We start from the raw sequence: 56,193 nt of genomic DNA on the forward strand, positions 1-56,193 counted from the left end.
CAGTCAGGTCGAATAGGTAGCCGGCTTCATTCCAGGTGCCGGACAGATTGCGCTTCAGCCACATCAGCTTCGGCGTCGCCATCTCGGGCGACATGACGCCGCCGATATAATTCAGCACCTCGTGGCCGCTCGCGGTGCATTCGTCGGCCTCGGCGATGGCGCGATGGTCGAGCCAGACAATGGTGTCCCAGCGCTTGTCACCGGTGGTCGAAACACTGAGCTGGCCGCCTTGCCTGTCACGCACGACCAGCGAACAGGTGGCATCGAAGGAGATGCCGGCGATATGCTCGGCGGCGACGCCTGCCTTTTCCCGCGCGGCACGCACGGCGGTGCAGACGGCGGACCAGATATCGCGTGAATCATGCTCGGCATGATCGGGCTTCGGCTGATTCATGGCGATCGGCCGCTCGGCACGGCCGAGCAAGGCGCCACTGGCGTCGAGAATGCCCGCGCGAGCGCTCCCGGTGCCGACATCGACCGCGCAGACAAACTGTTTCGTCAAGATGCTCTAACTCTCGCTCCCAGGCCTGCAATCAGATCGGGCAATTGCAGCATGTCAGCGAATATAAAGTCCGGTTCGGTCGACGCAAGCCGCGCTTTCAATCCCGGATTGCCGGCGTGCCCGCCGCCGGTGAAGGCGAGGACGCGCATGCCGGCCGCGCGCGCGGCCGCGACGCCGGCCGGACTGTCCTCAATGACCAGGCAGTTGCGCGGATGCGCCCGCATGCTGGCGGCGGCGTGGAGAAAAAGGTCCGGTGCCGGCTTGCCCCTGGCAACCATGGCGGCGCTGAACAGATGCGGCTCCATCAGCGTGAGCAGACCGGTGACGTCGAGCGCGTAGCGAATCCGTTCCAGCGTACCGGAAGAGGCAACGCAATACGGCAGGCCGAGCTTCGGCAACATCTCCCTGACGCCGGCGATCGGCTTCAGCTCCTCGCGGAACTTTCGCATGAGGTCGACGCGCATGGCGGTGAGATGCCGATCGGTGATCTCCAGGCCGAAGTCGCGGCCGAGGATCTCGCGCACGCTCTTCATGCTCTTGCCGAGGAAATGTTCGTAGGCGGCGTCTTCGCCGATGCTGCCGCCGGCAAGTTCGATCATGCCGAGCAGCGCCGAGACGGAGAGCGCCTCGCTGTCGACCAGCACGCCGTCGCAGTCGAAGATGACCAGTTCAGGCGTCATGGTGCCGGCTGGCTCTCAGAGCTTGCCGGCGAGGTAGCGCGTCAGCGTGGCGCGCGTGCCATTGGCCCAGAGCACGTTGAGTGCGTGGGCGAAGGCTTCGACGAAGGCAGTGGCGCGGCCGACATCGCCATAGATGTCGTCCATCGCAAGCCAGGCGGCGGGCGCGTCCTTTGCCGCCTTTGCCGTTGCCTGCATCCGATCCCAGCTCGGGTCGTTGGGTTCAATGACGGCGCCGCTGTCCGTCGTGCCGAAGCAGTAGCGGCACCACAGCGCCGATTCCAGCGCCAGACCGGCAACGCCTTTGCCCGCTTTCAGCCGGTCGGCGATGGTCGGAATGATGAATTTCGGCTGGCGGTTGGAGCCGTCGAGGCAGAGCCGGCGTACCGTGTCGCCGATCTTGGGATTGGAGAAGCGCTTCTCGATGAGCTGGTAATAGTCCTCCAGCACGGTGTCCGGCACCGGCGGCACGGTCGGGATGATCTCGTCATGCTCGAGCTTGTCGAGGAAGCCGCGCACCAGCGGCTCCTGCATCGCCTCGTGGACGAAGTGGATGTCCATCAGCCCGGCCGGATAGGCAATGGTGGCGTGGCCGCCATTGAGGATGCGGATCTTCATCAGCTCGTAAGGGGCGACGTCTTTGACGAACTGCACGCCGACCTTTTCCAGCGGCGGGCGGCCATCGGTGAAATGATCTTCCAGCACCCATTGCCGGAACGGCTCGCAGAACACCGGCCAGTTGTCTTCGAGGCCGAAATCGTCGGCGAGGATCTTGCGCTCGCGGTCGCTGGTTGCCGGCGTGATGCGGTCGACCATGGCGTTCGGGAAGGCGACGTGATCGCTGACCCAACTCGCCAGGTCCTCGTCGATCAGGCGGGCAAGGCCGATCACACCATCCGACGTGACATGGCCGTTATGGGGAATGTTATCGCAGGACATGACGGTGAACGGCACGATGCCGTCCAGACGGCGGCGTATGAGGCCAGCCAGGATGATACCGAACACAGTCCTTGGTGTGGCGCCCGGCTGCGCGTCGGCGACGATATCAGGATGGGTCGGATTGAAGACGCCGGAGGCCGGATCGATGAAATAGCCGCCTTCGGTGATGGTCAGCGATACGATCCTGATCGCCGGATCGGCCAGCCGCTCGATGGTGGCGGCGGCATCGCCCGGCATCAGGAAATCGATCATCGCTCCGGTGACGCGGGCGCTCATGTGGCCTTCGTCCTGCTCGACCACGGTGGTCAGCCAGTCCTGCTCTTCGAGCTTGCCGCGGCCGATCTTCTCGCCGTCGAACACGCCGGCGCCGACCAGCGCCCAATCATGGCCGATGCCCTGACCGAACAGGTCGTCGAGATAGACGGCCTGATGCGAGCGGTGGAAATTGCCGACACCGAAATGCACGATGCCGGCTTTCAGCGCCGACCGGTCATAGTTCGGACCTGCGACCTTGGACGGAAGCGTGGCGAGGCTCGAGGAAGAGAGTTTCACGGTCATCTGCTTTACCCTTTGGCCGATTTGCAGCCCGACTGTTTCGCCTCCTTCGGGAGGGCGAGGATGAGGGGCCGCACCTGATGTTCCAGGATGCTGCCCCTCACCCGCCCCCTTGGCACTTCTCCGGAGGAAATGAGAGAAGCGCCTTCCCCCTCAACTCATCCTTTTCAACTCATCCATTGGCCGCCATCGACATTGTAGGTCTGGGCAACGATGTATTCGGCCTCGTCGCTGGCGAAGAACACCGCCATGCCGGCCAGGTCTTCCGGCTTGCCCATGCGGCCGTACGGTACGCCCTCGCCGACCAGCCGTTTCTTTTCGCCTTTCGGCCGGTTCTCGTATTTGGCGAACAAGGCATCGACCTCGTCCCACATGTCGCTGTCGACGACGCCGGGCGCGATGCCGTTGACATTGATGCGGTGTTTGATCAGGTCGAGCCCGGCTGACTGCGTCAGCGAAATGACCGCGGCCTTGGTGGCGCAATAGACCGCGACCAGCGGTTCGCCGCGACGCCCGGCCTGACTCGCCATGTTGATGATCCTGCCGCCCTTGCCCCGCGCGATCATCGACCGGGCGGCTGCCTGCAGCATGAACAGCGTGCCGGCGACATTGACGGAAAATAGCTTTTCGTAGCTCGCCCTCGAGATCTCCACGATCGGCGCCAGGTCGAACAGAGCGGCGTTGTTGATTAGGATATCGAGGCCGCCGGTCCTGCTCTCCACGGCCTTGACCGCGGCATCGATGGATGCCTGGTCGGTGACGTCAAGCTTTAGCGCATAGGCGTGGTCACCGATTTCAGCAGCGGTCTTGCGTGCTGCGTCGAGGTTGATGTCGGCAATCGCCACGGTGGCGCCTTCGCGCACATAGGCTTCGGCGAAGGCTCTGCCGATGCCGCGCGCCGACCCGGTGATCAGCGCCGATTTGCCTTTCAGCCTCACCGCTCCATCCTCACTGGGCCATCGCCTTGCCGTCGGGGCCGAAGCGGTGCAGCTTGGCTTGGTCGGGCGTGAGATAGATGGTGTCGCCATGGCGAACCGCCAGTTCGCCGTCGGCGCGCACCGTCAGTGGCCCGACGCCGTCAGCCTGGACGTGCAGGAACGTGTCGGAGCCCAGATGCTCGGCCACGCCGACGGTGGCCTTCCAGTCGCCCGCCGTGGTCGAGATCTGCATATGTTCAGGCCGGATGCCGATCGTCTTGGCGGCATATTTGGAAGCCGGCGCGCCCTCGATCAGGTTCATCTTCGGCGAACCGATGAAGCCGGCGACGAACAGGTTGCGCGGCGTCTTGTAGAGTTCCATCGGCGAGCCGACCTGCTCGATGTTGCCGGCGTTGAGCACGACGATCTTGTCGGCCATGGTCATCGCCTCGACCTGGTCGTGGGTGACGTAGATCATCGTGGTCTTGAGCTGATGGTGCAGCTCGCTGATTTCGAGCCGCATGGTGCCGCGCAGTGCCGCGTCGAGGTTGGACAAGGGCTCGTCGAACAGGAAGGCCGAGGGCTGGCGCACGATGGCGCGGCCGATGGCGACGCGCTGGCGCTGGCCGCCCGAAAGTTGGCCTGGCCGCCGTTCGAGATAGTTGGTGAGGTTCAAGACGCGCGCCGCGTCCTTCACCTTCCTGTCGATGGTCGCCTGATCCTCGCCCGCCATCTTCAATGGGAAGGCGATGTTCTTGGCAACCGTCATATGCGGGTAGAGCGCATAGGATTGGAACACCATGGCGAGCTTGCGCTTGGCCGGCGCCTCGCCGGTGACGTCACGGCCATCGATGTTGATGGTCCCGCCGCTGGTGTCTTCCAGCCCGGCGATCAGCCTTAGCAATGTCGACTTGCCGCAACCGGACGGACCGACGAAGACGACGAACTCGCCATTCTCGATCACCAGGTCGAGGCCGGGGATGATGGACGTCGATCCAAAGGATTTAGAGACGTTCTTGAGCGTGATGTTTCCCATGGTTTCCTCCCCGAGAGCTATTTTTCGCCGATTGCTTCAGGCAATTTCCGTTACTTCACCGCACCAAAGGTCAGGCCGCGCACCAGCTGCTTCTGGCTGAACCAGCCCATGATCAGGATCGGTGCGATGGCCAGCGTCGAGGCCGCCGAAAGCTTGGCCCAGAACAGGCCTTGCGGGCTGGAGAAGGAGCTGATGAAGGCGGTAAGCGGCGCTGCTTCCGTGGTCGTCAGCCGGATCGTCCAGAACGCCTCGTTCCAGGCCAGGATGATGTTCAAGAGCATGGTCGAGGCGATGCCCGGCACCGCCATCGGCGTCAGCACGTAGATGATCTCGTTCCACAGCGACGCGCCGTCCATGCGGGCCGCTTCCAGGATCTCGCCGGGGATCTCGCGGAAGTAGGTGTAGAGCATCCAGATCACGATCGGCAGGTTGATCAGCATCAGCATGACCATGAGGCCGATGCGGCTGTCGAGCAGGCCGGTGTCGCGGAAGATCAAGTAGATCGGAAACAGAACCGCGACCGCGGGCATCATCTTGGTGGACAGCATCCACATCAGGATGTCCTTGGTCCGCTTGGTCGGAGAGAAGGCCATCGACCATGCCGCCGGGATGGCGACGAGCAGGGCCAGGATGGTCGAGCCGACCGAGAGCAGCACCGAGTTGAAGAAGAACTTGAAATAGCCGCTCTGCGCCTGGACCTCGGAATAGCTTTCGAAGGTTCCCGACGGGATCAGGTTGAAGCCCTGGATCGCCTCCTGTTCCGACTTGAACGAGGTGATGATCGTGTAGAGGATCGGAAAGAAGATCAGCAAGGCGACGATCCAGGCGGCTGCCGTCGCGATGGTCTTGTGCTGGGTGGTGACTGCGCGTGCCATCTTGTCCTCCCTTACTTGTCCAGGTTCTTGCCGACGGCGCGCATGGCGAAGAAGGCGACGATGTTGGCGAGAATGACGGCGATCACACCGCCCGCGGATGCCTGGCCGATTTTGAACTCCAGCAGCGCCTTCTGGTAGACGAGGAAGGGCAGGTTGGTGGAGGCATAGCCGGGGCCGCCATTGGTGGTGACCAGGATCTCGGCATAGACGGAGAGCAGGAAGATCGTCTGGATCAGGATGACCACGGTGATGGCGCGCGACATGTGCGGCAGCGTCAGATAGATGAAGCGGCTGATGAAGCCGGCGCCGTCCATCTCGGCGGCTTCCTTCTGCTCGCCGTCGAGCGATTGCAGTGCGGTCAGGAGGATCAATGTCGCGAAAGGCAGCCATTGCCAGGCGACGATGATGATGATCGCCGTCATCGGATGCTGCCCGAACCAGTCGATCGGCTGCGCCCCGAAGAAGCGCGCTATGTCGGCGAAGACGCCATATTGCGGGTGCATGATCATGTTCTTCCACACCAGAGCGGCGACCGGCGGCATGACGAAGAACGGCGAGATGACGAGGATGCGCACGATCCCTTGGCCCCACATCGGCTGATCGATGAGCAGCGCCAGCAGGATGCCGCCGATCACCGTGATCAGCAGCACGCTGACCACCAGGACCAGCGTGTTGAGGATCGACTGCAGGAAAGCCGGGTTGGAATAGAACAGCGCGTAGTTCGAGAGGCCGACGAAGCCATCGCGAACCGGATTGAGCGGGTTGTACTGCTGGAAGGAGAACCACAGCGTGAGAGCGAGCGGAACAACCATCCAGACCAGCAGCAGCACCACGGATGGCGCCATCATGAATCGGGCAAGCGAACGGGTCTGCTGAGTAGCCATGACGGTCACCCTTCAAGGATCAGACTGAATTTTCACAGGCGTTGGAAAGATGGCCGCCCGAACTGGGTTTCGGGCGGCCGTTGCCGGTCGAGGAGGTGACCGGCATTCGGCACCGGGAGGAGCCTTACTTGATATAACCGCCCTCGGTCATCGCCGCGGTCGCGGCGTCCTGGGCCTGCTTCAGCGCATCGTCGACGCTCGACTGACCGGCAAGTGCCGCCGAGAAGAGCTGGCCGACGGTGGTGCCAAGGCCCTGGAATTCAGGGATGGCGACGAACTGAACGCCGACATAGGGCACCGGCTTGACGGTCGGATGCGTCGGGTCGGCGGCGTTGATGGAGTCCAGCGTCATCTTGGCGAACGGAGCCGCCTTCTGGTACTCGGCGTTTGCATAAAGCGAGGAGCGCGTGCCCGGAGGTACGTTGGCCCAGCCTTCCTTCGACGCGACGAGCTCCGCATAGTGCTTGCTGGTCGCCCAGGAGACGAACTTCTCGGCGGCGTCGGCCTTCTGCGTGCCGGCAGGGATCGCCAGCGACCACGCCCACAGCCAGTTGCCGCGCTTGCCAAGGCCGTTGTCAGGCGCCAGGGCGTAACCGACCTTGTCGGCGACGGTAGAGTTCTTCGGGTCGGAGACGAAGGACGCCGCGACGGTGGCGTCGATCCACATGCCGCACTTGCCTTGCTGGAAGAGCGCCAGGTTTTCGTTGAAGCCGTTGGAGGAAGCGCCTTCGGGGCCATCGGCCTTCATCAGGTCGACATAGAACTGCAGCGTCTTCTTCCACTCGGGCTGGTCGAACTGCGGCTTCCAGTTCTCGTCGAACCAGCGGGCGCCGAACGAGTTCGACATGGCGGTCAGGAAGGCCATGTTCTCGCCCCAGCCGGCCTTGCCGCGCAGGCAGACGCCGTTCACGCCATTGGCGCGGTCGGTCATCTTGTCGGCGGCCTGTTTGATGAAGTCCCAGGTCGGCGCGTCGGGCATCTTCAGCCCAGCCTTCTCCATCAGGTCCTTGCGGTACATGACGAAGGAGCTTTCGCCGTAGAACGGAGCGGCATAGAGCTTGCCGTCGACCGAGAGGCCGCCGGCAATGGCGGGGATGATGTCCTTGGCGTCGTAGTCGTCGCCGAGCTTGTCGAGCGGCAGGAGCCAGCTCTGTTTGGCCCAGATCGGAACCTCGTAGGTGCCGATGGTCATCACATCATACTGGCCGCCCTTGGTGGCGATGTCGGTGGTGACACGCTCGCGCAGCACGTTCTCTTCGAGCGTTACCCAGTTGAGCTGGATGTCGGGGTTGGCCTTGGTGAAGTCGTCGGTCAGCTTCTGCATGCGGACCATATCGCCATTGTTGACGGTGGCGATGGTGATGGATTCGGCATGTGCGGCGAAAGCCAGCGCGCTGGCCGAGCACAAGCCCAGGATGAGCGTACGAAGTTTCATCAAATTCCTCCCATGAACCAAGATGAGCATTTGCCTTGGCTGTGAGCAATTACTCACTAAGTATGAATTATGTCAAGCCGGATTCGATGCTGCAGCGCAGCACCGGGCTTGCCGATGGACCGCCGACGGATGGAAGTTGGAGACGACGAGCCGCGCGCGTGCCGGATATCAGGCAACGCGACAGGAAGGGGTCCAGGATCGAAGCGGGCGCGAAGGACCGGTCAGCAGGCGATCTCGGCCAGCAGCCAATCGCGGAAGGCGCGGATCTTGGGCACGTTGCGGCGGGCTTCCGGATAAACCAGCCAGTAGGCGTGGCCGTCGTCGCCGACCAGGTCGAACGGCTGGATCAGACGGCCGTCGGCGAGTTCGGCCTTGAACAGGGCCCGGGTCAGGATCGCCACGCCATGGCCCGATATGGCCGCGTTGGCTTCATAGGCTTGCGCGCCCATGCTGCTGCCGGGCCGCCTGGCAAGGTCATGGCTGTGCACGCCGGCGGCCTCGAACCATTGCGTCCACCAGACATCGCTGGGATCGAGGATCGGCAGCTTGAGCAGATCGGCCGGTTCGTTGATGCCGCCGATGCTCGCCGCGAGCTTCGGGCTCAGCATCGGCGTGAAATCGGCATCGAGCAGCTTGTGGGCCTCCAGCCCGGGCCATTTGCCGCCGCCAGAACGGATGGCGAGATCGACATCCTCGCGGGCGAAATCCGTCGGCCGGCTCGACGTCTCGAGCCGCACGGCAAGCGACGGGTGCGCGATCTGGAACGCGCCCAGATGATGCGCCAGCCAATTCGAGGCGAAGGTCAGCACAGTGGTGACACATAGCAGCCCGTCCGCGCCGCCGCGCGCGGCGGCATAGGCCTGGCTGAGGATAGCAAAGGCCTCGCTGACAGCCGGCGCAAGGCGCTGGCCCGCTTCGGTCAGTTCAATCTGTCGCGGCCGGCGCAGGAACAGCGGCGCGCCGACGCGCTCCTCCAGCACCTTGATCTGGTAGCTGACCGCCGCTTGCGTCATGGCGAGTTCCCCGGCGGCCTTGGTGAAAGAAAGATGCCGCGCCACCGCCTCGAACACCCGGATCGCCTGCAATGGCGGCAGTTGCGAAAGCTGCGGCGCGCTGAGGTCAGGCATAAAGCCTCCTTATGGGTCGTTATCGACGTTCGATTGGCAAAGGTAGCCGGCAAGGCCGACATTCATCCTCAACCCGTCATTCGGGTTCAGGATAACGAAGGTTGACGATCATGACCATGGCGCAGCAAAAATGCACCCCCGCTCCCGATCATCGCTGGATTTCATGGCTTGCGGATGGATTCGGCTGGCTTGCGACCAGAAAAAAGGCGCATCTCGACATCAGGGACCTGTCGCCCCATCTGCAGCGCGACCTCGGTTTTCTGGACGGCAACGACCCGTTCGGCCGGCACAAATAGCCTTGCTGGCTTTATGTGGAAGCCGTCAAATACCGGCCAGCAGGGCGGTAGCCGTCCGCTCGTCGGTGATGAGCCCGTTGACCAGCCGCCGGTTCACGGCCGCCAGGATCCCCGGCAGCTTGCGTTCGCCCATGGCGAGCGCGATGACCAGCGACTTTTCGCGAGACGGCAGCGCCGCCGACGACACGCGGTCATTGGTGATGCCTTCGATCATGCGGCCCTCCCGATCGAACACCCAGCCGACGATTTCGGCAACGCCGCCCGCCTTCTGCAAGGCTTTCAGCTCGCTTTCGGAAATGAAGCCGTCCTCGTAGAGCGGCGCCTTCGGGCCGAGGTCGCCAATGCCAATGAAGGTGACATCGGCCTCGGCGGCAAGCGCCAGCGTCGGCTGGATCATCGGCTGGTTGAGCAGCATTTCGCGCTCCTGCGGTGAGGAGGCGATGACCGGCAGCGGCATCGGGAAGGACCGCGCCTTGACCCTGTCGGCCATGGTGAAGATGACGTTGTAGAAGGCGGCCGAACCGTCCGGCGAGATGTTGCCGGTCAAGGACACCACCTTATGCTGCGGGCATTCCATCGGCGGCAATTGCTCGATCGCCGCCTTCAACGTGCGTCCGGTGCCGATGCCCATGACGATCGGTGTCGGCGACCGCAGCCGCCGTTCGATCTCGGCGGCGGCGGCTTCGGCGATGCCGATGGTGGTGGAGGATGAGTTGGGATCGCTCGGCACCACCTCGACAAGGTCGAGCGCGAAGCGTGATTTCAGCCGCGCGGCAAGATCCAGGCAGTTGGCGATCGGGTGATCGACGCGAACCTTGATCAAGCCTTCCGACACCGCCAGCGACACCAGCCTCTGCGCCGTCTGCCTCGATATGCCGAGCGTGGCGGCGATCTGGTCCTGTGTGTTGCCGGCAACATAATAGAGCCAGCCGGCGCGCGCCGCGTCGTCCAGCCTGTTGCCGCCGCCATCCTGCCGGGTATTCACGTCCTGCCTCCCGAAACCCGCCGATCATCAGGCGATCCGTATCAGTTTCGCAGGGAATGGCCGCCTGCGCAATTGTCAATCTCAAGAGCAAATGCTTACGTCGATGCGGCGGAGGTTTCTCCGCGAATACACGGTCGGAGAAAAGGCGGCGGGTTCCGTTTCGCTTTGAAGGCATGTTGTATGGCCGCCAAAGGTTTATCTCCCGCCGCAAACCCTTTAAGGGATCGCAAAAAGGAGCGCTGCATGACATCGAAGGCGGTTTTCTGGGACATGGACGGCACGTTGGTCGACAGCGAACCGCTGCACGAGGCAGCCCTCATTGCAGCGATGCGCAATGCCGGCCTGACGCCGCCTGTCGATCTGCATGAGCGCGTGCTGGGCGTCGCCGCCTGGCCGGTCTACGAAATGATGCGCGACGAATTCGGGCTGCAACTGCCCTTCGACGAGTGGATCGTTCACAAATATGAGCATTACCTGCCGCTGGTCGAAGGGCTCAAGCCGCGCCCAGGCGCTATCGAGGTCTTCAACGAACTGCGCGCGCGCGGCGTGCAGCAGGCGGTGGTTTCCAATTCGGACCGGATGATCGTCGACGCCAATCTGCGCATGGTCGGCCTCACCTATCCCGGCATGAAGACGATCAGCCGCAACGACGTGCGCGACGGCAAGCCGCACGCCGAGCCTTTCCTGCGCGCTGCCTATCTGGCCGACGTCGATCCCGCGCACGCCGTCGCGGTGGACGACAGCTGGCCGGGCGCCATGGCGGGGCTGGCGGCGGGGATGAAGACCATCTTCTGGCCTGAAAAGCCGATGGAAGGACCACCCGGCGCCGTCGTCATCAACAGTGCCGAGGAATTGCGGGCTCAGCTCGGACTGTAGGGCTCAGTTCCGGTACACCGGCTCCTGCTCGTCGAGGATCGCCTTCAACTCGGCGAGGTGACGCTCGGCTTGGCCGGGATAGTCGTCCATCTCGCTCGCCGCCTTCTCGGCGATCGCGTCGGAGAGCGTGCGCAGCGGCCGACCGGTCCACAGCGCCTTGATGTAGGTCTCGGCGGCGCGCTCGAAATAGAACATGCGGTTGAAGGCGTCGGCGACGGTGTCGCCGATGATCAGCACGCCATGGTTGCCCATCACCATCACCTTGACCTTGGGGTCGGCGAGAAGCTGCGAGCAGCGCTCGCCCTCTTCCTCGAAGGCCAGTCCGCCATAATGCGCGTCGACGACATGGCGGTTGAAGAACATTGCCGAATTCTGGTCAATCGGCGGCAGCGTCGAGTCGGCCAGCGAGGCCAGCACGGTGGCGTGGATCGAATGGACATGCATGACGCAGCGCGCATGCGGCACATTGCGATGGACGGCGCCGTGCAGGCCCCATGCCGTCGGGTCGGGTGCATCAGGCCCTGAAAGCGTGTCGGGGTCGTTGGCGTCGATTTCGATCAAGTCGCTCGCCTTGATGCGCGAGAAATGCACCTGGTTCGGGTTCATCAGGAACCTGGTGCCGTCGTCGTTGATGGCCAGCGAGAAATGGTTGGCCACCGCTTCGTGCATGTTGAGTCGCGCCGTCCAGCGGAAGGCGCAGGCGAGATCGACGCGCTCTTCGTAGAAGGGCAGGTTGGTCAGCGTTTCCTTCTGCAGGCGGGCAATGCTCATGCTAAAAATCCTCCGGTTTCGGCGAGAATGGCGCGCTCCGCTGGTGCCCGCAACCGCTTTCGCTTGGTGCAGACGGCCAGCTATGCCGCGGTGCTTGCGGCGCCAATGGTCCGCAGTCCGCCGTGCTCGACGATAAAATCGATCACCTCCCGCAGACCCTTGCCGCGCGAAAGATCGGTGAAGCCGAACGGCCGCTTGCCGCGCATGCGGCCGGCGTCGCTCTCCATGACATCGAGATTGACGTTCACATAGGGCGCCAGGTCGCTCTTGTTGATGATGAGGAAATCGGAACGGGTGATCGCCGGACCGCCCTTTCTCGGAATCTCTTCGCCCTGGCAGACCGAGATTACATAGAGCGTCAGGTCGGCAAGGTCCGGCGAGAAGGTGGCGGCAAGGTTGTCACCGCCGGATTCGATGAAGATGATGTCGAGATCGGGGAATTTGCGGTTCAGCTCGGCGATAGCCTGCAAATTGATCGAGGCGTCCTCGCGGATGGCGGTGTGCGGGCAGCCGCCGGTTTCGACGCCGACGATGCGGTCCTCCGGCAGCGCCTGCAATCGGACCAGCATCATGGCGTCTTCCCTGGTGTAGATGTCGTTGGTGACGACGGCGATGGAAAACTCGTCGCGCAGCGCCTTGCAGAGTTTTTCGGTGAGCGTCGTCTTGCCGGAACCGACGGGGCCGCCAATGCCGATGCGAAGAGGACCGTTAGCTTGTGTCATGCCGGAAACTCCATAATGGCAAGAGCCGCGAAGCCGAGCCCGATCAGCAGGCACAGCGGCGAATAGAGACAGGTATCGAGCCGCGCGAAAGGCTGTTGCGGCGCCAGCCGGCGCCACCAGGGCGTGAAACCGGCAATGCCGCGTCCCAGGAACACCAGACCGATCAGCATCGACGTGGCGGCAAGGCCCTCCTTCGGAAAGGGCGAGGCGAAGAACCCGATGAGCGCCAGCGGCCACAGCGTTGCCAAGCCAAGGCAGGCGGCAACGGCAAAACTGGCGAATGGCGTCGGCATTTCGTCGACGCCGCGAAAACCGACGACGGCATGGGCGCAGGACGCGGCATCCCTGCCCGGCCAGATGCCGCCGATACCCCAATAGGCATGCAGTGCCGTGATCAGCAGCAGCACGAATGAGAGGACAAAGGCGAGGAGGATCATGAGCGGAACAATCGCGAGTACTGAGTTTCGTGTTTCATCGCCATGACGTCGGAGACGAACGCGCAGCCGCCGAGATCGTCCGATGTCGAGCGGGACGCTCGGGCGGCGGTCGAGAGCGCCAGCGGCTCGAAGCCGGCTAGCAGCGTGGTAGCCTCGTTCTGGCCGATGACGCCGAGCCGGATCGCGGCCTGGACGAGGATGGAAAAGAAGGCTTGCAGGAAGGCGGACAGCGCGTCCTGCAGCGCAATGCCATTGCCGCCGGCGACAGCGCCGACAGCGACGCAATAGGCGCATTCGGCCGGCAACCGCTCCAGCACGGGATTGGGCCAGGCGCCGGCCGCTTTAAGGAAGGCCGCACCTTGCAGCATGGCCTCGGCGTGCCGTTCGCGCGAGCCGGCCAGTGCCTCGGCCAGCGCGGCGACCTCAGCCAGATCACCGCCTTCGCGGGCGCGGCGCCAGCTCTCGGCGAACAGCACGGCATCGTTCCAGCCGGAGCCCATTTCGACCAGCGTCTCCAGCCAGCTGGCAAGGCCGGCGGCATCGGCCACCAACCCGTCATGCACCGCGCGCTCCAGACCATGGCTGTAGGCAAAGCCGCCGACCGGAAAGGCCGGCGACAGCCATGCCATCAGCCGCAGCAGGGCGATGCTGGAGGGCTGGTCAGTCATGGTGATGATCGTGATGCGAATGCGCGTGGCTGTGCGAATGGGATTCGCCGTGGCCATGGCTGTGCGCCTCGGCGTGGGCATGGCCATGCCCGCCAGAATAGGCGCCGCGCACCGGCTTGAACGGCTCCGAGACGTCGCGCACCGTGGCGCCGAGCCCTTCCAGCATCGCCTTGATGACGTGGTCACGCAGGATGAGGATGCGGTGCGCCTCGATGCCGGCGGCGAGATGGCGGTTGCCGATATGCCAGGCGAGTTCGGTCAGATGCACGGCGTCGCGGGCGCGGATGTCATAGACCTCTTCGGGCGCAGCGATAATCTCGATGTGGCGGCCATCCTCCAGCACCAGCCGGTCGCCGTCGTTCAGGGCGACAGGCTCGGGCAGGTCGACCAGCACCTTGCCCCCGTCGGCAAGTTCGATGGCGCGGCGGCGCAGATGCCGCTCGTCATGGGCAAGGATCGCTCGGCCGAATGGCGCCGCGGTCCCCGCCTCGCCGGCGGGCAGCACCGAGACGGCGCGCGGGAATTTGGTGAAGTCGGTGTTGAGGTTCAGCTTCATTTCAGAGAGCCTCCGTTGGCTTGGGCCCGCGCACGGGCAGGCCGCGCCAGCACCCGGTCTAAGTAGGCGTTGACGCGCTCGGACTCGATCGGGAATTTTCCGGCGCGGGCCCAGCCGCCCATGTCGCCGAGCAGCACGTCGACGGCGGAAAACCGGTCGCCGAGCGCGAACGGCTTGTCGCCAAGCCGGCGGTCCAGCGCCTTGGCCTCCGAGGCGAAATCGTAGGCGGCGGCCGGGCCGACATCGACACGCACCTCCTTCGGCAGCAGGAAGCGGTGGCGCAGTTTGTTCCACAGCGGCGCCTCGAACTCGCTCTGGGCAAAATGCATCCAGGAATCCATCTCGGCACGGCCCGCAAGGCCCGGATTGGCTCCCAGACCTTTATCGGCGTGCTTGTCGGCGAGATAGACGCAGATCGCCGCCGAATCCGTCACGATCAGCTCACCGTCGATGAGGATCGGCACCTTGCCCGACGGATTGAGCGCATAGGCTTCCGGCGAGCGGAGCTTGACCTCGACGAATTCATAGGGCTGCCCGAGTTCCTCGAGCATCCAGAGGACGCGGCTGACCCGGGACCCACGCGATCCAATGGCCTTGTACATCGCTGAACCTGCCTTTCCTCGAAACTCTAGATCATCGGCTGGCGTCATACGATCGTGTCGAAGAGCCGCAGGATGAACGATATCTGGTAGATCAGCGCCGCCGTGACGAAGGCGATGTGGAAGCGGCGGTCGCGCACCAGGATCGCGGCGATGCAGAGTGCGACGAAGACCGGCGTTCGGAACAGATATTCGTTGCCGAAGCGGGCGAAATGCTCCGGCCCTTTCAGCAGGGTGTCGATCACATCGAGCAGATAAGTCGCCGCCAGCAGGCCGAAGAACCAGGCGCGTCGCGAATAGAAGAAATCCTCGTAACTGGTGTAGTCCAGCATCGAATCCGGAAACAGCAGCGCGCAGAGCAGGAACAGCGTGATGGCGTAGAAAATGATGAAAAGGTATTTGCCGAAGGTCCAGGTTTCGATGGTGTACAGGCCGAACTCCCACCACCAGAAATGCACCAGCATGAGCAGCACCGAGGCGACCCAGGCCAAATGCACGGGATAGAGCCGGTATTGGCCGGGATGCTGGACGATGCGCGCTACTCCCGACAGCAGGCGGGCGACGCCAAGCCCAATCACCATGCCCATGACGATGCGGATATGTGGGAAAATGTCGTGGGCGGAGGCTATTTCGCTGGCCATGCCTGATCACAATACGGCTCTTCGAGGCCGCATATTGCGGTGTGGAATCCTCTCCTGCAATGGATTTTGAACCACTTGAGGCAGTCGCCGATTTCGCGTCAGAACAGAAAATACCGCTGTGCCATCGGCAGCACGGTCGCCGGCTCGCAAGTCAGCAGTTCGCCATCGGCGCGCACCTCGTAGGTTTCGGGATCAACCTCGACATGCGGCGTGGCATCGTTGAGCACCATCGAGTGCTTGCCGATGCCGCCGCGCGTATTTTCGACGGCGACGAACTGCTTGTCGACGCCGAGCCTGCCATGCAGGCCTGACTCGAGCGCTGCTTTCGAAACGAAGGTCACGGACGAATTGGTCCGGGCTTTGCCATAGGCGCCGAACATCGGCCGGTAGTGCATCGGCTGCGGCGTCGGGATCGAGGCGTTTGGGTCGCCCATCGGGGCGGCGGCGATCATGCCGCCGATCAGCACCATGTCCGGCTTGACGCCGAAGAAGGCCGGGTTCCACAGCACCAGGTCGGCGCGTTTGCCGACCGCGATCGAGCCGATGTCCTTCGACAGGCCATGCGCGATGGCAGGATTGATGGTGTATTTGGCGATGTAACGGCGGACGCGGAAATTGTCGTTGTCGCCGGTCTCCTGCGGCAATGACCCGCGCTGGCGCTTCATCTTGTCGGCGGTCTGCCAGGTCCGGATCGCCACCTCGCCGACGCGGCCCATGGCCTGGCTGTCGGACGAGATGATCGAGAAGGCGCCGATGTCGTGCAGTATGTCCTCGGCCGCGATGGTCTCCTTGCGGATGCGGCTCTCGGCGAAGGCGATGTCCTCGGGAATCGATGGCGACAGGTGATGGCAGACCATCAGCATGTCGAGATGCTCGGCCAGCGTGTTGACCGTGTAGGGCCGCGTCGGATTGGTCGAGGACGGGATGACGTTGGGCAGGCCGCAGACCTTGATGATGTCGGGCGCGTGGCCGCCGCCGGCGCCCTCGGTGTGGAAGGCATGGATGGTGCGGCCCTTGATCGCCGCCACCGTGTTTTCGACAAAGCCGGATTCGTTGAGCGTATCGGTGTGGATCATCACCTGCACGTCGTAGTCGTCGGCGACCGACAGGCAGCAATCGATCGCCGCTGGCGTCGTGCCCCAGTCCTCATGCAGCTTGAGCGAGCAGGCGCCGCCCAGCACCATCTCCTCGAGTGCTGCCGGCAGAGAGGCGTTGCCCTTGCCCGACAGGCCGATATTCATTGGGAAGGCGTCGAAGGATTGGATCATGCGCGCCATGTGCCATGGCCCCGGCGTGCAGGTGGTCGCCAGCGTGCCATGCGCCGGGCCGGTGCCGCCGCCGAGCATGGTGGTGATGCCCGACATCAGTGCTTCCTCGATCTGCTGCGGGCAGATGAAGTGGATATGCGCGTCGAAGCCGCCGGCGGTGAGGATCTTGCCCTCGCCGGCGATGATTTCGGTGCCGGGCCCGATGATGATGGTGACGCCGCCTTGAGTATCGGGATTGCCGGCCTTGCCTATTGCGGCGATGCGGCCGTCCCTGAGGCCGATATCGGCCTTGAAGATGCCGGCGCTGGCATCGATCACCAGCGCGTTTGTGACGACGGTGTCGACCGCTCCTTGGGCACGGGAAACCTGGCTCTGGCCCATGCCGTCGCGAATGACCTTGCCGCCACCGAATTTCACCTCTTCGCCATGGATGGTGAAATCCTTCTCGACCTCGATGATCAGCTCGGTGTCGGCAAGCCGCACTTTGTCGCCGACCGTTGGGCCGTACATCTGGGCGTAGGCGGCACGGCTTAGTCTGGCCATCAGCGATTGCTCCCGAAATGCGGTATGGTCGAAACCCGGCTGCACATTGCCGCCACCCAATGGTCACGCAATGACCCGCTGGGCGACACCTTCTGATCCCATTTGGCGGTTGAGGTTGGCAGGCCACCCCAAAACGACCGTTTGCCAAACCGATGGAAGGAAAATCCATGCGCAAAACGATAGTTCTTGCAACCGCCGCCAGCCTGATGCTGGCGGGCGCCGCCAGTGCCCAGCAGCAGCCTGCCCAACAGCCCGCTCCGACCACGCCGGCCCCAGCCGCCCCCGGCGGTCAGCAAGCCGCGCCGGCAATCCAGAGTGTCAACATCGTCGACATCAGCGAGTTGCCGAAGGACACCCAGACGCAGGTCAACCAGGTGATCACCCAGCGTGGCGATGCCGGCCTGCAGAAGCTGCGCAGCTCGATCGATGCCACGCCCAAGGTGAAGTCCGCCCTCGAGGCCAAGGGCATGACCTCGGCTCAGGTGGTCGCGGCCAGCATGGAGCCAAACGGCGCCCTGACCCTGATCACCAAAAAGCGAGTTAAAGACCCGGCGCGGCGGGCCGGTATCCGGTCCGCCCACCGAATCGGGGAGGGAACCGTGGCAGGGCTGGCGTCGTTTTGTTTCCTGAGCGTTGGAACAAACCGCGGAAGTGAACGATGACCGATACCACCTTGCCCGATATCCGTTGGCTGCATGCCGTCGCAGCGGCTGCGTTTCTGGCAGTGGGCCTTCCCCAGGCCGCGCTGAACGCGCAGGGCCTTCAGAGCCCGGAAACCGTCGACCGTATCGTCGGCTCGCAAGTCAACCAGGAAGAAGCCAAGACGACCGCTGAGATTGGAAAGGTCAATTCGGCGATCGACCGCACGCGGGAAAACATCAGTACGGTGCGCAAGACGTCCAAGCTCGACAAGGTCGATATCGTGTTCCTGACCGACGCTGCGCGCAGCGAAGGCGGCCCGCCGCCGGTCATCGAGAACAAGGTCCGGCAGCATCAGGACGATGTTACCGAGCTGCGCAAGGAGATCGAGGCCAACGCCCTGCTCTTCAACGCCATCGAGTCGCGGCGCGTGCTGGCACAAGACGTTCTCGCCGTGGAATTCGACGATCCCGGAAAGATCGTCATTTATGCGGCCGCCAAGCCATCGGACTGAGCGACGCGCAGCGCTTGCGTTCATGCCTGTCCTGAAGCCGCTCGCCGGCCTTGCGCGCCACGCACGAGACGCCCTCACAGCTTGCCCATTACCTTCTGCTGGAATCCATAGACCTCACGCTTGCCACCAAGCGGCACCAGCGTGACGTCGCGTTCCTGCCCCGGTTCGAAGCGCGTGGCGGTGCCGGCGGCGATGTCGAGGCGCATGCCGCGCGCGCTCTCGCGGTCGAATGTCAGCGCCTCATTGGTTTCGAAGAAATGGTAATGGCTGCCGACCTGGACCGGCCGATCGCCACTGTTGGCCACTTTCAGGATGACGGTCGGCAGACCCTTGTTGAGTTCGATGTCGCCTTGGGCGGGGAAGACTTCGCCGGGGATCATGGGGCCTCACACGACGCCGAAGGCGAGGCCGATGCCGATCGCCGCGCAGGCTGCACCCGCGATGCGGGCCACACCACGAAATCTCATGCCGAGGCCGAGCCCGGCGGCGATGCCGATGGCATGGAGCAGCACGGTGGCGGTGGCAAAGCCGGCCATATATTCGAGCCCGCCGGCATTTTCCGGCACTTCCATGCCATGGGCGTGGCCGTGAAACAGCGCGAACAGGCCGATGATCGCGACACCGGCCGGAACTGGGAGATCGACCGCCAGTGCGACCAGCAGCCCGAGCGCCACGACCGAAGCCATTATGCCCGGCTCAACGAACGGCAACGGCACATGGGCCATACCAAGGGCCGCGCCGGCCAGCATGACGGCGACGAACGCCGCCGGCCAGGCCCAGATCGCCTTGCCGCCCTTGAGGGCCGCCCACAGGCCGACAGCGAGCATCACCGTCAAGTGATCGAGGCCCGACAACGGATGCGTGAAGCCGGCCATGAGGGAGGATGTCGTGCCGATGCCGACATGGGCGTAGGCAGGCATGGCCGCCGCCACGAGCAGGATCGCCGAGAGGCACAGGCGTTTGACAGGGATCATTTACTTGCCTTTCGTTTGCGGTGTCAGGCGGCCTTGCGGGGACCGCAGCCCTCGGCCTTGAGCACGCGTTTGGTCGAAGCCGGATATTTCTTCAGCATCGCGGCGGGACGAATCGGCCGGGCTGTAAAATTGCCGCCGCAGTTCGGGCAGACGCCGCCAAGCACGTTTTCGACACAGCCGGCGCAGAAGGTGCACTCGAAGGTGCAGATCCGCGCATCCTTCGCTTCCGGTGGCAGGTCCTTGTCACAGCATTCGCAGTTCGGGCGCAGTTCAAGCATGTCGGTCTCCTCACCTGATCGGTTCGTGCACGGTCACCAGCTTGGTGCCATCGGGAAAGGTCGCTTCCACCTGCACGTCATGGATCATCTCGGCGATGCCTTGCATCACCTGCGCGCGGCTGACGACATGGGCGCCGGCCTCCATCAATTCGGCCACCGGGCGGCCATCGCGGGCGCCCTCGACGACGAAATCGGTGATCAGCGCGATGGCTTCCGGATGGTTGAGCTTGACGCCGCGCTCCAGTCGCTTGCGCGCCACGATCGCCGCCATGGCGATCAGCAGCTTGTCCTTTTCCCTTGGCGTCAGGTTCATGCGTCTTCCTGAAATGATGCGGACACAGTCACAGTGACCATAATTTGGGCAACCCCGCCCTTCCGTTGAGCAATTCGACGAGCGGGACCAGCCGTTGGCGCAGCTGGTAGCCGTCCTCGGCGTAGAGCCTCGCAAGAAGCTTGCCAGATGTCTTCACGGCCCAGACGCTGGCGCCACCTCGGTCGCCAATGATCTCCCGGACCGGATCAAGCAAAGCCTCGGCTCGCGGCGACACCAGCAGCAGCGTTGCCACGGCGATTGCGCCACCTGATATCGCCGTACGGGCCAAGGTGTCGGCGATGGCAGGTCCGATGCGGAAATCCTCGGCATGAATGAGGGATCCTTCCCTGCGGATACGCCAGCGGTCGTGAAAAATGCCCTGAGCGGCACGTTCGCCCATGGCCAGGCGGCCGAAGACGGCCGCTTCCAGCACCAGCGCCTCGGCTCCGGCCGCAAGCTCGACATCGAGCGTGCGGGCAAAGGCGGCGCGGTCGAAGACGATGGTTTCCTGCGGCAGCCAGGCGATGCTGCCGTTCTCGCCGACGGTCAGCTTGACCCGTACTTCGGCATGGTCCGATGCGGCGCGATAGACTTTTTCGCAGGCCTGAGTTGTAATCGCGGCGCTGGCATCCGCGCCGACATCCACCTCCCAGCCGAGGCGATCGCCGCCGGTCAGCCCGCCGGCGGTGTTGATCAGGACGGCCTCCAGCGGACCGGCCGAAACGGCCGGCAGCCTTATCTTGGCTGAGCCGTCCTGATAGAGGCGGCGCAGCCGCGTGCGGCCGTCGACGCTGGCGCAACCAAGCGCCGCCTTGCCCGCCGCGCGCTGGGCCAGTTGACCTGAAAACTTCGTATTTTCGATCGTATCCACGCCGTCAGGTTAAGCACTGTGGCGGTTTTGTCGACATATAGCTTGTTGCTTGATGGCGTTTCCGTTTCTATAGAGGGAACCACCTTGGTACGGTCAGGCGACGCTTGGCGGGGTATAAGGCGAAGATCGCGGCCTGATATCGAGGATAAGAAGGCGCTGTTCAGTTGGCGCCGGGAAACGACAAGTGGGGAAGAAACCGAATGGCTGATCAGCTGGCAACGGACATCATCGAGAAGATCAAGGCCCATGCCGAGCCGGGCGGCGAGGAAATCACCACCACCACCGAATTGACGGCGCTCGGCATCCATTCGCTGGAGCTGACCGAGATCATCTTCGACCTCGAGGAGCAATATGGCATCGAGATCGAGATGAACACGGTCGATGCCTGGAGCAATCTCAAGAATGTCGGCGACATGGTCGAGGCCGTTCGCGCGCTGATCGCGAAAAAAGCCTGACCGAATGCTGAAGCGTGTCGTCATTACCGGCATCGGCGGGCTGTGCGGATTGGGCACCGACGCGCAGGCAATCTGGGCCGAGATGCGGGCCGGCCGGTCGGCGATCGGCCCGATTGACAATCCCTTCCTGCACGACCTGAAGGTCAAGACCGGCTGCGAGATCAAAGCGCTGCCGGATCACGGCATCGAGCGCAGGCAGCTGGTGTCGATGGACCGCTTCAGCCTGCTGGCGGTGATCGCGGCGAAAGAAGCCATGCGGCAGTCCGGATTGGCCCCGCATGCGGACAATACCTATCGGATGGGAACCATTGTCGGTGTTGGCGTCTGCGGGTTCGAGACGGTCGAGGAGAACTATCGCGCCATCCTGATCGAGGGCAAGAATCGCGCCGGCATCTTCACCGTCCCCAGGGTCATGCCGGGCGCCGCCGCCGGCCAGGTCAGCATGCATCTGGGTTTGCGCGGACCGGTGTTCGGTGTCACTTCGGCCTGTTCGTCAGCCAATCATGCCATCGCCTCGGCGGTCGACCAGATCAGGCTCGGCCGCGCCGACGTCATGGTGGCCGGTGGCACCGATGCGCCGCTGGTGTGGGGCGTGCTGAAGGGCTGGGAAGCGCTGCGTGTGCTGTCGCCCGACACGTGCAGGCCGTTCTCGGCCGACCGCCAGGGGCTGGTGCTGGGCGAAGGCGCGGGCATGGCGGTTCTGGAAAGCTACGACCACGCGATGGCGCGCGGGGCCACCATTCTGGCCGAGATAGCCGGCGCGGGCCTTTCGGCCGACGCCTCCGACATCGTCGCGCCGACCGTCGAGGGTCCGGAAGCCGCTATGCGCTTCTGCTTGGCCGATGCCGGGCTCAATCCCGAGGATGTCGACTACCTCAACGCGCATGGCACCGGCACCAAGGCCAACGACCAGATCGAAACCCTCGCGATCAAGCGCGTCTTCGGCGACCATGCCCGCGCGCTCTCCGTCTCCTCGACCAAGTCGATGCACGCGCATTGCCTCGGCGCCTCGGGCGGGCTGGAGATGATCGCCTGCGTCATGGCGATCCAAGAAGGCGTCGTGCCGCCAACGGCGAATTACCGCGAGGCCGATCCAGACTGCGATCTCGACGTTACGCCGAATGTCGCGCGCGAGCGCAAGGTGCGCGCCGCCATCAGCAATGGCTTTGCCTTCGGCGGCACCAATGCGGTGCTGGCCTTCAAAGCCATCTGATCCCCGGGCGGTCACCACCTGCCCGGGCGGTTGCTACCCAGCCAGGCGGTCACCACCGCCAAGGCGGTGGATTGATTGACTATCCGTGCACGGTGAAAGCGCCGCCGCCATATTGATCCGGCCCGACCGCAGCCCTAACTCTTGGCCGACCCGCCAACACTGCGCCGCTTGGTGCGAATCCCCCGCTCAGGAGTTCTCGATGGCCGACCTGTCCGCCTTTCCGATCGCAACCCGTTGGCCTGCCAGGCATCCCGACCAGATCCAGCTCTATTCGGCAACGACGCCGAACGGAGTGAAGATATCGATCGCGCTGGAGGAACTCGGCCTGCCCTATGAGCCGCATCTGATCAACATCGGCAAGAACGAGAGCTGGACGCCGGAATTCCTGTCGCTCAACCCCAATGGCAAGATCCCGGCGATCATCGATCCCGACGGCCCGGACGGCGCGCCGATCGGCCTTTTCGAATCGGGCGCCATCCTGCTCTATCTGGCGGAAAAGACCGGCCTGCTCATCCCTGCGGACGCAGCGCGGCGTTACGAGACGATCCAGTGGGTCTTCTTCCAGATGGCGGCGGTCGGGCCGATGTTCGGCCAGGTCGGTTTCTTCCACAAATTCGCCGGCCGCGAGATCGCCGGCAAGCGGCCGCTGGAGCGTTACCGCGACGAATCGCGCCGCCTGCTTGGCGTTCTCGACGTCAGGCTGAAGGGCCGCAAGTGGATCATCGACAATGACTACACCATCGCCGACATCTCGCTGCTCGGCTGGGTGCGCAACCTGATCGGCTTCTACGAGGCGCGCGACCTGGTCGGCTTCGATGATTTCGCCAATCTGGCGGCGTGGCTGGAGCGCGGCCTGGCGCGGCCGGCGGTACAGAAGGGCCTGACCATCCCGGCGCGGAGCTGAATCTGCCCCGCCGGGAAGCGCGGCTCTACTTTGCTTTCGCCTTGGGCCCACCCTTGCCGACCACTGAGGCGGCGAGGGACGCGACACTCCGCGCCGTGGCCACCACCGCTCCGGCGGCAATGTTGGCTGCCGTGCGAACCTTCGAGCCGCCGGCCGGCGCCGGCTTCCTCGCCTGGGCGGTCTTCGCTGCCGCTTTCGGCGCGGTCACCTTCGCCGCGCTGCCTGGCACGACTTTCTTGGGCGGCGCCTTGCCGAAGGCGGGCTTGGCATCCCTTGAACGCTGGGCGACCGCCGGGCCGGCCCCGGCCTTCGATTGCGTCGCTTTCGGTTGTGCTGACTTGCCCCTGGCGGGCTTTTTTGCCTTGGTTGCCATCGGACGGAATCCCTCTTCTGGCATGATTGCCTGATCGGGATAACGCCTTGTAAGTCTTAAGGTTCCCGTCGAAAAATACTGAAAATTAAGCGGGTTAATCCAGATTAACCCGGGTTAGCCAATGACCAGGTCGGCCGCCCGGCGCCGTGCCAGCACGCGTTCGATGTTGGGCATGTCGTTGGAAGCTATCCAGGCGCGCGCGTCGGCTTCGGAACGGCCATGCTCGTGCCAGCGTTCCATCAGGCGGCGTTCGAGCTCGTTGCGCGGTACGTCGACGAAGATCGAGAAATCGAACAGCGGCGCAAGGCGCGACCACGGCTCCTCGTCGAGCAGCAGGTAATTGCCTTCGACCAGGATGAATTTGGTCTCGGCATCGACGACCGCCGCGGCGGCGCGCGACAATTCCATGCCGCGGTCGAAGACCGGAATGGCAATGTCGGGCTCGCCGGCGCGGATGCGTTTCAGAAGCGTCTCGAAGCCGCCGAAGTCGAACGTGTCGGGCGCACCCTTTCGTGCGCGCAGGCCGCGCCGCTCGAGCACGACGTCGTCATAGTGGAATCCGTCCATGGGCACGACTTCCACCATGCCTTCCGGCAAAAGGTCGTGCAGGCCCGCCGATAGCGTCGACTTGCCGGCGCCCGGCGGCCCGGCAATGGCGACGATAAAGCGCTTGGCCTTGCCGGCGCGCTTGAAGATGGTGGCGGCGAGGTGGGCGATTTCAGACATTTTGGCTCCTTCCGCACGATTCAGGCGCATCTTGTCGGCAGTCGGCGGAAATTTCAAACCCTGCCGTTGGCTGGTTTGCACTATGCCGCCGCTGGCTGGCCGATGCGCAGGAAATCACTGTCGAACGGGACCTCCGGCTCCGCGGAGCCGGCCAACCGAAGGCGGCCATCCACCGTGGTGATCTCTCGTGGAGGTTCGCCACCCGACACCGGCAACGCACCGATGACATGGCGGAACGAGACGCCGTGGCCCTCGCCGAGCGCGAATGCCGTCGCCACGCCTTCGCGCTTCAGCCAGTTGTCGCCGAGCGAGGCGGCGTGGCCAATCGCCGTGCGCCCATCCTCGATGCCGAGCACGCCGACATGGCGGCCGCTCCACGGCGCATAGTCGCGCCCGCCATTGCTGAACCACAGCATGGTGACCGGCAGTTCGGCCGGGTTTTTCAGCACCAGCACCAGATCCTCCTCGGCCTGGCGCGCAAGCGCGGTCCAGCCAGGCCCGTCATGATCGGCCTCGACCAAGGTGAGGAAATCCTCGCGCCGATCCTCCATGCGATAGTCCGTGAGATCCAGCGTGCCGCCGCCGGCAGCGGGGAAATGCGCGAGGTCGGACGACCGACGGGGATAGGCCAGCATGAAGCGGCCACGTGCAGGATCCGGCTCCAGTGGATCGGCCGGCGTAGCGGCAAACCGCTTGGGCGAAAAAGTCAGCCTGCCGCCGCCTTTCATCGCCGTCATCGGGTGATGGGCGACCGGGATCGCGCCGGACCCGCCGGAAAATACGTGTTCCTGATAGAGGAAGGGATGGTCGTCGCGCAACGTGAAAATCTTGTCGACGCTGGCGCCCATCACCTTGTGGCGCAGCCGGAAGACGGCGCGCCATCCGCCCTCGGTGGCGCCGCTCTCGACCACATCCCAGGCGCTGTTGGCCGGCCAGCCATGCAGCGGCGCCTCCTCGACATCGCTGCGCGAAAACGGTGCGCAGAGAAAGTCGCCGGAGAGCCGGACGGTGCCCCGCGGCAGGTCTGGAGGCAGCGTCTCGCTTGTGTCGACCCAGGGCGCGCGGTGCAGCGGCCGCAATTGGCGCCCGCCGCTCTCGATGCTCATGTCGGCGATGTGGCCGACCGTGAGGTCGAGCGAAACCGAAATGCCCTTGGCGTTGATTGTGATGGTGTCCATGGCGCTCTCACCCGAATCTGACGGGTGCCAAGAAGAGCCCGTTCCGCGCACCGCGCAAGCGCGCGGGTGCGCATTTTGCGTCAGATAGGTGCATGACAGCTTGTCGCACGCATGTCTTATGCCGCGCAGGTCTACCCCCACTCCGTCGAGCTACGCTCGACACCTCTCCCGGGTAGAGGAAAGGCGCCAGGCTTTTTGTCGTCAACGCTCGTCCAGCTACGCTCCCTTCCTTTCCCTCCGGAGGGGGAAAGGTGGCTCGGCGAAGCTGAGACGGATTGGGGAGACCACATGGCAATCCAGTCTTCGACCGATCAGTCGCGCCAGTCACAGAAGATGTGTGCATAACGCAGACCATAACGTAGGGTGAAAAGGCTACTGCCGCTTGTATTCCCTCACCGGCGATTTTGTCCCGTCGGTATAGGTCACCTGCACCGACATCGATTTCACGCTGTCGGCAACCTTGAAATACGGCTGGAAATCATCGGGGATGGCGTAGGGGTCCTTGGCATTGCAGGGCGGCATGGCAAGCGCCTTGTCGAGCACGGCGCCATTCAGGCTGTAATGCACCTCCTTGATGGCGCAGCGGTAGGACAGCATCTGCGTGAAATAGACCAGCCCATGATTGCCGCTGGCGTCGAAGGCGATCCATGACGTCCAGAACTGGTCGAGGATCTGTTTGTTGCCTTGCTGCAGGGCGGCATCCGGATCGAAGCGGATGTCGAACGGGCCGGTCTCGCGCCCCCTGATGTCGAGATATTTGATCGCGATGGTGGTCGTCGCCGTGCTGTCGGGCAATTCAAAGCTCGGATTGGGCATCGGCTTGCCGGTGCGCTGGTCGTTGAGCGCCAGCGGGCCAGTGTCGGTGAAGGGGCCGGTGTCGCCAAGACGCCAGGATATCGCGGTTGCCGGCTCGGGCAGCGAAATGGTCATCGACCAGCCCTGGTTGGAGCGCATCGGCGTCAGCGAAGGCACGAAGCGGGCGGGGTCGAGGACGTCGCCAAGGGCCGCCAGCCGGCTGCGGCTGCGGTCCAGCCAGTCGGCAAGCTGGGTCTGGTCGACGAAATATTTGAGCAGCCCGCCATCTTTTTCGTAGGAAACGAATTTGGTCAGCGCCTGGGCTTCGCTGCGCTTGTCGGCCAGCGTCTGGCTGCCGAGGCGATCTTCCGAAAATTCCTGCGCCTCGAGGTAATAGGCCGGCGCGAAATCCGGATTGGCCGAGATAAAGGCGCTGAGCTTGTCGAGCCGCTGCGCATCGTCGAACTGCATGATATGCACCAGCTTGATCGACAGCGCCTTGCCCTTGTCGGCCAGTGCTCCGAAAACTTCGCGGGCGCCGGCCTTGCCGTCCTGGACCCGCAGCAGCGTGGCAAAGCGCGTATAGGGGTCGATGGCGTCGACATCGAAACCGGCAAAGGCGAGGTAGGAGCGCCGCGCGTTGAGCATGTCGCCCGACAGCTCGTAGACGCGGGCATTGTGGTAGAACTCGTCCGGTCGCTTCGGCTCGGCGATGGCGCCGCCTTGCGCGGCCAAGGTGGCAAACCCCTTGGCGATTGTGTCGATCGAGGCGGCGATCTGTTCGGTCGTCGCCTGCAGCTTTTCGGCCTGGGCCACTTGCTGCTGCTGGCCTGCGGCGAGCGTCTCGGTCGTCTGCTTGACCGCTTCGACTGTCTTTTGCGTCTCGGCCCCTTGCGCCGTCTGCCGCTGCTGGACGGAGACGATCTGATCGGTTTTTTGCGCAACCGTGTCGGTCGATTTCTTGACCTCTTCGACGGTTTTCTGCGTTTGCGTGACGGTCTGCTCGATCCTGGCCACCTTTTCGGAGACGATGCCCATCGACTGCTGCAGTTGCGCGATCGCCGGCACCAGGCCGGCGATGATGCCGTTCTGCGAACTGGTCTCCTTCTGCACGGCGTAGACGCCGCCGGCAACCGCCGCCGCACTGGTGGCGAACACCAGTGCCGGCAGTGCCTTGGCCGCCAGCACGAGCCTGAGCACGATGGCAATGGCGATGATGACGGCCGCGATCGAGGCAACCAGCGCGATATAGGCGGCGAACGGCGCCAGCGGGTTGAGGATGTCGGAAACGGCGCCGCCGATGAAGGCGATGCTCCCGGCCCATTTGCCGGTGCGGCTGAGCGATGCCCTGATAAGCGACGGCGCGGCGCCAGCCCCGATGTCAGTCATTTTGCAAGCCCCCAAGCCGCCGGATGCCACGCTCCTTCCCACGGGAAACGCGGCTCTGGCAAGAAGAGACAGGAGAAGCAGGCGTTTTCGGGGCGAATAAAGAACGCGAGTTCCTCGCCCCCACAGGGTGGGGGAGAGGTGGCTCGGCGAAAGCCGAGACGGAGAGGGGATGCGCCGACCTCAAGGAGACGGATTTCTTTTCGAGGCTAGCGCCTTACGAAGGCCCCTCTCCGGCCGCTACGCGGCCACCTCTCCCCGCCTTCGGCAGGGGCGAGGAAACAGGTCGCGCTGGCACTCGACATTCCCAGGGCTAACCGGCATTAACCAAATGGACGCATCCGCCGCGTTACGTTAGCTTCGCCTTATCTCAGCAACAGCATCGCCAGAACAGTCCAGCCCTTGTCCTTTCCGCGTCTCTTTCCGCTCTTCCAGAAAATCCTGGCTGTCCTGGCCCTGGCGGCCATGGTTGCCGGCTGCTCGACCACAGCCCCGCCCGACTCGGTGCTGGCCGTGCCGGCGCCGCCGCAGAAATACGCCGCCATCGTCGTCGATGGAAAGAGCGGCAAGCAGCTGTTCGAGGTCAATTCGACGGCGCAACGCTATCCGGCGTCGCTGACCAAGATGATGACGCTCTATTTGCTGTTCGAGGCGATGGAGACCGGCCGCGTCACCAAGGAGACGCAGATCCCGGTTTCCGATCACGCCGCCTCGCAGCCGCCGACCAAGATGCGCTTCCGGCGCGGGGAAACGATTGATGTCGATTCCGCCATCCGCGCCATCGTCGTCAAATCGGCCAACGATGTGGCGGTGGCGGTGGGCGAATATCTCGGCGGTTCGGAAGACCAGTTCGCCGCCATGATGACATCCAAGGCGCGCCAGCTCGGCATGAGCAGCACCACCTTCCGCAACGCATCCGGCCTGCCCGACGACGGCCAGATGACGACCGCGCACGACATGGCGGTGCTCGGCATGTCGTTGCAGCGGCGCTTCCCGCAGCACTTCCACTATTTCTCCGAAAGCGACTTCATGTTCCGCGGCCGGCTGGTGCGCGGCCACAACGACATGCTCGGCCGCGTGCGCGGCGTCAACGGCATCAAGACCGGCTACATCAGGGCTTCCGGCTTCAACATCGTCACCTCCTACGACGCCGACGGCCGCCAGCTGATCGTGGTGGTAATGGGCGCCGACAGCGCCCGCCAGCGCAACGACCATGTCGAAGCACTGATCCAGCGCAGCCTGTCGCCCACCATGGCCGACACCAAGACCAGGCTGATGTTCGCCGAACAGCAGTAGGTGAGGAGTGGTCCGCGCAGCGGACGACAAGCCAATTGCTTGGCTTTTCGAATGACGAACGCCCTGAGCCTGCGAAGGGCCGTCCGGGCCCCCCGACTTCGTCATCCACGGGCGGAGCAAGGAGCGTAGCGACGCGGCGCAGACCCGAGGATCCATGCCGGGACTCTGAAGCTGTCGCCACGGTCCAGAATTCTGCACCGTTGCACCCTCCGACAAAGGTCGCGGCATGCATCCTCGAGTCTCCGCGACGCCGCTGCGCGGCTGCTCCGCCCGCGGATGACGAAGCGCCTGCGGGGGCCGTCGCCGCCAAGAAGCTAACAAAAACCCTGCAGCCGGCTATTGTTTCACGACTGTCACGCAATCGTGCGGAAGGCATGCCATACGCTGCGAAAACCCATGGTGGCACTGCCCCGTCGCCATGGCGTATCCTAACTTACAGCACGACAGCAGGAGCCCCATTATGAGCACCGTTCCCAAGGCATCCGAGCAGACGTCGGCCGACAACGAGAACGACAGCGGCGGCGAGTATTTCGAAGCGTCGACCACGCAAGCGGATTTGCACGAGGTTTCCGACGAGCATTTCGACATGCCCGAAGTGCCGGATTCCGAACCCGCCGGCCCCGGTGGGTCGCGGCTGAAGCCGAAGAAAAAGCCGTCGGCGATCTCGGGCCGCAAATTCCGCAAGCGCGACCTGGTGCGCATCGACACGCTGCGCCCGAGCCTTGCCGACCGTATCCGCTCCGACCATCCCGACCTGCCCAAGGGCGCGCGCGTCAGCCGCGAGGAGCTCGGCCGCTACCGCATGCGCTACATGGAGGAGCTCCTGCAGCAGGAGCACGGCGAGTTCTCCGAGCTCGACCGCCAGGTGGTGGAGTCGATCGCCAAGCAGGACACGATCTCGGAAAACTCGGAAGAAGAATTCGAGGAGCACCGGACCTTTCCCGACCGCGTCTCCGACAACATGGCCGCCTTCGGCGGCAGCTGGTGGTTCCTGATCTCGTTCGCCACCGTGCTTTTGGTCTGGATCGGCATCAACCTGTTCGAAGGCTTGAACGGCGCCTTCGACCCCTACCCCTTCATCCTGCTCAACCTTTTACTCTCCTGCATCGCCGCCATCCAGGCGCCCGTGATCATGATGAGCCAGAAGCGCCAGGAGGTGAAAGACCGCCTGCGCTCCTTCAACGAATACCGCGTCAACCTCAAGGCCGAGCTCGAAGTGCGGCATCTGCACGAAAAGCTCGACTACCTGATCTCGCGCCAATGGACGCGGCTGGCCGAGATGCAGCAGATGCAGCTGGATGCGATGAACGAGCTGGCCGGCGCCAAGAAGGCAAAGCGCGCGGTGCGCAGGCGGCGGACGGCGAAAAGCCCGGTTGGGCCGCAGTGAGGCTCAATTTCCTCTCCCTCCGGATGGGGGAGAGGTGGATCGGCGAAGCCGAGACGGAGTGGGGAAACCCCCTATCCGACCACACCGCCTACGAAGCGGGCCTCTGCATCCTGCACATCATCAATTGCCCGTTGAAGCCCGCGTCGGCTTCCGCTAAGAAGCGGTGACTTGCCGGTTCACCGGCTGGTTCGTTTTCCGGGCTCTTCGTCCTGAAAGCACCCGTAGCTCAGCTGGATAGAGCGCTGCCCTCCGAAGGCAGAGGTCACAGGTTCGAATCCTGTCGGGTGCGCCAATTCAAACCCTTATACAGCAAGGGTTTCGAGCGACTGCTTCATTCCTTGAAATGCTCCTCAAAGCAACCAGTCACAATCTGGTCACAAGGAGCAGCGCCGATGGCGTCTCTACGCAAGCGAAACGACAAGTGGCAGGCACAGGTCCGCCGCACTGGACATACCCCGATAAGCAAAACCTTCATCAACCGTGCCGACGCGCTGAGATGGATACGACAGACCGAACAGGAGCTAGACCGCTCAGCGCTAGCTTACGATCCGTCCACCTTGCAACGTACTACGGTTGCAGACCTACTACGACGCTACGTGCGTGATGTAACACCCGGCAAGCGAGGCCATGCTTCTGAAGCAAAACGCATAGAGGTCTTTCTACGGTACGACTGGGCCAACCTCACGCTAGCTCGGGTCACGCCGCAGGCATTCACCCGGCATCGAGACAAGAGGCTAAAAGAGGTAGAGGCCGGGACGGTAATAAGGGAACTGGGCCTGTTGCGCAGCGTGTTTGAGGTCGCTCGGCGTGAATGGGACGTACCCCTACATGCAAATCCAGTTGCCAACGTGCGCAAGCCCAAAGCGGCTAGCGGACGCACCAGAAGGCTCCATGCAGATGAGTTTGCGGCGCTATTAGCTGCTTGTGCAGATGGCCGAACGGATTGGTTGGAGCCCGGTATCAGACTGGCAATCGAAACCGGAATGCGGCGTGGCGAGCTTCTAAACATACGACGGTCAAACCTTGACCTCGCTAATGCCCTGCTGTCGATACCGGAAACAAAAACCGACATCCCACGAACCATCCCCTTGTCAGAGAACGCGGTGCTCATACTGCGCAGCCTACGGGATGCGGCAGTTGATGATCGGCTGTTTCCGGTCTCAGCAAATGCGTTTCGCCTTGCATGGGAAAGATGCAAACGCAGAGCAGCAAAGCTTAAGCCGGGCATCGCTGATTTCAGGTTCCACGACCTCAGGCATGAGGCAGTAAGCCGGTTTTTCGAACTTGGCTTGAACGTACCTGAGGTAGCAGCCATAAGCGGACACAAAGACCCAAGAATGCTTTTCCGATACACCCATCTCAAGCCGCAAGACATCGTTGCGAAACTCAGGAAACCCAGCCAGCAGGTGGCACTATGACGAACGACGCACTTATCATGCCGGGCTACGTTGCCGAGTTGGTAAAGCTATGTCTGGCAAAGCTTGGTTTGATCCCGTCAGACGGCCACAAGGACATTATAACGGCATCGCTTCTTTATGAAGACGGAACAGAGCTTTCGATCATCGTCATGTGTCGGGCTCAGAGAAGCTGGTTTCGTGAAAAGCCAATTTTGGCTGTTTCGATAGCGAAATTGGATACCAGTATGAGAGCTACCGACATCTATTTCAGAGATGTGATGCCGGTTCCCCACAGTCCAAGTGACTTACAGTTTCTGTTGGCGTTCAGCGCCAATGTCCGTGCTATGGCCTGGACTGTTTCAGCGACTAACGGAATGGGAGAATGCATTAGCCTGCCGGGTCGCCCGCTCACACCCGGCTGACCTACAAACCCCAATTTACTTCCTATATGGAATAGAGATTTTTGGGGTCAGGCACATGAATGAAATTGTTTCATTCTCCAAAATTCTCGAATACCAAATTCGACCTTCCGGTCTAGCCGCATCGTAATCCGTAAACTCCCTCACTTGTCCCTAAATTATCTTAAGAGCTAACTGCGGGACTTTCAGATTTGGGCCTGCCGGCTTGCGAGCCGGTGGGCCTTTTTGTTGTCTCAAGAGAAAGGAACAAATGCTCACATCTTTTACCAAGCAAATGAACAGCCACTGGAAACAATCCCTTGAACAAACCAGCTCGAATGCCTTGACAGAGGGCTGGCAACAGCTCGCACAGGCCATTTGCAGTCGCAACACTGACCAAGTGCGCTGGCAGGTTGTCCAGTTGCCTACCGGATCAGGGAAGACTGAGGCCCTGAAAGTTCTGTGCTCGATGCAGGACCTTATACAGCACCCAGGAGCGCTCATTGTCACAAAGTTCCGAGAGGAAGCGAACAAACTAGCGGAGGGTATCAACAACCTTGCTGGTTGGCCGATGGCTAGAGCGGTACACCAAAACGCTCCTGCCACTAACGATCAGCTTGCATTCGCTCCAGTGGTTATCACCACACATGCCGCGTACAGGCTGGCGCTATTGGAGATTGCAGATACTGGCTTGACCGACAAGTCAAACAGGTTGTTGGGTTACTACGGAGCTAAGCGCAATTGGATAGTTATCGATGAAGCTTTCGACTGGGCCGATGCCTACAGCTTAAGCGCGAGCAATCTACGATCAATGTCGGGCGATCTTGCGAGGGCCATGCATGGCGAACTGCGAACTGCCTCCGAGCAACTATTCGCTTTCTCGATCCGACTCACGGACACAGACCTTGGCCGATCTGATCGAGGGCTCGATGCTGAGTGCTTCGACATCTTGGCACGCATTGATCTGAGCGGATTAAGGGCAGGCATCGCTGGCACATCGGACGATGCATTTGCCAAATTGATCGAGCACAGACCGGCTACGAAAACCGAACTGGGTTCGCGCATCGAGAGATCGTCCAAGCCTCAATATCTTGAGCAAATAGACCAGTTACAAGCGATAACCCGCATCGGCCACGGATGGACAAGCAGACGCGGTGGACGGATCCAGTTGCACAGTTCTAGGTCGCTCATGGGTATCGATGGAGCGCACGGCGTCATCCTAGATGCGACTGCCGGCGTAGACCCCGTTTATTCGATCATGAGTCGGCAGGTTGATGTTCTGCCGCGTCCACCCGGAATACGTAGCTATCGCAATGTCACCCTGCACGTTTCCTACGGACACAAGGTTGGCAAGGAACATCTCGCGCAGCATGCAGCGAAGGAGTGGCCTGTGGTCTGGGGCGACTTGTCAAAGCAGCTAGCTGGAAAGCAAGTCCTCGTATGTGCACACAAGAGCGCCCTACCCTCCATCGAGCCTTACCGGCCTAGGGATGGGAGCGTAGTTTTCGACAATTGGGGCAACCTTGATGGCAAGAATGATTGGAACAGGTGCGAAGCTGCGATTTTATTCGGCCTCCCTTATCTGGATGACATAGAACCCGCTCAGAGGTTCATTGCGCATCAAGGACGACAGTCGGACGAGTGGTTCTCCGGAAATCGTAAGTACGAAGAGCACACTGACATACGGGCTGCACTCGGCGATGGCTTCATAGCCAGGAGCGTAGTCCAGGCCATAAATCGTATCCAATGCCGAAACGCCACCGATGCCGATGGAAATTGCAAGCCAACGGAAATCTACATGCTCTTGCCGAGCGGGAACGCCGGACAAGCCGTTGTACGAGCAATCCAACATCAGATGCCCGGTATACGGCTAGCGAACTGGCTGTCAGGTGCCACCAAGCGAAAGGCACGCAAAGTCCCGACTGAGGTCAAACTGACGGACTATTTCGAGACCGCGGACCCAGGTCCTTACACCAAATCTGAAATCGCAAAGGCCTTAGGGATCAATCCGTCCAGCTTGGAACGGATGATCGCCAAGCTGCGCCAGCAGTCGTCTGCGTTGGCCAGAAAATTGGAAGCGTACAGGGTCAGTTACCACTCACAAACTGGACGCGGAAAGGAGGCGTATTTCACCAAACAATAGGAGTCGTGAATGTCACTACACAGTGTCGGCACACCAATCGTGCTGGGTAGAAAAGAGGCCGCCGCGAGCGGCCTTTCTCGTTTTTATACGGGGCAGACCTGCAAAGAAGGTCACCGCGCGGAACGCTTCGTGGGCAACCGGCAATGCGTCGCTTGCAATGCCAAACAGGCGCGGCAACGCGAGCTGCTGCGAGGGATTAGAGAACCCTCATTCAGAATGTACAGGAATGCTCTCCGCCGAACCGGAATGGCTCTCAGCGGTCGCGCTAGCCCCTCCTATGCGCTCGGCTGCAATCACTCAAAGCTCCGGGACCATATCGCGGCACAGTTTCGCATAGGCATGTCATGGGACAGCTATCGGCAGTGGGAGGTTGACCACATAGAGCCGCTGGCAAGCGCCAGGGACTTAGACCACCTCATCCAGCTTTGTTACTACACGAACCTACAGCCGCTCTGGCGGCGAGAGAACCGAATGAAGGGCGGGGCCTAGTGCCCCGTCCACGTTCGCGCATCTGTATCTATCTATTCACAAAGCAAATTCGCAACCAAGCCCAATTTTTCCGGTCCCCAAAATGCCAAGTGTTAGTCCGCGTTGCCAGTTGCTGTCCTAACGACATCGGGTATATGGAGGCTCTGTGGGTTCTCAGGGGACTTGGACATGGCAGATGTGAAACTAGGCGAGCCCTTCGGTATGGAGAGTGCGGCATTCGCTAAAATGAATCTCGACCTGTCGATTAAGCGTATTTTGAATGACGTGAAATCAGACTTCATATACGCTCCGCATCTTAGCCTGATCTATGCACGGGCTGGCGATGCTCTCAAGGAAGCTGTATCGGCGGATATAAAGGCCGGCCAATTCACACCGGGTATCCCTATATCTATGGAAGTTCCCAAATCATTCCGGATACCTGTAGAGTCCACAAAGCGCTTAGGCCCGGCATATTCGCGGTCTGGTAGCATATTGCTTCCGAAAGACCGCCTGCTTTACCAGGCACTAGCGGACAGATCGACAGCCGTTATCGGAAAGTCTCTAGATAATGCCCGGTCGTTCAGCCACCAACTGGCGGACGAGGATAGTCCCGCAATGTTTCTATCGACGAGAAAGTGCTGGAACGACCTTCAATCCTCGCTTTCTGAGAGCGCCAAGGACAAGAACGTGCAGTACGTTCTTAAACTTGATATTGCCAACTACTTTAGTTCGATTAATCTCCACACATTAATCAACGTCCTAAATGACTCCGGGTTCGAGAAATCATATTCGTCCCGATTAGAGGCCATGCTTACAAGCTTCACTGGAGAGCGGAGTTCAAGAGGAATACTGCAAGGAATATTCCCGTCAGACCTTCTTGGCAATTTCTACATGGCTCCGATAGATCGAATCCTTAAGGACATGAAATTGCATTCGGCAAGATATGTTGATGATCTGTATATTTTCGTCGACTCTGTCGAGCACGCGGATCGCATTCTGCGGGACTTGATTCCGGCGTTGAGAAGCTATGACCTCTCGCTAAATGAAAGTAAGTGCAAGATTATACCAAAGACTTTGCTTCACACCATGGAACCCGATTTGGAGTCATTGTTTCAGGCGGCGGTAGATGAGATCGCGGACCAAATCGATGACGAAGACTTTGATGCAGACTATGGGTTCCAGTCAGAATGGGAGTCAGAGGACGAGGAAGATGCAGGAGAAGATGAACAGGAAGAAGTCGAGGAAACACCGATCGAGCTAGCGGCAACGATGTCTCTGTTTGACTCAATGGACGAGTACCCTGGACAGGAAGAGAACGTTGAGAGGTTCTGCCTACCGCTCTTTGCAAAGGCCGGATCGGATCATGCGGTGGAGCACGTTAAAGACGCATTCAAGCGGCGACCGTCGATGGCGCAAATTTATTCGTCATATCTAGCGAAGTTCCTTGAGAATAAGGACCTCAGATCGTTTGTTGTTGGATTGGCAGCCGATGAGGCCCTTGCCGACTGGCAACGCATGTGGCTCATCGCTGCCATGATGCAAGCTTCTGAGCCTACTGATGACGAAGTTAAGATTGCATTAGACATTGCTAAGGACGGAAACCGGCATGACGCGTTGCGTGCTGTAGCTGCATATTATGTGGGCAGGTTTGGCGACCACGCTCGGAGGACCAGTCTTCGGACCCTCTATGCGCAAGTTTCAAACTACGTTCAGGCTGCGATCTATGCATCATCCCGTTTTTGGCCAGGAGTGGAGCGTTTGAATGCAAAGGCAACATGGGCAGGCCACGGGCAACTTCATTCACTGCTGACTATCGCAATGAAGAAGTGACTGACCGGACGCTGGCCGGGGCTTGCACCAGTGGCCCGGTAAGCTGTCCTCAGATTCAAGCAGCCTTATCTTGGTAGCGCCTTTCATCATCGACTGCGCCCGTCCGTGCGATTAGGCGTGGCCTCCGAAGTCACCAGAACCTGCCCCACTCGGTCTTTTCGCCTTGCGGTGCTCCTTGCATCGAACATGCTAGCGGCGCTGGGGGAGCGTTGGCGGGGGACAGTGCCCCGTCTTCGTCCGCGCGTCTGTCTTTCAAAAGTTTGCCTTTCATCCTGTAGGCCGCCATGCCTGGTGCATCACCTACCTGAACAACCCCGCGAAGGCTTGCTGACCTTGAGAAGAAGTTGGGCGAACGAGTTGGCCATCTGCTCGGCTCCTAGCCCTTGCACACTGTACATGAAGGGTCGGTGCATCAGTTGTCGTCATCTAGCATCTGACGTTGCCGCGCGACCTCTGCGACGGGGTCCTTTAGATAGCTGACGAGATCATGAAGTATGACCGCCTCAAAGGCATGAACGCCAGAGACTGAATGCGCAAACGAATGTGTAGTGCCATGGATTTGTCTGTGATGTGCGTTGTCATCGTCTAGGAGGCTGGTGACGTCAAACATCTCTCTCCACTTGGTGCCCATCGACCAGGCGACAGCTAAACCAATATCATTGGTATCCTTAACACCAGACTGAAGCTCTTCAATCAGTCCATCCAGGTTGTATTTGTACTCCAGGACCTTGACCACCGTCTGGTACGTCTCATCCTTTGTAAACATTTCTGCATCAATACCAAGTGGGTTGCTGATGCTCTTTACGTATTTATCAAATGGTGGGTCCATCTTTACCCGGTAAAGACCGTCGTACTGATTGTATTGGCTACTGGCTATCAGCTGCACACCTCTCACCAGACCAGATGAAAGCATCTGATTGAAGACGGCCACCACATCTTGCTCTACGAGCGGTTCTGATCTTATAGGAAGTTCTTCCGTTGGCATGAACAGGCCAGCGCCTTTGATGATAAGGGCGTGCTCGGTCTCGTGCTGAACTTGCTGCTTAATCCATTGATCTACCTTCAACTCATCACTGAAAATCTTAGCGACACCTGGCTTTCGGAGTAGGTGATAGCGGCGACGAAATGCCGTTACCGCAGATACCGCGATCTTCTCGGCAAGCGCTACATACTCTGGTTGGAAGCCCTTACGGCCAAGGTCAGGTTCAGCATTGTCGAAATGGATGATGATATGCGCCAGATTTTGGAAACCTATGTTATTCGTCATCGGTATCGTCAGGGTACCACCCTGCGGCATACCTCTGGTCGCAAGCTGCAGGCCGCCGTGAAGTACTCGTGCACCCTTCCTCAGTTTTAATATTGAATCGTTTGCCGTGTCCCACAACTCTGTAGAAAATGCGAGGTATACGTATGCAGAAATGCCTGCATCGTTAGCTAGCGCCCGTTCTGCCGGATCAAGGCGCATCTGAATGGGGCTTGTTTTGCCATTTTGACGAAGTAATTCGTCTGTTCCCCACTGCCCCCACAACCCATTTAATTTTAGGAACTTTGGGGGTATTTTCGTCGCGTCAGCTCCGCTTACGAGCTTTTTCTCGACATACGCGTTGTACTCTCGTATGTCACCGCTGCGCGCTATCAGGTTATGAGGATATAGGTATTGTGGCGTGGTCGGCTCGGCAGTTGTCGTCACTCCCTGCGCGTCGGTCACCCTAACTTCGACCTGTGTTGTTGGTGGTTCGGACCCGTTGAGGTAGATACCTCCTACTGGGGTCAAAATGCGTAGCAAAGCTAACCATTGCTCAGCGGTCGTGGCTTGATACCAAGCAAGATTCGACGGCCGTATCTTCTCGCCTACCAACCTCACGCAGATGGAGGTACCGTCTTGTGTTAGCTGAAATGGTCCATCTGGCTCAGGGTGAGCTACAATCTTTGGTCTGCTGACGGTGCCCGTGCTGTCGTCAACCCAGTGTCGGCCATTTTCGATGATGCCGGAGTAGGACTGGCCGGACTGTTTGGAACTCACGTGCAGCGAGTTAAATCCGTATCCCAGATATGTAGCGCCGACACCCTTGCTTCCGCGTGTGGCCGGTCCCGCCTTGAATGAGAAGTTGGGCCGGAGAAATTGACGCATCTGATCGATGCTCATTCCAATGCCGTTGTCGGTGACACGTACGGTATGCTGTTTAAGGTCAATCTCAAGCCAAACTTTACCTTGGAAGTCTGTACTTGTGTTGCTTGCCTTCCGCTCTACCGCATCAAGGGCGTTTTGCAACAGCTCGGAAAAGAGGTCGTAGTAGCCAGTATAGCTCCTAAGGATGTTCGCAATCTCGCGTTTCTGAGCACTTATTAAGATGCCGGGGTCTGCTCCAGCATCGGCATCAAGCGGGTCCCATGCCTCGAATGTAGACGCAGTCATAAGCCTTCCCCTCCAGTCGAAACGGCGACGTTGCAAGGAGTTGTGTGTAGGGCAATCCGATATGCTTAGCAAAGCCCTATGCGGGCTTCTGAAAACCATAAGAGTCTTTCACGCTGGTATCATGATCTGCCTCTGCCTGGGCCGCACCAATCGTGGCCTGTAGACGCACTCATCGGCTTGGCGCATCTCATTGCAACAAACCATCGGAGGCAATTCGACCGCACAAACATCGGGGGCGCTCATTCAGTTTGTGCACCTAGACGCTCAATGCCCGGGCTTTACTTCGCCTCTGTGTCGGTCAAATGTGACAGTGGACTCTCTGGAATGGGTACGGGTGGCTGACTAAGATGAGTGCAATTCTAGGCTTCTTCAACCAAGGCTGGGTCGGGGTTCTGGTGGGCACTCTCGGCATTGCGGTTGCGATCTACACCATCTTCCGACGCACGAAGGGACGTCTTCTATATCAGCAAACCAGCATACGATTGCTCGACGCTGGTCGAAGCTCTCTGCTGAACAATGTATCTTTGTTGTACGGGGACAAGAAAGTCCCTCGCGTTTCACTGACGCACGTTGCGATCTGGAACAGCGGTAGGTCCGCAGTTCGCTCAACGGATATATCCCAACATGGGCCAATCAAGATCGAATTGAATGGCGATGGAGAGATATTGGAAGCGACTGTAGCTGCATCAAGCATGCCAGACAACGACCCAACTCTAATTATCAGTGATGATGGTCGGTCGTTTCTATTAAATTTCTCATTTCTAAATCCTGGTCAAGGCGTTATCACACGCGCCATACATACTGCGGCCAAGGAAAATGCCTTGATCAGTGGCACTCTAATTGACTTACCTAGGATCGAAAATGCAGGACCATTGGGTATGGGTTCACTCAGTATCTCAGGTGCTAATGAGACTATACTAATTACCAAAGGCAGTACCATCGTTGGCGTCTACCTACTGTTTAGTGGGATAATATTCATTGTACTGTCGACCTTCTTCAAGGAAGATATGGCAGCAGTGGACCAAAAGATGTCTGCTCTCTCGCAATCCTACGGTTGGCTGGTGGGTATCGCCTTGGGCATACCCATGATTCTGGGTTCGCTCCTGCTACTTATTTCTCGACGTGCGCCTCCCAATGCGCTTATCGCCAAGTTGTCGAGTTCTGCGGAAGCTACTGGAAGCAAAACGACATAGGGAACTGTAAGCCTCAAAATCCTATCGCTTCAGCCTTTGCCTGTGAGTGCGCCGGTCCAAACCAATCTGGACGCGGACCTGGGAAACGACGAATTTTTTCGTGCGGGTATCAATAAATGACCAAGTCAGTTGCCCCCCCGTGCCCTCATTCTCGGCAGTCGGTCGGTCACAACGTGGTCACAGCTGTCACAGATTTGGGACGGGACGTGCTTGACGAGGTATAGGGGATGGGGTTACGTCTTGTCCGTCAACCGGTTGTAGCGAAAGAGTTATTTCCCGGATGCAAGCAGCTCTTTACTGAGACGCAACCGCTGCCTAGCTGCCCTCCGAAGGCAGAGGCCACAGGTTCGAATCCTGTCGGGTGCGCCAAGTTCCATAGGGTCCGTTCCGGACACATAGGTTACGGTTTGTACCGGGTAACACTTTTGGCCCGAACGGGTTTTGGAGCCTGACTTGGCCGCAACCACCCCCAAAACCAGGCGTGTCCTGATTACCGGCGCCGGCGCTGTCGACGGCATCGGCTTTGCCATTGCCCGCCAGTTTGGCCAGGCCGGGCATGCGGTTTTCCTGACCGGCGCCAGCGCACGGGTGCTGGAGCGCGCCGGCGAGCTTCGCGACGAGGGAATCGATGCCATGGCCGCGGTCGCCGATCTCACCATTGCCGCGGAGGTGGAGCGGCTGCGGGAGGAGGTCGGCGCTGTCGATATCCTGGTCAACAATGCCGGCATGGGATCGCTGGCCTCGCCCTCCGTCGACAAGACGTTCCTGACGATGAGCGAAGCCGAGTGGGACCACGGCATAGAGACCAGCCTGAAGACCGCATTTCTCGTCACCAGGGCGTTTCTGCCGGCGATGGTCGAAGCGGGGTATGGGCGCATCGTCAATGTCGCATCGGTGACCGGGCCGCTGGTTTCCTACCAGGGCACCGCCGCCTATTCCGCGGCGAAGGCCGGGATGGTCGGCCTGACCCGGACATTGGCGCTGGAAGTGGCGCGGCACGGCGTCACCGCCAATGCCGTGGCGCCTGGCTGGATCGAGACAGGCGCGTCGAGCGAGCCGGAGCGGATAGCGGCTCGGCATGCGCCGCCGGGCCGTGCCGGCAGGCCGGATGAGGTCGCGGCGGCAGTCGTGTTCCTGGCCTCCGAGAGCGCCAGCTATATCAACGGCGCCTTGCTCGTCGTCGACGGCGGCAACAGCCTTGAAGAACGCAAGGGATAACCGCGCGGCCGGCCTTGTGCCCGAGCAGATTTCGACCTGCGGACGTAATTCCCTCCCTCCAAATGAATGTGATCTCTCTTTCGAGAGAAATTTCCGCGTTGCCAAACAGGTCCTGCCTAGGTGCGCCCCGCTTGACTCAACCATTAGTCTGCACTAATCATAAGTCATGACTGTTGATGGCGTACAGCTCGCCGCCCTGGGCGATCCGACCCGAAGGCAGATTTTCGAGCTGATCGCGGAACGGCCGCGTTCGGTGGCGGAAGTCACGCGGCAGGTCAGCGTGTCGCAGTCCGCGGTGTCGCAGCATCTGAAGGTGCTCAGGGATTCGCGGCTGGTGCGCGCGGAGCCGAAGGGCGCCAGCAACGTCTACCACATCGATCCGCACGGGCTTGGCCAGATGCGCGCCTGGCTCGACCGGTTCTGGAGCAAGACGCTCGCGGCCTACAAGCTGGCCGTCGAGACCCTACCAGAGGAGTGACCATGAACACCCAAGTCCCCATCGCCTCCGTGAAACAGTCCGTCGTGGTCGAGGCGCCGATCGAGCGCGCCTTCAAGGTTTTCACCGAGGATTTCGGCAGTTTCAAACCGCCAGAGCACAATCTGCTTACAGCCGAGGTCGCCGAGACAGTGTTCGAGCCCCGGGTCGGCGGCCATGTCTATGACCGCGGTGTCGACGGCAGCGAGTGCCGCTGGGCGCGCGTGCTGGCCTATGAGCCGCCCAACCGCGTGCTCCTGAGCTGGGACATCAGCCCGCAATGGCGCATCGAGACCGACCCGGCCAAAACCAGCGAGTGGGAGGTGCGGTTCACCGCCGAAACGGCTGGGCGGACCCGCGTCGAGATCGAGCATCGCAACCTGGAGCGCCATGGCCAGGGTTGGGAAGGCGTCCGCGATGCCGTCGCCAGCGATGAGGGCTGGCCGCTCTATCTGCGGCGCTATGTCGACCTTGTTGCACGGCAGGCCTGACCGCAGTTTCGATGGCGCTTCGCCTATGTGGTCAGGGCACCACGCCCCTGCACGCCCAGGCCACATTGGCGAACGACCTTGGCCCGTCCGGTCGTCCGGCCTGATAGGCATCGCGGACGGCGGCCTCGGCGCGCTCTCGCTCGGCTGCCTCCAGCGTGCTCATGTAGTTGCCGAGTGGGCCCTCGCCGGCTGATATCGGCGCCCAATAATCGGCGAAGTCCTGGTAATCCATGCGGATCATCAGCTCGGTTTCGGTCACGTCGGCCAGCCCCTGTTCCACGAAAGTCCGCTTCATTTCGCCGGGCTGCATCATCGGCTGGAAGCAATAGCGGCTGCGCAGCTGGCGCCCGCCTTCGCTGAGCGCCGCCACCGTGTCGATCATCATGCGCATGCCCGCCATGCCGCCGAGATGGTCCCACACCACGGCCGCAACCACGCCGCCCGGCCGCGTCACACGGCGCATTTCGGCAACCGCCTTGCCCGCTTCCGGCACGAAGTGGAGCACCAGCAGGGCCAGCGCCCGGTCGAACGCATTGTCCGCGAAGGGCAAGGCGGTGGCGTCCGCCTGCTGGATTGCGATGCGCGGATCGGCGTTGCGCCGCTTTGCCGCCTCGACGAAAACAGGCGAAAAGTCGATTGCCTCGATCGCCGCGAGTTCGGCGGATTTCGCCAGCTCGAACGTCAGGCTGCCGGTGCCGCAGCCGACGTCGAGTATCTTTTCGCCCGGGGCAAGTCCGGCGAAGCCGATGAACTTGGGCGCGAGCTTTCGGCTCCATCGGCCCATGAGTTGCTCATAGCCGGACGCGTCATGAACGGTGAAACTCGATGTCATATGCCCCTCCCCAGGCTGCAGGCGCAGGCTAGACCTCTATCGGGATGAAGCCAAGACGCGGGAGCAAGGTGAATGCCTGCATCCGGGCGAGACAAGAGGGCCGGCGGTTTATGCGAGGCCCTTGAACGTCGCTACGCTCTCCCGCTCCACCAGCGGACACTCCAGCTTGGTGATGGGATAGCGCCCCCGTCCCTCCGGCGCTTCCAGCTGCTCGATCGCCCATTGGCCCATGGCCATATGCGGCAGGATCGAGGTGGTCAGCGGCGGAAACAAATGGCGGGCGATTTCCTCGTCGTCGTAGCCGACGACGGAAATATCTTGCGGGATGTGCAGGCCGGCTTCCTTGAGCGCTTCGTAGCAGCCGATCGCGGTGCGGTCGTTCTGGCAGAAGATGGCGGTCGGGCGGTCCTTCAGGGCCAGCAGCTTCACAGTCGCAGCGTAGCCGGCGCTGGCCGACCAGTCGCCCTCCACCACCAGTTCGGGGTCGAACGGGATGTCGGCGGTGGCGAGCGCGCGGCGGTAACCTTTCAGCCGATCCTGGGCGGCCTGCATCCAGGGCTCGCCCGTGATGGTGGCGATGCGGCGGTGGCCGTGACTGATCAGATGGCGGGTCGAGCTCTGGCCGCCGGCGATCTCGGAAGGCACCACGGCGGGGAAGGCATAATCCGACGTGTAGCAGTTGAGCAGGATGACCGGGATGTCGAGGCCATAGAGGAAGTCGGGCGCCGTTATTTCGCGGGTGAAGATGGTCATGTAGATCAGCGCCGAGATGCCCCGCCTGGTCAGCGCTGAAATGGCGCGCGGCTCCATCACGGCGTCGCCCATGGTCTGCGCCACCAAAAGCACGTTGCCGGCATTCCACGAGGCCTGGCGCGCGCCCTCGATGGCGACCACGGCCTCCGGGCTGGTGGCGAGCTGGTCGACAGCGAAGCCGATCACGCCGTCGAGTCCATCAAAGGCGGCGCCCTCGAAAGCCGCAACCGGCTGCTTCAGCGCCGAGAAGGCAGGGGCGCTGTAGCCGAGTGCCCGCGCCGCCTCGATCACCCGCTCGCGGGTCTGCTGCGACAGGCGAATGCCGGGCGAATTGTTGAGCACGAAGGAAACCGTGGCCTGCGAGCAACCGGCGGCGCGCGCAATGTCGGTCATGGTGACGCGGCCCTTGGGCTTTGCCGGCGCCTTGCGGCGCTTCGCGATCGCGATGTCCGGATCCGTCGTCTCGCTCATGCCGTAGATGTCTCCCAATGCCCAGCCTGTCTAACGGCGGCCTGCCGGGCCGACAAGATGGCGTGACGCTGCCAGTTCGTGGGTGCGTCGGATAAACTAATAGCTATTAGCATCCTTGCAACCCATTCGTCATGCAAGCCCACGCCTCGCAAAAATACCACATTTGCAAGGCTCCGGCTCGGCGTGGTCAAGCATCGCAGCGTCACCGAATCGGCTCACCTATGACACCCGAGCGCCACCAGATCGGCCCTTTGCTAATAGTATTTACTAATACAAAGATGCGCTGTACCGTCAATCCATCGCATCCGGCCCGATCGGTCCGGCTGCGATGGAAGTGCCTGTGGAGGTCCGATGGCGAGCGGATATTGGTTCCGCAAACCATGTCTCAGATATGTGATATGTCAGACAAATCGGACTATTTACGAATGAAGAATGGTTGTCTAAAGTCCGTGGCGTGGCTGGGAACGACGCCATTCTTTTCAGTGCCGGGAACCCCTTGAGGAGGAGGGCGTCCACGCTGCAGACGGCAATTCAGGTGAGCAATTCTAGTGAGCAAGTCCGGTCAGTCCTACGATTGACCAAAACGGGAGGTTGAACATGAAATCCTTGATACGCAATGCATCCATGGCCGCCGCGGCCCTGGCTGTCGGCCTGACGGCGACGGCCATCGCGCGCGCCGACGACAAGCCGACGCTGGCCTTCGTCGTGAACGGCGCTTCCGACTTCTGGAAAGCGGCCGAAGCCGGCGTCAAGAAGGCGCAGGGCGAACTGCCCGACTACACGCTCGAACTCAAATATCCCGAACAATCCTCGGTCGCCATCCAGCAGCGGCTGATGGACGATCTGGTGACCGCCGGCGTCAAGGGCATCATGGTCTCGGCCGTCGATCCCAAGACCTCGACCGATGGCTTGAACAAGATCGCCTCGCAAACGGCGCTGTTCACCACGGACTCGGATGCTCCGCAGACCAAGCGTGTCGCCTATATCGGCTCGTCCAATGTCGACGCCGGCAAGCAGGCGGCCGAAATCGCCAAGAAGGCGATGCCGAACGGCGGCAAGTGCCTCGGCTTCGTCGGCCTGCTCGGCGCCGACAATGCCAAGGAGCGCATCCAGGGCATGAAGGACGGTCTCGCCGGCACCAAGATCGAGCTCGTCGACGTGCGCGGCGACGACATCGACCAGGCGCGTGCCAAGAAGAATGTCGAGGACGCGCTGGTCGCCAGCCCCGACGTCACCTGCATGGTCGGCTTCTACTCCTACAACACGCCGCGCATCTATGAAGCGCTGCGCGACGCAGGCAAGCTCGGCTCGATCACCGTCGTCGGCTTCGATGACGATCCGATCACGCTGGGCGGCGTCAAGGAAGGTACAGTTGCCGCCACCGTCGTGCAGCAGCCCTTCGAATGGGCCTATCAGGGCATGAAGCTGATGGCTGCCTATCTCAAGGGCGACAAGTCCGGCATTCCGGCCAACGGGCTCATCATCATCCCGACCAAGATCATCGGCAAGGATGACGTCGACGCCTATGCCGCCAATCTCAAGGCGATGGCAGGAAACTAAGACCACAGGCAGTTCAGCCGGCTCAAGTCACTTGAGCCGGCTGTTCGCATTGACGAACCCTGCCGGGGTCGTCAGTCTGCAGAACGAGCCGTTTTGGCTCACCGGCTGCTGTCAGGCATGATGAATTATTCCGACACATCCATCACGGCGACCACCCCGTTCCTCAGCCTCGAGAACGTGCGCAAGACCTATCCGGGCGTCGTGGCGCTCGACGGGTTTTCGATGGAGGTCAGGCCGGGCGAGGTCATCGGCCTGGTCGGCGAGAACGGCGCGGGCAAATCCACGCTGATGAAAATCCTCGGCGGCGTCACCACGCCGGATACCGGCACCATCACGGTCGACGGCACCGCCCATAACGGCCTGAGCGTGGAGGGCAGCCTGGGTTCGGGCATCGCCTTCGTTCACCAGGAACTCAATCTGTTCGAGAATCTCGATGTCGCCGCCAACATCTTCTTCGGCCGCGAGCCGCTGCGCGCCGGGCCGCTGAGGCTGGTCGACCGCGCGAAACTGCGCGAAATGGTGGCGCCGCTGCTGAAGCGCGTCGGCGCCAATTTTTCCGCCGACACACAGGTCGCCGATCTCTCGCTGGCGCAACAGCAGATGGTCGAGATCGCCAAGGCGCTGTCGATCAAGGCAAGGCTGGTCATCCTCGACGAGCCGACATCGAGCCTGCCGCTCGCCGAGACCGACAAGCTGCTCGACGTCATCAAGGCGCTGAAGGCCGACGGCATCTCGGTCATCTTCATCTCGCACCGCCTGCACGAGATCGAGCGCGTCGCCGACCGCGTCGTCGTGCTGCGCGACGGCATGCTGGCCGGAACATTGGGCAAGCGCGACATCAACCACGACCAGATGGTCAAGCTGATGATCGGCCGCATGCTGAAGGAACGCGAAAAGGCCTCGGAGGCCGCGCGTGCCCCGGGTGCCGTGGCGCTCTCGGCAAAGGCGGTCCGTACCCCCACCTATCCCAGCCGGCCGGTCGATCTCGACGTCAGGCGCGGCGAAATCCTCGGCCTTGCCGGCCTCGTCGGCTCGGGCCGCACCGAACTGGCACGGGTGTTCTTCGGCATCGAAGCCAGCCTTGGCGGCACGCTGGAGCTCAACGGCAAGCCACTTGCGCTGGCGAGCGCGGCGGACGCCGTCGCGCAAGGTATTTTCCTCGTGCCGGAGGATCGCAAGCTGACCGGCATCCTGCTCGACCTGTCGATCGCGCAGAATATCTCGCTGCCCAATTTGCCGGCGCATGCCAAGCGCACGCTGGTCTCGAACAGCGCGGAAGCGGCTACCGCCGAGAAGCAAAAGAAAAATCTCGGCATCAAGGCGCCTTCGGTGCAGACGCGCACGGGCACGCTGTCGGGCGGCAACCAGCAAAAGGTCGTGCTCGGCAAATGGCTGGCCATGAACCCCAAGGTGATGATCCTCGACGAGCCGACGCGCGGTATCGACATCGGCGCCAAGGCGGAGATTTACGGGTTGATGCGGGCGCTGGCCGATGCCGGCGTCGCCGTGCTGATGATCTCCAGCGACATGGAAGAGGTGATCGGCGTCTCCGACCGCATCGCCGTGATGCATGAGGGCCAGATCTCGGGCATCCTCGACAAGGACCATTTCAGCCAGGAAAACGTGCTGCTTCTGGCGGTTGGCAAGCCGGCAAATTAATGCATGTCGCGCAAAAGTGGCCCTCGGTTTTGCGGCACGGCATGCATAAACAAAGAGCTGAAGCGCGCGACGCGCTTTAGCTAAGCGGAGACGGCGATGACAAAGAAAGATCTCGGCCTGCTGATCCTGATCCTGGTGGTCGGAGCGATCGTTGCCATCATCAATCCGCGCTTCCTCTTGCCGATCAATCTCGCCAACACCTCGAACCTCATCGGTCTCTTCGGTATCCTGTCGATCGGCCAGGCCTTCGTCATCATCACCGGCGGCATCGAGCTCTCCGTCGGCTCCGTCGTCGCGCTGCTGGGCACGCTGTTCATCGACTTCATCGCCGTGCGCGGCATGGGATGGCCGATCGCCTTCGTGCTGATCCTGGTGCTCGGCGCCATCATTGGGCTGGCGCATGGCTGGCTGATCACGCGGCTCAAGCTGCAGCCCTTCGTCGTCACCCTGTGCGGCCTGTTGATCTATCGTGGCGTCGCGCGCTTCTACACCGCCGACGGCACGGCGGGCTTCGCCTTCGGCCAGAATTTTCCCGATCTCGAATTCCTGACCGCCGGCCGCTCCTGGGGCGTGCCGAACTCCTTCTTCGCGCTGATCGTCATCGCTATTGTCATGTGGGTGGTGCTGCACCGCTCGGTGTTTGGGCGCTATCTCTACGCCATCGGCAAGAACGAGGAGGCGGCGAAATATTCTGGCATCCGCACCGGGCGCGTCGTCATGGCGGCTTACGTCATCTGCGGCGTGCTCACCGCGCTGTCTGCGATCTATTTCGCCATGTACACGCGCTCGATCTCGCCGGCCAGCCACGGCCAGTTCTACGAGCTCTACGCTATTGCGGCCGCGGTGCTCGGCGGCTTCTCGCTGCGCGGCGGCGAGGGCTCGCTGATCGGCGTCCTCCTCGGCACGGTGCTGCTGCAGGAATTGCAGAATCTGGTCAACCTGCTCGGCATCCCCTCCTCGCTCAACTTCGCGGTGATGGGGGGCGTCATCCTCGTTGGCGTGCTGGTCGACCAGCAATGGGGCGTGTTCCGGGCGCGCCGGCGGATGGTCGATGCCGCCCGCAAGGGCGCGGTCGGGGCGGCAGCGGAATAAGTCCCGCCCGCCCGTGTAGCTGCTTGTTCCTGCCGCCAGATTATTATAATAGCATAACCTGTACTGCGGGAGGCTGACGGGACATGCGCTGCGATTTGCGAGGCAAGGTAGCGCTGGTCACGGGAGCCGCCGGCGCCATCGGCAGTTCGATCGCCAAACGCCTGTCGGACAATGGCGCGGCGATCGTCGTCGCCGACATCAATGGCGAGGGCGCAAGCCAGGTCGCGGCCGGGTTGAGCGATGCGATGGCCTGCACCACCGACATCCGCGATCCCGCATCGGTGGACGCCGCGATCGCCGCGCTCATGCAGCGCTTTGGCCGCCTCGACATCCTCATCAACAATGCCGGCGTCAACACGCTGGCGCATCGCGTCACATTAGACGAGTTCCCGGCCGACGAATGGGACCGTATCACCGGCATCGACCTCGATGGCCTCTACATCATGAGCCGGGCAGCACTGGCCCCGATGCTTGCCGCCGGCAAGGGCGGGCGCATCGTCAACATCGCCTCCGTCGTCGGGCTCGCCGCCATGCGGCTGCAAAGCCCGTTCGTCGCTGCCAAGGCCGGCATCATCCATCTGACGCGGTCGATGGCAATCGAGCTCGGCGCCAGGGGCATTCTCACCAACGCCATCGCGCCGGGATCGGTGATGACGGCGCTGACCGCCAAGCTGTTCTATGGCGAGGACGGCAAGTTCGCCGGGCGCACGCAGGAATTCCTCGCCCATGTGCCCCTCGCCCGGCCTGCCCGGCCGGAAGAGATCGCCGAGGCGGTGCTGTTCCTGGCCTCGCCGGCCGCCAGCTATGTCAACGGGCAGGTGCTGGCCGTCGATGGCGGCTGGACGGCGGGATACATGATGTGAGCGGGGCCATGGAAATCGATCTCACCGGCTCGACAATAGAACGGGAAGGCGCGAGCAATCCGGTTGCCGAGGCGGCACTCGCCGCCTTGCGCGCCAATGGCGGCCGCGTCCTCGAAGGGGCGCGGCCCGCCGGCGTCCTGTCCCCCGACATCGTTCTGGTATCATGCCCGCTGCGTCCGGGAAGCACGGCCGAAAATCCCGGCACCTTGTATGCGGCCGCGCGCAAGGCGGCGGTGGCCATGACCGAGCGCGGCGGCGGACGCATCGTCTTCCTGCTTTCGGTGACTGCCGGCATGCCGATGCGCCGCCATCCGCGCTTTTCCATGGAGAACGCCTCGATCCTGACCGGCATGCGCACGCTGGCCATGGAGTTTGGCCCCAAAATCCTGGTCAATGCCGTCGGCGTCGGCTTGGTCGAGGACGAGACCATGGTTTCGGGTGACAAGGCGATGCTGAGCCATGTCCCGGTCAACCGCGCCGGCAATATCGAGGAAGCGGTTGCGGCCGTGCTGTTCTTCTGCGATCCACTCAACACCTATACGACGGGCCAGATGCTAGGCGTCGACGGGGGATGGATGGCGGGCTATGGGCGCAATTTCTGAACCGTTGACGCTGAAGGCCGGCGCAATCGAGGTCGGGCTGGTGCCGCAAATCGGCGGCTCCGTCAGTGCGCTGCGCTGGCGCGGCATCGATCTGATGCGCCGGCTTTCGGACGGCGATCGCGAGGCCGACAACGTGCTGGGCGTCGCCATGTTCCCGATGACGCCCTATGCCAACCGCATCGCCGGAAATGCCTTTGAGTTCAGGTCAAAGCGTTGGCAGGTCCTGCCCAACAATCCGCCGGAAAAATTCAACGTGCATGGCAGCGGCTGGCAGCATGGCTGGACTGTCGTCGAGGCAGGAGCCGGTAGCGTGACCCTGGCGCTGGATATCGCTGCCGCCGGCGAACCCTTTTCCTATCGCGCGACGCAGGCTTTCGTCGTTTCCGACGAAGGGCTTGATGTGACCATGACGCTGACCAACACCGGACCGGTTTCCCTGCCGTTCGGCTTCGGCCTGCACCCCTGGTTCGATCGCGATCCGGACGTCACTCTGCAATTCAAGGCCAAGCGTTTCTATCTCGAGGAGCCCGATGGCGTTTCCGGCGACCCGATCATGCTGCCACCCGAACTCGACTTCGCCGAAGGCCGGCCATTGCCAGCGGGCTGGCGCAACAATGACTATGGTGGTTGGGGCGGCGAGGCGATCATCCGCTTTCCCTCGCGTGGTGTGGGGCTGCGGATCACGGCCGACCAGGTCTTCAGGCACCTGATGCTCTATGCCGACCCGACAAAACCGTTTTTCTGCATCGAACCCCAGACCAATGCCTCCGGCGCCTTCAACCGCGGCCGATGGGATGATCCGGAAGAGGGCGTCATCGTGCTTGGCCAGGGGCAAAGTGCAGCCGGCACTGTTTCGTTCATGCCCTTTGCGCTGCAATCTAAAGCAGCCGAGCCAGCAGGCCGCCGTCCACATGCATGGCGCTGCCGGTGACGAAGGACGCGGCATCCGAGATCAGGAAGCCGATGGCCGTGGCGATCTCCGAAGGGTTGGCGATGCGGGCGATCCGGTTCGGTTCGAAAGACAGGCCCAGCGCCTCCGCGCCGCCGGCCGCTTCCAGGCCGTCGAGCGTCATTCTTGTGGCGACCGAGCCGACCAGCACGGCGTTGACGCGGATGCGGTCGACGGCATAGTCGAGCGCCATCTGCCGCGACAGGCCGACGACCGCCGCCTTGGTCGCCGCATAGGCGGGCACACCGGGAACGGTGGCGTCGGCATGGACGGAGGCGATGTTGACGATCGAGCCGCCGCCGGCCGCGCGCAGCAGCGGCAAGGTCGCCCGGCAGACGCGGAAAATGGCCGTCAGATTGACTGATATGGTCCTGTCCCAGTCCTCGTCGGAAAGCTCTTCCAGCCGCTTGCCGGTCGGATAGATGCCGGCGCAGTTGACGACCGCGTCGAGCCCGCCGAACCGTTCAGTCGCCGCCGCAACGGCTGCCTGGACGTCCGCTTCGCGCGTGAGGTCGCTCTCCCGGAAGATCAGCTGGCTCTCGCCATAACGGCTCGCCAGTGCCTTGCCGTCATCGCCGTCCAGCCCGGCGCCAAAGACCTTGGCGCCGTCGGCGACAAGGTATTCCGCCGTTGCCCGGCCGATCCCGGTCGCGGCGCCGGTGACGAAAATGCGTTTGCCGACAAATGTCATGCGGAAACCTGTGCCTGACGCTCGGCCTGCGCTGCGGTGACCGAACGCAAGACGCGATCCTCGCCGCCTTCGCCGCGGCCGAATTCATCGACGATGCGGCCGTCGGCGACGACCAGGCAGCGGTCGCAAAGGCCAATCAATTCCTCGAGTTCCGACGCGACGATCAGCAGTGCGACGCCCTTGTCGGCCAACTCGACCACGAGCCGGTAGATCTCATGCCGGGTTGCCGCGTCGACGCCCTTGGTCGGCTCGTCGAGCAGCAGCACCTTCGGCGCCCGCATCAGTACGCGGGCAAACAGCAGTTTCTGCTGGTTGCCGCCCGACAGATGGGTGACCGAGGCCTGCGGCGACGAAGCCTTGACGTTGAGCGCACGCATGGCGGCCACGATGGCGTTGCGCTCCAGCCCGCCGCGCACCACGCCGTGCCGCGACAGGGGCACGAGATTGCCGATGGTGATGTTGGCGCCGACCGGCAGGTTGAACAGCAGGCCGTCACGCTTGCGATCCTCGGTCAGCAAAGCGATGCCGGCCGCGCGGGCATCGGCGGGCGATTTGATCGATACCTCCTTACCGCCGACGTGGATCTCGCCCTCTGCCGGCACGCGGCCATAAATGCCATGCAGGATCTCGCTACGGCCGGAGCCAAGCAGTCCCGCCAATCCGACGATCTCGCCGGCGGCGACGGACAGGTTGATGTCCCTCGCGCCATGGACGGCACCGCCGTGACCGGCGACGCTGAGACGGCGAACCTCCAGCGCGGTCGGTGCGCCGACAGGCGCAGCATGCTCGGGGAACAGCCGCTGCAACTTTTGCCCGGACATCGAGAAGATGAAGGTCTCGGCGTCAAAATCCTCGCGAGCAATGCGCACCGCCACCTGGCCGTCGCGCAGCACGGTGGCGCGGTCGCAGATGGCGAGCACTTCCGGCAGGCGATGGGTGATGTAGATCATCGCCACGCCCTGTGCCTTGAGCCGACGCAGCACGGCAAACAGCGCGTCGACTTCGGTGCCGGAGAGCGAAGCGGTCGGCTCGTCCAGCATCAGCACGCGCGGCTTCATGACGATGGCGCGGGCAATCATCACCAGATGACGCTGCGCCGAGGTCAGCGATGCGACATAGGCCCTTGGTTCGATATCGATGCCGAGATCGGCAAAGATCTCGGCCGCCCGCTGCTCGAGCTTCCGCTGGTGAACAAGCACGCCGTCGCCCAGACCGGTGCGGCCGGCAAAGACATTCTCGGCGACCGAGAGCTGTTCGAGCACCTCGATTTCCTGCGGCACGTAGCCGACACCGTTCGACCGCGCATCGGCCGGCGAGGCAAAGCTGACAGGCCGGCCGTCGAGCTGGATGGTGCCGGTGTAGGAGCCGGCCGGATGCACGCCATTGAGGATCTTCACAAGGGTGGACTTGCCGGCGCCGTTCTGGCCGAGCAGAGCGTGGATTTCGCCAGACACCACGTCGAAATCGACACCGCGCAACGCCTGCACGCCGCCAAAATTCTTGGCGATCGCGGTGGCTGAAAACAGCGGCGCTTGGGTGGTCGACACAGTGGTCCCTCAAGATATTGCCGGGTCCGCAGGATGCGGGCCCGGCGGCAGGTGTTACTGGCCGGCGCTGTCCAGCATCTTGTAATAGGGGTCAAGGTCGGCTGCGGTGATCACCTTGGCCGGCAACGGATTGCTGTAGGGAACCGTCTTGCCCTGGGCGAGGTCGCCGAGCAGTTCGGCAACTTTGGCGCTCTCCTCATAGAGCGGCTGCGCGACGATGCCGTAGGCGGCGCCCGATTTCACCAGGTCGAGGTTCTGCCTGATATAGTCCATGCCGATGATAACGACGTCGCGTCCGGCCTTGCGGGCGGCGCCCGACCAGGTCTGGATGCTGTTGCCGGTGGTGCCGAAGGCGGCGGTCACGTCGGGATTGCCCTGCAGGATGGCCACCGCCTTGGCTTCGGCCGCCGACGGCTCGAAGCCTTCCATCTGGGTGTCGAGCACCTTGATGCCGGGGTACTTTGCCGCGATGGTCTTGCGGAAGGCATCCGACATGGCGTTCTCGGTGTCGTTGGAAGCGCCTTGCGTCAGCGCCACGGTGCCCTTGCCGCCGAGCTTGTCGCCGATGGCGATGGCCGCATTGGCGCCGACCTCGGCGATGTTCTCGCCGGTCGCAGCCTTCAGCCCATTGACGGTGCCTTCCGGCGGCAGCACGTGCCAGGTGACGATCGGGAAACCCTCCTTGGCAAGCTTGGTGATATAGGAATAGATCGCCGGATCCACCCCGTAGACGCCGATGGCGTCGTATTTGGTGCGGGCAAGCGCCGCTTCGGCAAGCGGCAGCGTCGCGGGAATATCCCAGTTGGTGGCACTCGGATCGCCGACGACCTCGCAGGTGTAGCCGAGCTCCTTGCACTTGTTGAGGAAACCCGCCTGCATCAGCCTGTGCACCGGGTGATCCTTCATCGCCTGTACCCAGAGCAGATGCACATCCGCCGCCCGCGCTAGGCCCGCCACGCCCAGCGAGGTGGCGACTGTCGCCGCCACCAATGCGGCCCGGATCAGCCCTTTCTTCACCTGAATTTTCATGCCTTACCTCCCATGGTTCACCGGCATTTTTTGCCGGCGCAATATCCTGGCCGGTTCAAGCCCCGGCGATGAAGTAGCGGCGGCGCACTATGTCGAGGCCGACGGCCATGACCATGATCACGCCGACGGCGATCTGCTGCCAGTTGGAGTTGACGCCGATGACGACGAGGCCGCTCTGCACCACTTTCAGCATGAGGATGCCGACGACACCGCCGGCGACCGTGCCGGCGCCGCCGAACAGGCTGACGCCGCCGACCACGACACCGGCGATGACCGTCAATTCCCAGCCGCTGCCGATCGAAGTGCCGCCGCTGCCGAGATCGGCCATGACGAACATGCCGGCGATCGCCGACAGCGCGCCGACGGTGATGAAGGCGCCGATCTTGCAGGCATTGGTGTTGATGCCGACGAGATGCGCCACTTCCTTGTTGCCGCCAGTGGCATAGATGTTGCGCCCGAGCACGGTGCGCCGCAGCACGAAATCGGCTGCCACCGCCGCGATGATGAAGAAGGCGAAACTCCAGCCGAGGCCGAAGGCGAGATCCGTACCGCCGATCGTATTGATCGCCTCCGGCAGCGGATAGACGGGATAGCCTCCCGTCACCACCTGGATCAGCCCCTGGCCGATGAACAGCATGCCGAGTGTCTGGATGAAGGCTGGAATGCCGAGCCTGACGACAATCAAGCCGTTGAGCAGGCCGATCAATGCGCCGACGCCGATGCCGCACAGAATGCCGACGGTCACCGGCAAGGCGGCCGCGGTCATCAGCTTGGCGGCAACCACCGCGGACAGTCCCGCGACCGAGCCGACGGACAGGTCGAACTCGCCGGCAACCAGCAGAACCGTCTGGCCGATGGCGATGATGCCAACAAAGGAGACGACGTTGAGAATGGCGCGGATGTTGCGCTCCGACAGGAAAGCCGGCTCGAGCAACCAGAAGAAGGCGATCAGAAGCGCCATCGCCGCCAGCACGCCGACTTCGCCGACGGCAATGAAGCCGATCAGTCGCCGCCGGAACGATTGCGCGTCCCGGGGCGGCGAGCTCAGCTCAGCCGCACTGTTCATCCTCACCTCCCTGGCGCCGACTGTTGCCGGATCCCGCCACCGGCTCCATTCACCCGCGCCGATCCCGGCGCGCTCCTCATCATCATTAAGATTATAATATTATAACTTGTCAACGATGAAATTCCATGCCTCGCGACAGCGCGTCGCGTCGCTGGAAAGCGTTCGCGGCAACCGCTATGAATGGACTGATGTGATCCGTGGGACCTTGCCTTGGTGGATCGCGCTCTCTTGGAGCAGGGTGATGACCGATAAGCCGCCGGCGGGCGAGAAAAAGCCGCAGCGCCTCGGCGTCCGCGAGATCGCCAAGCGTGTCGGCGTTGCGCCGATGACGGTGTCACGTGCGCTGTCCAATCCCGACATGGTGTCGCCGGAGACGCGCGCCAAGGTGCTGGAGGCGATCGAGCAGGCCGGCTTCGTGCCCAACCGGCTGGCCTCCAGC

Annotated in this window: 57 protein-coding genes, 1 tRNA gene and 1 pseudogene (2 of these 59 running past the window's edge); 25 read left to right on the forward strand and 34 right to left on the reverse strand. The window is 62.2% G+C overall.

All coding sequences use genetic code 11. The annotated features are described in order from the left end of the window. The 9 genes from EJ077_RS28890 to gcvA form a co-directional block, all read right to left on the reverse strand. Positions 1-502: the 5' portion of an FGGY-family carbohydrate kinase gene (locus EJ077_RS28890; protein ID WP_208698183.1), read on the reverse strand. The gene continues 1,085 nt to the left of window position 1, outside the view; only the first 502 of its 1,587 coding nucleotides appear in the window; it begins with the start codon at positions 500-502; the stop codon falls past the left edge of the window. Then, a complete protein-coding gene (locus EJ077_RS28895) occupies positions 499-1,182 on the reverse strand; it encodes an HAD-IA family hydrolase (protein WP_208698185.1) in 684 nt (227 codons plus the stop codon). Before EJ077_RS28895 ends, EJ077_RS28890 begins: the two co-directional genes overlap by 4 nt. A 15-nt stretch (positions 1,183-1,197) precedes the next feature. After that, complete coding sequence (locus EJ077_RS28900; protein WP_208698187.1) at positions 1,198-2,676, reverse strand: mannitol dehydrogenase family protein; 1,479 nt, start codon at positions 2,674-2,676, stop codon at positions 1,198-1,200. Positions 2,677-2,840: 164 nt separating this feature from the next. Further along, positions 2,841-3,611: an L-iditol 2-dehydrogenase gene (locus EJ077_RS28905; protein WP_208698189.1), complete on the reverse strand. Its 771-nt coding sequence runs from the start codon at positions 3,609-3,611 to the stop codon at positions 2,841-2,843. A gap of 10 nt (positions 3,612-3,621) precedes the next feature. Further along, positions 3,622-4,626 carry an ABC transporter ATP-binding protein gene (locus EJ077_RS28910; protein WP_208698191.1) on the reverse strand — a complete coding sequence of 335 codons (1,005 nt, stop codon included), beginning with the start codon at positions 4,624-4,626 and terminating at the stop codon, positions 3,622-3,624. A gap of 50 nt (positions 4,627-4,676) precedes the next feature. Further along, positions 4,677-5,501, reverse strand: coding sequence for a carbohydrate ABC transporter permease (locus EJ077_RS28915; protein WP_135882688.1), 825 nt, complete (start codon positions 5,499-5,501; stop codon positions 4,677-4,679). 11 nt (positions 5,502-5,512) lie between these two features. Next, positions 5,513-6,385: a carbohydrate ABC transporter permease gene (locus EJ077_RS28920; RefSeq protein WP_127275237.1), complete on the reverse strand. Its 873-nt coding sequence runs from the start codon at positions 6,383-6,385 to the stop codon at positions 5,513-5,515. 124 nt (positions 6,386-6,509) lie between these two features. Then, entirely contained in the window at positions 6,510-7,820 is a 1,311-nt protein-coding gene (locus EJ077_RS28925) for an ABC transporter substrate-binding protein (protein WP_127871260.1), read from the reverse strand. Positions 7,821-8,041: 221 nt separating this feature from the next. Then, positions 8,042-8,947 carry a transcriptional regulator GcvA gene (gene gcvA, locus EJ077_RS28930; RefSeq protein ID WP_208698193.1) on the reverse strand — a complete coding sequence of 302 codons (906 nt, stop codon included), beginning with the start codon at positions 8,945-8,947 and terminating at the stop codon, positions 8,042-8,044. Positions 8,948-9,057: 110 nt separating this feature from the next. Here gcvA and EJ077_RS28935 point away from each other — a divergent pair, with 110 nt between their 5' ends. Further along, complete coding sequence (locus EJ077_RS28935) at positions 9,058-9,243, forward strand: hypothetical protein (RefSeq protein ID WP_208703158.1); 186 nt, start codon at positions 9,058-9,060, stop codon at positions 9,241-9,243. A gap of 25 nt (positions 9,244-9,268) precedes the next feature. On the opposite strand, the gene EJ077_RS28940 is transcribed toward EJ077_RS28935, so the two are convergent. After that, positions 9,269-10,228, reverse strand: coding sequence for a sugar-binding transcriptional regulator (locus EJ077_RS28940; protein WP_208698195.1), 960 nt, complete (start codon positions 10,226-10,228; stop codon positions 9,269-9,271). Between the two features lie 243 nt (positions 10,229-10,471). Here EJ077_RS28940 and EJ077_RS28945 point away from each other — a divergent pair, with 243 nt between their 5' ends. After that, positions 10,472-11,104 carry an HAD family hydrolase gene (locus tag EJ077_RS28945; RefSeq protein WP_208698197.1) on the forward strand — a complete coding sequence of 211 codons (633 nt, stop codon included), beginning with the start codon at positions 10,472-10,474 and terminating at the stop codon, positions 11,102-11,104. Between the two features lie 3 nt (positions 11,105-11,107). On the opposite strand, the gene EJ077_RS28950 is transcribed toward EJ077_RS28945, so the two are convergent. From EJ077_RS28950 to ureC, 8 genes are all read right to left on the reverse strand, one after another. Next, a complete protein-coding gene (locus EJ077_RS28950) occupies positions 11,108-11,875 on the reverse strand; it encodes a class II aldolase and adducin N-terminal domain-containing protein (protein ID WP_208698199.1) in 768 nt (255 codons plus the stop codon). A gap of 80 nt (positions 11,876-11,955) precedes the next feature. Then, positions 11,956-12,597 carry an urease accessory protein UreG gene (ureG, locus tag EJ077_RS28955; RefSeq protein ID WP_127275244.1) on the reverse strand — a complete coding sequence of 214 codons (642 nt, stop codon included), beginning with the start codon at positions 12,595-12,597 and terminating at the stop codon, positions 11,956-11,958. After that, positions 12,594-13,034, reverse strand: a complete 441-nt coding sequence (locus EJ077_RS28960; RefSeq protein ID WP_208698201.1) for a DUF3995 domain-containing protein — start codon at positions 13,032-13,034, stop codon at positions 12,594-12,596. The genes ureG and EJ077_RS28960 overlap by 4 nt, the downstream gene beginning before the upstream one ends. Further along, positions 13,031-13,702: an urease accessory protein UreF gene (locus EJ077_RS28965; protein ID WP_208698203.1), complete on the reverse strand. Its 672-nt coding sequence runs from the start codon at positions 13,700-13,702 to the stop codon at positions 13,031-13,033. Before EJ077_RS28965 ends, EJ077_RS28960 begins: the two co-directional genes overlap by 4 nt. Beyond that, positions 13,695-14,258, reverse strand: a complete 564-nt coding sequence (locus tag EJ077_RS28970) for an urease accessory protein UreE (RefSeq protein ID WP_208698205.1) — start codon at positions 14,256-14,258, stop codon at positions 13,695-13,697. Before EJ077_RS28970 ends, EJ077_RS28965 begins: the two co-directional genes overlap by 8 nt. Continuing rightward, the gene (locus EJ077_RS28975) at positions 14,255-14,860 is read right to left on the reverse strand and encodes a glutathione S-transferase family protein (protein ID WP_208698206.1); all 606 of its coding nucleotides are present in this window, start codon (positions 14,858-14,860) and stop codon (positions 14,255-14,257) included. Before EJ077_RS28975 ends, EJ077_RS28970 begins: the two co-directional genes overlap by 4 nt. A gap of 44 nt (positions 14,861-14,904) precedes the next feature. After that, a complete protein-coding gene (locus tag EJ077_RS28980) occupies positions 14,905-15,498 on the reverse strand; it encodes a hypothetical protein (RefSeq protein ID WP_208698209.1) in 594 nt (197 codons plus the stop codon). 98 nt (positions 15,499-15,596) lie between these two features. After that, positions 15,597-17,312, reverse strand: a complete 1,716-nt coding sequence (gene ureC / locus EJ077_RS28985) for an urease subunit alpha (protein WP_208703159.1) — start codon at positions 17,310-17,312, stop codon at positions 15,597-15,599. 164 nt (positions 17,313-17,476) lie between these two features. Between ureC and EJ077_RS28990 the strand changes: the two are divergent. After that, positions 17,477-17,845, forward strand: a pseudogene (locus EJ077_RS28990) (hypothetical protein); the annotation flags it as partial. Between the two features lie 122 nt (positions 17,846-17,967). After that, the gene (locus EJ077_RS28995) at positions 17,968-18,462 is read left to right on the forward strand and encodes a hypothetical protein (RefSeq protein WP_208698211.1); all 495 of its coding nucleotides are present in this window, start codon (positions 17,968-17,970) and stop codon (positions 18,460-18,462) included. 74 nt (positions 18,463-18,536) lie between these two features. Here the strand turns inward: EJ077_RS28995 and EJ077_RS29000 are convergent, their stop codons facing one another. Genes EJ077_RS29000 through EJ077_RS29020 form a run of 5 tightly spaced genes read right to left on the reverse strand, consistent with a single transcriptional unit; the run spans position 18,537 to position 20,898 of the window. Beyond that, on the reverse strand, positions 18,537-18,842 hold the full coding sequence (locus EJ077_RS29000) for an urease subunit beta (RefSeq protein WP_208698213.1): 306 nt from the start codon (positions 18,840-18,842) through the stop codon (positions 18,537-18,539). Between the two features lie 6 nt (positions 18,843-18,848). Next, entirely contained in the window at positions 18,849-19,436 is a 588-nt protein-coding gene (locus EJ077_RS29005) for a HupE/UreJ family protein (protein ID WP_208698215.1), read from the reverse strand. Positions 19,437-19,459: 23 nt separating this feature from the next. Beyond that, entirely contained in the window at positions 19,460-19,714 is a 255-nt protein-coding gene (locus tag EJ077_RS29010; RefSeq protein ID WP_208698217.1) for a DUF1272 domain-containing protein, read from the reverse strand. 10 nt (positions 19,715-19,724) lie between these two features. Continuing rightward, the gene (locus EJ077_RS29015) at positions 19,725-20,027 is read right to left on the reverse strand and encodes an urease subunit gamma (RefSeq protein ID WP_127275256.1); all 303 of its coding nucleotides are present in this window, start codon (positions 20,025-20,027) and stop codon (positions 19,725-19,727) included. Positions 20,028-20,055: 28 nt separating this feature from the next. Continuing rightward, positions 20,056-20,898 carry an urease accessory protein UreD gene (locus tag EJ077_RS29020; RefSeq protein ID WP_208698219.1) on the reverse strand — a complete coding sequence of 281 codons (843 nt, stop codon included), beginning with the start codon at positions 20,896-20,898 and terminating at the stop codon, positions 20,056-20,058. Positions 20,899-21,098: 200 nt separating this feature from the next. Here EJ077_RS29020 and EJ077_RS29025 point away from each other — a divergent pair, with 200 nt between their 5' ends. The 3 genes from EJ077_RS29025 (at position 21,099) to EJ077_RS29035 (ending at position 23,470) form a co-directional block, all read left to right on the forward strand. Then, positions 21,099-21,353, forward strand: a complete 255-nt coding sequence (locus EJ077_RS29025; RefSeq protein ID WP_027145432.1) for an acyl carrier protein — start codon at positions 21,099-21,101, stop codon at positions 21,351-21,353. Between the two features lie 4 nt (positions 21,354-21,357). Beyond that, positions 21,358-22,566, forward strand: coding sequence for a beta-ketoacyl-[acyl-carrier-protein] synthase family protein (locus tag EJ077_RS29030; RefSeq protein ID WP_208698221.1), 1,209 nt, complete (start codon positions 21,358-21,360; stop codon positions 22,564-22,566). A gap of 199 nt (positions 22,567-22,765) precedes the next feature. Further along, on the forward strand, positions 22,766-23,470 hold the full coding sequence (locus EJ077_RS29035; protein ID WP_208698223.1) for a glutathione S-transferase N-terminal domain-containing protein: 705 nt from the start codon (positions 22,766-22,768) through the stop codon (positions 23,468-23,470). Between the two features lie 25 nt (positions 23,471-23,495). Here EJ077_RS29035 and EJ077_RS29040 read toward each other — a convergent pair whose 3' ends face one another. The 4 genes from EJ077_RS29040 to EJ077_RS29055 all read right to left on the reverse strand — a co-directional run bounded on the left by EJ077_RS29040 (position 23,496) and on the right by EJ077_RS29055 (position 27,931). Next, on the reverse strand, positions 23,496-23,843 hold the full coding sequence (locus EJ077_RS29040; RefSeq protein ID WP_208698225.1) for a hypothetical protein: 348 nt from the start codon (positions 23,841-23,843) through the stop codon (positions 23,496-23,498). A 114-nt stretch (positions 23,844-23,957) separates the two neighbouring features. Further along, positions 23,958-24,569, reverse strand: coding sequence for a nucleoside triphosphate hydrolase (locus EJ077_RS29045; RefSeq protein ID WP_208698227.1), 612 nt, complete (start codon positions 24,567-24,569; stop codon positions 23,958-23,960). Positions 24,570-24,649: 80 nt separating this feature from the next. Beyond that, complete coding sequence (locus EJ077_RS29050) at positions 24,650-25,747, reverse strand: hypothetical protein (protein ID WP_208698229.1); 1,098 nt, start codon at positions 25,745-25,747, stop codon at positions 24,650-24,652. A 372-nt stretch (positions 25,748-26,119) separates the two neighbouring features. Next, a complete protein-coding gene (locus tag EJ077_RS29055) occupies positions 26,120-27,931 on the reverse strand; it encodes a methyl-accepting chemotaxis protein (RefSeq protein WP_208698231.1) in 1,812 nt (603 codons plus the stop codon). 399 nt (positions 27,932-28,330) lie between these two features. Between EJ077_RS29055 and EJ077_RS29060 the strand changes: the two genes are divergently transcribed. From EJ077_RS29060 to EJ077_RS29090, 7 genes are all read left to right on the forward strand, one after another. Next, positions 28,331-29,224, forward strand: a complete 894-nt coding sequence (locus EJ077_RS29060; protein WP_208698233.1) for a D-alanyl-D-alanine carboxypeptidase family protein — start codon at positions 28,331-28,333, stop codon at positions 29,222-29,224. Between the two features lie 460 nt (positions 29,225-29,684). Further along, positions 29,685-30,611 (forward strand): DUF1003 domain-containing protein, encoded by a 927-nt coding sequence (locus EJ077_RS29065; RefSeq protein WP_208698235.1) that lies wholly within the window; start codon positions 29,685-29,687, stop codon positions 30,609-30,611. A gap of 215 nt (positions 30,612-30,826) precedes the next feature. Further along, positions 30,827-30,903 (forward strand) — tRNA-Arg (locus tag EJ077_RS29070). Positions 30,904-31,003: 100 nt separating this feature from the next. Beyond that, entirely contained in the window at positions 31,004-32,029 is a 1,026-nt protein-coding gene (locus EJ077_RS29075) for a site-specific integrase (protein WP_208698237.1), read from the forward strand. After that, on the forward strand, positions 32,026-32,430 hold the full coding sequence (locus EJ077_RS29080; protein ID WP_208698239.1) for a hypothetical protein: 405 nt from the start codon (positions 32,026-32,028) through the stop codon (positions 32,428-32,430). Before EJ077_RS29075 ends, EJ077_RS29080 begins: the two co-directional genes overlap by 4 nt. Before the next feature lie 247 nt (positions 32,431-32,677). Next, positions 32,678-34,549 (forward strand): DEAD/DEAH box helicase, encoded by a 1,872-nt coding sequence (locus EJ077_RS29085; protein ID WP_208698240.1) that lies wholly within the window; start codon positions 32,678-32,680, stop codon positions 34,547-34,549. A 657-nt stretch (positions 34,550-35,206) separates the two neighbouring features. After that, a complete protein-coding gene (locus EJ077_RS29090) occupies positions 35,207-36,847 on the forward strand; it encodes an RNA-directed DNA polymerase (protein ID WP_208698241.1) in 1,641 nt (546 codons plus the stop codon). A 412-nt stretch (positions 36,848-37,259) separates the two neighbouring features. Here EJ077_RS29090 and EJ077_RS29095 read toward each other — a convergent pair whose 3' ends face one another. Beyond that, positions 37,260-39,263, reverse strand: coding sequence for an ATP-binding protein (locus EJ077_RS29095; RefSeq protein WP_208698242.1), 2,004 nt, complete (start codon positions 39,261-39,263; stop codon positions 37,260-37,262). 347 nt (positions 39,264-39,610) lie between these two features. Here EJ077_RS29095 and EJ077_RS29100 point away from each other — a divergent pair, with 347 nt between their 5' ends. The 4 genes from EJ077_RS29100 (at position 39,611) to EJ077_RS29115 (ending at position 42,640) form a co-directional block, all read left to right on the forward strand. Continuing rightward, positions 39,611-40,456, forward strand: a complete 846-nt coding sequence (locus EJ077_RS29100) for a hypothetical protein (protein WP_208698243.1) — start codon at positions 39,611-39,613, stop codon at positions 40,454-40,456. 453 nt (positions 40,457-40,909) lie between these two features. After that, positions 40,910-41,674, forward strand: a complete 765-nt coding sequence (locus tag EJ077_RS29105; protein ID WP_208698244.1) for an SDR family NAD(P)-dependent oxidoreductase — start codon at positions 40,910-40,912, stop codon at positions 41,672-41,674. 166 nt (positions 41,675-41,840) lie between these two features. Continuing rightward, positions 41,841-42,152 carry an ArsR/SmtB family transcription factor gene (locus tag EJ077_RS29110; RefSeq protein WP_208698245.1) on the forward strand — a complete coding sequence of 104 codons (312 nt, stop codon included), beginning with the start codon at positions 41,841-41,843 and terminating at the stop codon, positions 42,150-42,152. A 2-nt stretch (positions 42,153-42,154) separates the two neighbouring features. Continuing rightward, positions 42,155-42,640, forward strand: coding sequence for an SRPBCC family protein (locus EJ077_RS29115; protein ID WP_208698247.1), 486 nt, complete (start codon positions 42,155-42,157; stop codon positions 42,638-42,640). 31 nt (positions 42,641-42,671) lie between these two features. On the opposite strand, the gene EJ077_RS29120 is transcribed toward EJ077_RS29115, so the two are convergent. Together EJ077_RS29120 and EJ077_RS29125 are read right to left on the reverse strand one after the other, a co-directional pair. Beyond that, complete coding sequence (locus EJ077_RS29120) at positions 42,672-43,472, reverse strand: class I SAM-dependent methyltransferase (protein ID WP_208698249.1); 801 nt, start codon at positions 43,470-43,472, stop codon at positions 42,672-42,674. 108 nt (positions 43,473-43,580) lie between these two features. Then, a complete protein-coding gene (locus tag EJ077_RS29125) occupies positions 43,581-44,696 on the reverse strand; it encodes a LacI family DNA-binding transcriptional regulator (RefSeq protein WP_208698252.1) in 1,116 nt (371 codons plus the stop codon). Between the two features lie 597 nt (positions 44,697-45,293). On the opposite strand from EJ077_RS29125, the gene EJ077_RS29130 reads away from it, so the two are divergent. From EJ077_RS29130 to EJ077_RS29155, 6 genes are all read left to right on the forward strand, one after another. Then, positions 45,294-46,256: a sugar-binding protein gene (locus EJ077_RS29130; RefSeq protein WP_135917673.1), complete on the forward strand. Its 963-nt coding sequence runs from the start codon at positions 45,294-45,296 to the stop codon at positions 46,254-46,256. Between the two features lie 120 nt (positions 46,257-46,376). Next, a complete protein-coding gene (locus EJ077_RS29135) occupies positions 46,377-47,915 on the forward strand; it encodes a sugar ABC transporter ATP-binding protein (RefSeq protein ID WP_208703160.1) in 1,539 nt (512 codons plus the stop codon). A 96-nt stretch (positions 47,916-48,011) separates the two neighbouring features. Continuing rightward, positions 48,012-49,007: an ABC transporter permease gene (locus EJ077_RS29140; RefSeq protein ID WP_135917671.1), complete on the forward strand. Its 996-nt coding sequence runs from the start codon at positions 48,012-48,014 to the stop codon at positions 49,005-49,007. An 83-nt stretch (positions 49,008-49,090) separates the two neighbouring features. Beyond that, entirely contained in the window at positions 49,091-49,870 is a 780-nt protein-coding gene (locus EJ077_RS29145; protein WP_208698254.1) for an SDR family NAD(P)-dependent oxidoreductase, read from the forward strand. Positions 49,871-49,878: 8 nt separating this feature from the next. Further along, entirely contained in the window at positions 49,879-50,472 is a 594-nt protein-coding gene (locus tag EJ077_RS29150; protein WP_208698256.1) for an SDR family NAD(P)-dependent oxidoreductase, read from the forward strand. Continuing rightward, on the forward strand, positions 50,456-51,403 hold the full coding sequence (locus EJ077_RS29155; protein ID WP_208698258.1) for an aldose 1-epimerase: 948 nt from the start codon (positions 50,456-50,458) through the stop codon (positions 51,401-51,403). The genes EJ077_RS29150 and EJ077_RS29155 overlap by 17 nt, the downstream gene beginning before the upstream one ends. Here the strand turns inward: EJ077_RS29155 and EJ077_RS29160 are convergent. From EJ077_RS29160 to EJ077_RS29175, 4 genes are read right to left on the reverse strand one after another with little or no spacing between them, the layout of a single operon-like run. Continuing rightward, a complete protein-coding gene (locus EJ077_RS29160; protein WP_208698260.1) occupies positions 51,351-52,112 on the reverse strand; it encodes an SDR family NAD(P)-dependent oxidoreductase in 762 nt (253 codons plus the stop codon). The two genes, EJ077_RS29155 and EJ077_RS29160, sit on opposite strands and share 53 nt — an antisense overlap. After that, on the reverse strand, positions 52,109-53,659 hold the full coding sequence (locus tag EJ077_RS29165; RefSeq protein WP_208698262.1) for a sugar ABC transporter ATP-binding protein: 1,551 nt from the start codon (positions 53,657-53,659) through the stop codon (positions 52,109-52,111). Before EJ077_RS29165 ends, EJ077_RS29160 begins: the two co-directional genes overlap by 4 nt. A gap of 54 nt (positions 53,660-53,713) precedes the next feature. Then, the gene (locus EJ077_RS29170; RefSeq protein ID WP_135917658.1) at positions 53,714-54,688 is read right to left on the reverse strand and encodes a sugar ABC transporter substrate-binding protein; all 975 of its coding nucleotides are present in this window, start codon (positions 54,686-54,688) and stop codon (positions 53,714-53,716) included. A gap of 55 nt (positions 54,689-54,743) precedes the next feature. Beyond that, positions 54,744-55,754: an ABC transporter permease gene (locus tag EJ077_RS29175; RefSeq protein WP_208698264.1), complete on the reverse strand. Its 1,011-nt coding sequence runs from the start codon at positions 55,752-55,754 to the stop codon at positions 54,744-54,746. A 241-nt stretch (positions 55,755-55,995) separates the two neighbouring features. Here EJ077_RS29175 and EJ077_RS29180 point away from each other — a divergent pair, with 241 nt between their 5' ends. After that, on the forward strand, positions 55,996-56,193 hold the start of the coding sequence (locus tag EJ077_RS29180) for a substrate-binding domain-containing protein (RefSeq protein WP_135882664.1). 834 nt of this gene lie beyond the right edge of the window; only the first 198 of its 1,032 coding nucleotides appear in the window; it begins with the start codon at positions 55,996-55,998; its stop codon lies off the right edge, out of view.

This window comes from Mesorhizobium sp. M8A.F.Ca.ET.057.01.1.1 (genome assembly GCF_003952565.1).
Classification (GTDB): domain Bacteria; phylum Pseudomonadota; class Alphaproteobacteria; order Rhizobiales; family Rhizobiaceae; genus Mesorhizobium.

Coding starts and splice junctions, on each gene's coding strand:
- EJ077_RS28895 (WP_208698185.1), bottom strand. CDS start 1,182: ATGACGCCTGAACTGGTCATCTTCGACTGCGACGGCGTGCTGGTCGAC.
- EJ077_RS28900 (WP_208698187.1), bottom strand. CDS start 2,676: ATGACCGTGAAACTCTCTTCCTCGAGCCTCGCCACGCTTCCGTCCAAG.
- EJ077_RS28910 (WP_208698191.1), bottom strand. CDS start 4,626: ATGGGAAACATCACGCTCAAGAACGTCTCTAAATCCTTTGGATCGACG.
- EJ077_RS28915 (WP_135882688.1), bottom strand. CDS start 5,501: ATGGCACGCGCAGTCACCACCCAGCACAAGACCATCGCGACGGCAGCC.
- EJ077_RS28920 (WP_127275237.1), bottom strand. CDS start 6,385: ATGGCTACTCAGCAGACCCGTTCGCTTGCCCGATTCATGATGGCGCCA.
- EJ077_RS28925 (WP_127871260.1), bottom strand. CDS start 7,820: ATGAAACTTCGTACGCTCATCCTGGGCTTGTGCTCGGCCAGCGCGCTG.
- gcvA (WP_208698193.1), bottom strand. CDS start 8,947: ATGCCTGACCTCAGCGCGCCGCAGCTTTCGCAACTGCCGCCATTGCAG.
- EJ077_RS28935 (WP_208703158.1), top strand. CDS start 9,058: ATGACCATGGCGCAGCAAAAATGCACCCCCGCTCCCGATCATCGCTGG.
- EJ077_RS28945 (WP_208698197.1), top strand. CDS start 10,472: ATGACATCGAAGGCGGTTTTCTGGGACATGGACGGCACGTTGGTCGAC.
- EJ077_RS28950 (WP_208698199.1), bottom strand. CDS start 11,875: ATGAGCATTGCCCGCCTGCAGAAGGAAACGCTGACCAACCTGCCCTTC.
- ureG (WP_127275244.1), bottom strand. CDS start 12,597: ATGACACAAGCTAACGGTCCTCTTCGCATCGGCATTGGCGGCCCCGTC.
- EJ077_RS28960 (WP_208698201.1), bottom strand. CDS start 13,034: ATGATCCTCCTCGCCTTTGTCCTCTCATTCGTGCTGCTGCTGATCACG.
- EJ077_RS28965 (WP_208698203.1), bottom strand. CDS start 13,702: ATGACTGACCAGCCCTCCAGCATCGCCCTGCTGCGGCTGATGGCATGG.
- EJ077_RS28970 (WP_208698205.1), bottom strand. CDS start 14,258: ATGAAGCTGAACCTCAACACCGACTTCACCAAATTCCCGCGCGCCGTC.
- EJ077_RS28975 (WP_208698206.1), bottom strand. CDS start 14,860: ATGTACAAGGCCATTGGATCGCGTGGGTCCCGGGTCAGCCGCGTCCTC.
- EJ077_RS28980 (WP_208698209.1), bottom strand. CDS start 15,498: ATGGCCAGCGAAATAGCCTCCGCCCACGACATTTTCCCACATATCCGC.
- EJ077_RS28995 (WP_208698211.1), top strand. CDS start 17,968: ATGACCGATACCACCTTGCCCGATATCCGTTGGCTGCATGCCGTCGCA.
- EJ077_RS29000 (WP_208698213.1), bottom strand. CDS start 18,842: ATGATCCCCGGCGAAGTCTTCCCCGCCCAAGGCGACATCGAACTCAAC.
- EJ077_RS29005 (WP_208698215.1), bottom strand. CDS start 19,436: ATGATCCCTGTCAAACGCCTGTGCCTCTCGGCGATCCTGCTCGTGGCG.
- EJ077_RS29010 (WP_208698217.1), bottom strand. CDS start 19,714: ATGCTTGAACTGCGCCCGAACTGCGAATGCTGTGACAAGGACCTGCCA.
- EJ077_RS29015 (WP_127275256.1), bottom strand. CDS start 20,027: ATGAACCTGACGCCAAGGGAAAAGGACAAGCTGCTGATCGCCATGGCG.
- EJ077_RS29025 (WP_027145432.1), top strand. CDS start 21,099: ATGGCTGATCAGCTGGCAACGGACATCATCGAGAAGATCAAGGCCCAT.
- EJ077_RS29030 (WP_208698221.1), top strand. CDS start 21,358: ATGCTGAAGCGTGTCGTCATTACCGGCATCGGCGGGCTGTGCGGATTG.
- EJ077_RS29035 (WP_208698223.1), top strand. CDS start 22,766: ATGGCCGACCTGTCCGCCTTTCCGATCGCAACCCGTTGGCCTGCCAGG.
- EJ077_RS29040 (WP_208698225.1), bottom strand. CDS start 23,843: ATGGCAACCAAGGCAAAAAAGCCCGCCAGGGGCAAGTCAGCACAACCG.
- EJ077_RS29045 (WP_208698227.1), bottom strand. CDS start 24,569: ATGTCTGAAATCGCCCACCTCGCCGCCACCATCTTCAAGCGCGCCGGC.
- EJ077_RS29050 (WP_208698229.1), bottom strand. CDS start 25,747: ATGGACACCATCACAATCAACGCCAAGGGCATTTCGGTTTCGCTCGAC.
- EJ077_RS29055 (WP_208698231.1), bottom strand. CDS start 27,931: ATGACTGACATCGGGGCTGGCGCCGCGCCGTCGCTTATCAGGGCATCG.
- EJ077_RS29065 (WP_208698235.1), top strand. CDS start 29,685: ATGAGCACCGTTCCCAAGGCATCCGAGCAGACGTCGGCCGACAACGAG.
- EJ077_RS29075 (WP_208698237.1), top strand. CDS start 31,004: ATGGCGTCTCTACGCAAGCGAAACGACAAGTGGCAGGCACAGGTCCGC.
- EJ077_RS29080 (WP_208698239.1), top strand. CDS start 32,026: ATGACGAACGACGCACTTATCATGCCGGGCTACGTTGCCGAGTTGGTA.
- EJ077_RS29085 (WP_208698240.1), top strand. CDS start 32,678: ATGCTCACATCTTTTACCAAGCAAATGAACAGCCACTGGAAACAATCC.
- EJ077_RS29090 (WP_208698241.1), top strand. CDS start 35,207: ATGGCAGATGTGAAACTAGGCGAGCCCTTCGGTATGGAGAGTGCGGCA.
- EJ077_RS29095 (WP_208698242.1), bottom strand. CDS start 39,263: ATGACTGCGTCTACATTCGAGGCATGGGACCCGCTTGATGCCGATGCT.
- EJ077_RS29100 (WP_208698243.1), top strand. CDS start 39,611: ATGAGTGCAATTCTAGGCTTCTTCAACCAAGGCTGGGTCGGGGTTCTG.
- EJ077_RS29110 (WP_208698245.1), top strand. CDS start 41,841: ATGACTGTTGATGGCGTACAGCTCGCCGCCCTGGGCGATCCGACCCGA.
- EJ077_RS29115 (WP_208698247.1), top strand. CDS start 42,155: ATGAACACCCAAGTCCCCATCGCCTCCGTGAAACAGTCCGTCGTGGTC.
- EJ077_RS29120 (WP_208698249.1), bottom strand. CDS start 43,472: ATGACATCGAGTTTCACCGTTCATGACGCGTCCGGCTATGAGCAACTC.
- EJ077_RS29125 (WP_208698252.1), bottom strand. CDS start 44,696: ATGAGCGAGACGACGGATCCGGACATCGCGATCGCGAAGCGCCGCAAG.
- EJ077_RS29130 (WP_135917673.1), top strand. CDS start 45,294: ATGAAATCCTTGATACGCAATGCATCCATGGCCGCCGCGGCCCTGGCT.
- EJ077_RS29135 (WP_208703160.1), top strand. CDS start 46,377: ATGAATTATTCCGACACATCCATCACGGCGACCACCCCGTTCCTCAGC.
- EJ077_RS29140 (WP_135917671.1), top strand. CDS start 48,012: ATGACAAAGAAAGATCTCGGCCTGCTGATCCTGATCCTGGTGGTCGGA.
- EJ077_RS29145 (WP_208698254.1), top strand. CDS start 49,091: ATGCGCTGCGATTTGCGAGGCAAGGTAGCGCTGGTCACGGGAGCCGCC.
- EJ077_RS29150 (WP_208698256.1), top strand. CDS start 49,879: ATGGAAATCGATCTCACCGGCTCGACAATAGAACGGGAAGGCGCGAGC.
- EJ077_RS29155 (WP_208698258.1), top strand. CDS start 50,456: ATGGGCGCAATTTCTGAACCGTTGACGCTGAAGGCCGGCGCAATCGAG.
- EJ077_RS29160 (WP_208698260.1), bottom strand. CDS start 52,112: ATGACATTTGTCGGCAAACGCATTTTCGTCACCGGCGCCGCGACCGGG.
- EJ077_RS29170 (WP_135917658.1), bottom strand. CDS start 54,688: ATGAAAATTCAGGTGAAGAAAGGGCTGATCCGGGCCGCATTGGTGGCG.
- EJ077_RS29175 (WP_208698264.1), bottom strand. CDS start 55,754: ATGAACAGTGCGGCTGAGCTGAGCTCGCCGCCCCGGGACGCGCAATCG.